Annotated in this window: 52 protein-coding genes and 2 pseudogenes (2 of these 54 cut by a window edge); 26 read left to right on the top strand and 28 right to left on the bottom strand. The window is 70.1% G+C overall.

The features are described 5' to 3' along the window. Positions 1-23, bottom strand: partial view of a rhodanese-like domain-containing protein gene (locus ACWDUM_RS10565; protein ID WP_450112520.1) — the beginning only. Its footprint begins 319 nt before the window's first position; 23 of the gene's 342 nt are visible here — the first part of the coding sequence; the start codon lies at positions 21-23; its stop codon lies beyond the left edge, outside the window. Positions 24-366: 343 nt separating this feature from the next. Here ACWDUM_RS10565 and ACWDUM_RS10560 point away from each other — a divergent pair, with 343 nt between their 5' ends. Beyond that, positions 367-1296, top strand: a complete 930-nt coding sequence (locus ACWDUM_RS10560) for an LLM class F420-dependent oxidoreductase (RefSeq protein WP_450112519.1) — start codon at positions 367-369, stop codon at positions 1294-1296. 86 nt (positions 1297-1382) lie between these two features. Here the strand turns inward: ACWDUM_RS10560 and ACWDUM_RS10555 are convergent, their stop codons facing one another. The 3 genes from ACWDUM_RS10555 to ACWDUM_RS10545 all read right to left on the bottom strand — a co-directional run bounded on the left by ACWDUM_RS10555 (position 1383) and on the right by ACWDUM_RS10545 (position 3929). Beyond that, entirely contained in the window at positions 1383-1979 is a 597-nt protein-coding gene (locus ACWDUM_RS10555) for an Rv1733c family protein (protein ID WP_450133920.1), read from the bottom strand. Positions 1980-2102: 123 nt separating this feature from the next. Then, a complete protein-coding gene (gene msrA / locus ACWDUM_RS10550; RefSeq protein ID WP_450133919.1) occupies positions 2103-2771 on the bottom strand; it encodes a peptide-methionine (S)-S-oxide reductase MsrA in 669 nt (222 codons plus the stop codon). A 9-nt stretch (positions 2772-2780) separates the two neighbouring features. Next, the gene (locus ACWDUM_RS10545; RefSeq protein ID WP_450112650.1) at positions 2781-3929 is read right to left on the bottom strand and encodes an acyltransferase family protein; all 1149 of its coding nucleotides are present in this window, start codon (positions 3927-3929) and stop codon (positions 2781-2783) included. A 215-nt stretch (positions 3930-4144) separates the two neighbouring features. Between ACWDUM_RS10545 and ACWDUM_RS10540 the strand changes: the two genes are divergently transcribed. The 4 genes from ACWDUM_RS10540 to ACWDUM_RS10525 all read left to right on the top strand — a co-directional run bounded on the left by ACWDUM_RS10540 (position 4145) and on the right by ACWDUM_RS10525 (position 7356). After that, positions 4145-4768 carry a superoxide dismutase gene (locus ACWDUM_RS10540; RefSeq protein WP_450112516.1) on the top strand — a complete coding sequence of 208 codons (624 nt, stop codon included), beginning with the start codon at positions 4145-4147 and terminating at the stop codon, positions 4766-4768. Between the two features lie 122 nt (positions 4769-4890). Then, positions 4891-5736 carry an SMP-30/gluconolactonase/LRE family protein gene (locus ACWDUM_RS10535; RefSeq protein ID WP_450133918.1) on the top strand — a complete coding sequence of 282 codons (846 nt, stop codon included), beginning with the start codon at positions 4891-4893 and terminating at the stop codon, positions 5734-5736. 109 nt (positions 5737-5845) lie between these two features. Further along, positions 5846-6373: a peptidase gene (locus ACWDUM_RS10530; protein ID WP_450112514.1), complete on the top strand. Its 528-nt coding sequence runs from the start codon at positions 5846-5848 to the stop codon at positions 6371-6373. 278 nt (positions 6374-6651) lie between these two features. After that, on the top strand, positions 6652-7356 hold the full coding sequence (locus ACWDUM_RS10525; protein ID WP_450133917.1) for a TMEM165/GDT1 family protein: 705 nt from the start codon (positions 6652-6654) through the stop codon (positions 7354-7356). Between the two features lie 4 nt (positions 7357-7360). Here ACWDUM_RS10525 and ACWDUM_RS10520 read toward each other — a convergent pair whose 3' ends face one another. The 6 genes from ACWDUM_RS10520 to ACWDUM_RS10495 all read right to left on the bottom strand — a co-directional run bounded on the left by ACWDUM_RS10520 (position 7361) and on the right by ACWDUM_RS10495 (position 14696). Continuing rightward, positions 7361-8080 carry a hypothetical protein gene (locus tag ACWDUM_RS10520; protein ID WP_450133916.1) on the bottom strand — a complete coding sequence of 240 codons (720 nt, stop codon included), beginning with the start codon at positions 8078-8080 and terminating at the stop codon, positions 7361-7363. 751 nt (positions 8081-8831) lie between these two features. After that, entirely contained in the window at positions 8832-9500 is a 669-nt protein-coding gene (locus ACWDUM_RS10515; RefSeq protein WP_450133915.1) for a hypothetical protein, read from the bottom strand. A gap of 335 nt (positions 9501-9835) precedes the next feature. Next, positions 9836-10828, bottom strand: a complete 993-nt coding sequence (locus ACWDUM_RS10510) for a hypothetical protein (RefSeq protein ID WP_450133914.1) — start codon at positions 10826-10828, stop codon at positions 9836-9838. Between the two features lie 510 nt (positions 10829-11338). Then, positions 11339-12001, bottom strand: coding sequence for a hypothetical protein (locus tag ACWDUM_RS10505; RefSeq protein ID WP_450133913.1), 663 nt, complete (start codon positions 11999-12001; stop codon positions 11339-11341). A gap of 1337 nt (positions 12002-13338) precedes the next feature. Next, positions 13339-14112, bottom strand: coding sequence for an ankyrin repeat domain-containing protein (locus tag ACWDUM_RS10500; RefSeq protein ID WP_450133912.1), 774 nt, complete (start codon positions 14110-14112; stop codon positions 13339-13341). Then, entirely contained in the window at positions 14109-14696 is a 588-nt protein-coding gene (locus ACWDUM_RS10495) for a GlcG/HbpS family heme-binding protein (RefSeq protein WP_450133911.1), read from the bottom strand. Before ACWDUM_RS10495 ends, ACWDUM_RS10500 begins: the two co-directional genes overlap by 4 nt. Positions 14697-14851: 155 nt before the next feature. On the opposite strand from ACWDUM_RS10495, the gene ACWDUM_RS10490 reads away from it, so the two are divergent. Continuing rightward, positions 14852-15991 carry a sensor histidine kinase gene (locus tag ACWDUM_RS10490; RefSeq protein WP_450134196.1) on the top strand — a complete coding sequence of 380 codons (1140 nt, stop codon included), beginning with the start codon at positions 14852-14854 and terminating at the stop codon, positions 15989-15991. Beyond that, positions 15988-16608 carry a response regulator gene (locus ACWDUM_RS10485; RefSeq protein ID WP_450133910.1) on the top strand — a complete coding sequence of 207 codons (621 nt, stop codon included), beginning with the start codon at positions 15988-15990 and terminating at the stop codon, positions 16606-16608. The genes ACWDUM_RS10490 and ACWDUM_RS10485 overlap by 4 nt, the downstream gene beginning before the upstream one ends. Positions 16609-16619: 11 nt before the next feature. On the opposite strand, the gene ACWDUM_RS10480 is transcribed toward ACWDUM_RS10485, so the two are convergent. After that, positions 16620-17162: a YaeQ family protein gene (locus ACWDUM_RS10480; RefSeq protein WP_450133909.1), complete on the bottom strand. Its 543-nt coding sequence runs from the start codon at positions 17160-17162 to the stop codon at positions 16620-16622. A 249-nt stretch (positions 17163-17411) separates the two neighbouring features. Here ACWDUM_RS10480 and ACWDUM_RS10475 point away from each other — a divergent pair, with 249 nt between their 5' ends. Both ACWDUM_RS10475 and ACWDUM_RS10470 read left to right on the top strand, forming a co-directional pair. After that, a complete protein-coding gene (locus ACWDUM_RS10475; protein WP_450133908.1) occupies positions 17412-17810 on the top strand; it encodes a PPOX class F420-dependent oxidoreductase in 399 nt (132 codons plus the stop codon). A gap of 44 nt (positions 17811-17854) precedes the next feature. Then, positions 17855-18208: a TraR/DksA family transcriptional regulator gene (locus tag ACWDUM_RS10470; RefSeq protein WP_450133907.1), complete on the top strand. Its 354-nt coding sequence runs from the start codon at positions 17855-17857 to the stop codon at positions 18206-18208. A 394-nt stretch (positions 18209-18602) separates the two neighbouring features. Here the strand turns inward: ACWDUM_RS10470 and ACWDUM_RS10465 are convergent, their stop codons facing one another. Continuing rightward, positions 18603-19262 carry a hypothetical protein gene (locus ACWDUM_RS10465; RefSeq protein WP_450133906.1) on the bottom strand — a complete coding sequence of 220 codons (660 nt, stop codon included), beginning with the start codon at positions 19260-19262 and terminating at the stop codon, positions 18603-18605. Between the two features lie 418 nt (positions 19263-19680). On the opposite strand from ACWDUM_RS10465, the gene ACWDUM_RS10460 reads away from it, so the two are divergent. Further along, a complete protein-coding gene (locus ACWDUM_RS10460) occupies positions 19681-20448 on the top strand; it encodes an SDR family NAD(P)-dependent oxidoreductase (protein ID WP_450133905.1) in 768 nt (255 codons plus the stop codon). A 91-nt stretch (positions 20449-20539) separates the two neighbouring features. Here ACWDUM_RS10460 and ACWDUM_RS10455 read toward each other — a convergent pair. From ACWDUM_RS10455 to ACWDUM_RS10445, 3 genes and pseudogenes are all read right to left on the bottom strand, one after another. Next, a pseudogene (locus ACWDUM_RS10455) lies at positions 20540-20755 on the bottom strand (TM0106 family RecB-like putative nuclease); the annotation flags it as partial. Beyond that, the gene (locus ACWDUM_RS10450) at positions 20736-20990 is read right to left on the bottom strand and encodes a hypothetical protein (protein ID WP_450133904.1); all 255 of its coding nucleotides are present in this window, start codon (positions 20988-20990) and stop codon (positions 20736-20738) included. The pseudogene ACWDUM_RS10455 and the gene ACWDUM_RS10450, both read right to left, overlap by 20 nt. Before the next feature lie 247 nt (positions 20991-21237). Beyond that, positions 21238-22803: a TM0106 family RecB-like putative nuclease gene (locus tag ACWDUM_RS10445; RefSeq protein ID WP_450134195.1), complete on the bottom strand. Its 1566-nt coding sequence runs from the start codon at positions 22801-22803 to the stop codon at positions 21238-21240. Positions 22804-23015: 212 nt separating this feature from the next. Here ACWDUM_RS10445 and ACWDUM_RS10440 point away from each other — a divergent pair, with 212 nt between their 5' ends. From ACWDUM_RS10440 to ACWDUM_RS10420, 5 genes are all read left to right on the top strand, one after another. Continuing rightward, positions 23016-23633 (top strand): DUF6474 family protein, encoded by a 618-nt coding sequence (locus ACWDUM_RS10440; RefSeq protein ID WP_450133903.1) that lies wholly within the window; start codon positions 23016-23018, stop codon positions 23631-23633. A gap of 16 nt (positions 23634-23649) precedes the next feature. Further along, positions 23650-24180, top strand: a complete 531-nt coding sequence (locus tag ACWDUM_RS10435; protein WP_450133902.1) for a hypothetical protein — start codon at positions 23650-23652, stop codon at positions 24178-24180. A 40-nt stretch (positions 24181-24220) separates the two neighbouring features. Beyond that, entirely contained in the window at positions 24221-24877 is a 657-nt protein-coding gene (locus ACWDUM_RS10430; protein ID WP_450133901.1) for a YcnI family copper-binding membrane protein, read from the top strand. Beyond that, entirely contained in the window at positions 24874-25392 is a 519-nt protein-coding gene (locus ACWDUM_RS10425; RefSeq protein WP_450133900.1) for a copper resistance CopC family protein, read from the top strand. Before ACWDUM_RS10430 ends, ACWDUM_RS10425 begins: the two co-directional genes overlap by 4 nt. 71 nt (positions 25393-25463) lie before the next feature. Next, positions 25464-26378 carry a copper resistance D family protein gene (locus ACWDUM_RS10420; RefSeq protein WP_450134194.1) on the top strand — a complete coding sequence of 305 codons (915 nt, stop codon included), beginning with the start codon at positions 25464-25466 and terminating at the stop codon, positions 26376-26378. A 6-nt stretch (positions 26379-26384) separates the two neighbouring features. On the opposite strand, the gene ACWDUM_RS10415 is transcribed toward ACWDUM_RS10420, so the two are convergent. Next, positions 26385-27095, bottom strand: a complete 711-nt coding sequence (locus ACWDUM_RS10415) for a dienelactone hydrolase family protein (RefSeq protein ID WP_450133899.1) — start codon at positions 27093-27095, stop codon at positions 26385-26387. Between the two features lie 81 nt (positions 27096-27176). Here ACWDUM_RS10415 and ACWDUM_RS10410 point away from each other — a divergent pair, with 81 nt between their 5' ends. Next, positions 27177-27527 (top strand): MmcQ/YjbR family DNA-binding protein, encoded by a 351-nt coding sequence (locus tag ACWDUM_RS10410; RefSeq protein WP_450133898.1) that lies wholly within the window; start codon positions 27177-27179, stop codon positions 27525-27527. On the opposite strand, the gene ACWDUM_RS10405 is transcribed toward ACWDUM_RS10410, so the two are convergent. From ACWDUM_RS10405 to ACWDUM_RS10375, 7 genes are all read right to left on the bottom strand, one after another. Next, entirely contained in the window at positions 27528-29177 is a 1650-nt protein-coding gene (locus ACWDUM_RS10405) for an MFS transporter (protein ID WP_450133897.1), read from the bottom strand. A gap of 166 nt (positions 29178-29343) precedes the next feature. Next, entirely contained in the window at positions 29344-30009 is a 666-nt protein-coding gene (locus tag ACWDUM_RS10400) for a DUF5602 domain-containing protein (RefSeq protein WP_450133896.1), read from the bottom strand. 235 nt (positions 30010-30244) lie between these two features. Beyond that, positions 30245-31630: an FAD-binding oxidoreductase gene (locus ACWDUM_RS10395; RefSeq protein ID WP_450133895.1), complete on the bottom strand. Its 1386-nt coding sequence runs from the start codon at positions 31628-31630 to the stop codon at positions 30245-30247. A 146-nt stretch (positions 31631-31776) separates the two neighbouring features. Then, a complete protein-coding gene (locus ACWDUM_RS10390) occupies positions 31777-35196 on the bottom strand; it encodes a BTAD domain-containing putative transcriptional regulator (RefSeq protein WP_450133894.1) in 3420 nt (1139 codons plus the stop codon). Positions 35197-35273: 77 nt separating this feature from the next. Continuing rightward, positions 35274-36719, bottom strand: coding sequence for an MFS transporter (locus tag ACWDUM_RS10385; protein ID WP_450133893.1), 1446 nt, complete (start codon positions 36717-36719; stop codon positions 35274-35276). 107 nt (positions 36720-36826) lie between these two features. Further along, on the bottom strand, positions 36827-37270 hold the full coding sequence (locus tag ACWDUM_RS10380; protein ID WP_450133892.1) for an SRPBCC family protein: 444 nt from the start codon (positions 37268-37270) through the stop codon (positions 36827-36829). A 2-nt stretch (positions 37271-37272) separates the two neighbouring features. Continuing rightward, positions 37273-38826 (bottom strand): succinic semialdehyde dehydrogenase, encoded by a 1554-nt coding sequence (locus ACWDUM_RS10375; protein ID WP_450133891.1) that lies wholly within the window; start codon positions 38824-38826, stop codon positions 37273-37275. A gap of 290 nt (positions 38827-39116) precedes the next feature. Here ACWDUM_RS10375 and ahpC point away from each other — a divergent pair, with 290 nt between their 5' ends. From ahpC to ACWDUM_RS10355, 4 genes are all read left to right on the top strand, one after another. Further along, a complete protein-coding gene (ahpC, locus tag ACWDUM_RS10370) occupies positions 39117-39680 on the top strand; it encodes an alkyl hydroperoxide reductase subunit C (protein ID WP_450112486.1) in 564 nt (187 codons plus the stop codon). Positions 39681-39837: 157 nt separating this feature from the next. Further along, a complete protein-coding gene (gene ahpF, locus ACWDUM_RS10365) occupies positions 39838-41436 on the top strand; it encodes an alkyl hydroperoxide reductase subunit F (protein ID WP_450133890.1) in 1599 nt (532 codons plus the stop codon). A 130-nt stretch (positions 41437-41566) separates the two neighbouring features. Beyond that, positions 41567-43039 (top strand): adenylate/guanylate cyclase domain-containing protein, encoded by a 1473-nt coding sequence (locus ACWDUM_RS10360; RefSeq protein ID WP_450133889.1) that lies wholly within the window; start codon positions 41567-41569, stop codon positions 43037-43039. A 4-nt stretch (positions 43040-43043) separates the two neighbouring features. Next, complete coding sequence (locus ACWDUM_RS10355; RefSeq protein ID WP_450133888.1) at positions 43044-44534, top strand: adenylate/guanylate cyclase domain-containing protein; 1491 nt, start codon at positions 43044-43046, stop codon at positions 44532-44534. Between the two features lie 67 nt (positions 44535-44601). On the opposite strand, the gene ACWDUM_RS10350 is transcribed toward ACWDUM_RS10355, so the two are convergent. Beyond that, a complete protein-coding gene (locus ACWDUM_RS10350; protein ID WP_450133887.1) occupies positions 44602-45270 on the bottom strand; it encodes a hypothetical protein in 669 nt (222 codons plus the stop codon). Positions 45271-45368: 98 nt separating this feature from the next. Further along, on the bottom strand, positions 45369-46550 hold the full coding sequence (locus ACWDUM_RS10345) for an insoluble domain protein (RefSeq protein ID WP_450133886.1): 1182 nt from the start codon (positions 46548-46550) through the stop codon (positions 45369-45371). Between the two features lie 312 nt (positions 46551-46862). Here ACWDUM_RS10345 and ACWDUM_RS10340 point away from each other — a divergent pair, with 312 nt between their 5' ends. The 3 genes from ACWDUM_RS10340 to rraA are packed head-to-tail and all read left to right on the top strand — an operon-like array spanning position 46863 to position 49320. After that, positions 46863-48350, top strand: coding sequence for an adenylate/guanylate cyclase domain-containing protein (locus tag ACWDUM_RS10340; protein WP_450112480.1), 1488 nt, complete (start codon positions 46863-46865; stop codon positions 48348-48350). A gap of 60 nt (positions 48351-48410) precedes the next feature. After that, positions 48411-48803 (top strand): DUF5313 family protein, encoded by a 393-nt coding sequence (locus ACWDUM_RS10335; RefSeq protein ID WP_450112479.1) that lies wholly within the window; start codon positions 48411-48413, stop codon positions 48801-48803. Positions 48804-48840: 37 nt separating this feature from the next. Further along, a complete protein-coding gene (gene rraA, locus ACWDUM_RS10330; RefSeq protein ID WP_450112478.1) occupies positions 48841-49320 on the top strand; it encodes a ribonuclease E activity regulator RraA in 480 nt (159 codons plus the stop codon). A 77-nt stretch (positions 49321-49397) separates the two neighbouring features. Here the strand turns inward: rraA and ACWDUM_RS10325 are convergent. The 3 genes and pseudogenes from ACWDUM_RS10325 to ACWDUM_RS10315 all read right to left on the bottom strand — a co-directional run. After that, positions 49398-49805 (bottom strand): annotated as a pseudogene (locus tag ACWDUM_RS10325) (L,D-transpeptidase); the annotation flags it as partial. Between the two features lie 267 nt (positions 49806-50072). Next, the gene (locus ACWDUM_RS10320) at positions 50073-51500 is read right to left on the bottom strand and encodes an alkaline phosphatase PhoX (RefSeq protein WP_450133885.1); all 1428 of its coding nucleotides are present in this window, start codon (positions 51498-51500) and stop codon (positions 50073-50075) included. A gap of 254 nt (positions 51501-51754) precedes the next feature. Beyond that, entirely contained in the window at positions 51755-51973 is a 219-nt protein-coding gene (locus ACWDUM_RS10315) for an RNA-binding S4 domain-containing protein (RefSeq protein WP_450112476.1), read from the bottom strand. Positions 51974-52020: 47 nt separating this feature from the next. Here ACWDUM_RS10315 and lysX point away from each other — a divergent pair, with 47 nt between their 5' ends. The 3 genes in view from lysX to ACWDUM_RS10300 are tightly spaced (at most 56 nt apart) and all read left to right on the top strand, a layout consistent with a single transcriptional unit that may run on beyond the window. Then, on the top strand, positions 52021-55401 hold the full coding sequence (gene lysX / locus ACWDUM_RS10310) for a bifunctional lysylphosphatidylglycerol synthetase/lysine--tRNA ligase LysX (protein WP_450133884.1): 3381 nt from the start codon (positions 52021-52023) through the stop codon (positions 55399-55401). 56 nt (positions 55402-55457) lie between these two features. Beyond that, positions 55458-56264: a DUF998 domain-containing protein gene (locus ACWDUM_RS10305; protein WP_450133883.1), complete on the top strand. Its 807-nt coding sequence runs from the start codon at positions 55458-55460 to the stop codon at positions 56262-56264. Between the two features lie 12 nt (positions 56265-56276). Further along, a protein-coding gene (locus tag ACWDUM_RS10300) for a histidine phosphatase family protein (protein WP_450133882.1) crosses the window boundary here: on the top strand, positions 56277-56514 show its start. The gene runs 368 nt beyond the window's last position; 238 of the gene's 606 nt are visible here — the first part of the coding sequence; its start codon is at positions 56277-56279; its stop codon lies off the right edge, out of view.

Below are 56514 nucleotides of genomic sequence, written 5' to 3'. Positions count from 1 at the left end.
GAGGGAACGTCACCGAAGCTCACAACTCGATAGTGTCACGTCCCGCTCGGCGCGGCAGCGGAGCACCTCGCACAGGTGGCGAGGAACCGCCGAAGGCCCCCCAACGGTCGCCGTGACGGCGTGCGGGCGGCGTCCGCGCGATTCCCCAACCGCTCGGTCGCGGGTTGATCCCCAGGGCGAATTCCACAGCCTATGGATGGCCCCGGCCGTGTCTTCCACAGCGAATCCGGCCGAAGAGCGACATTTTGTGACACGCACCACAGGTTATGCACCGGGTTATCCACAGTTTCCACAACCCAGTCCACAGATAGTGCACAACGCTACGAGTGGAGCGGGCCGATCGGTGATGGGGCACAGTTGACAGTCATGGAACTGCGAATCTTCACCGAACCACAGCAGGGCGCGACCTACGAACAGTTGCTCCGCGTCGCGCAGGCCGCCGAACAGGCCGGCTACGGCGCGTTCTTCCGTTCCGACCACTACCTCGCGATGAACACCGAGGGCCTGCCGGGTCCCACGGATGCGTGGATCACGCTCGCCGGCATCGCCCGCGAGACGTCGACCATCCGGCTCGGCACCCTCGTCACCTCCGCGACCTTCCGTCACCCCGGACCGTTGGCGATCTCCGTGGCGCAGGTCGACGCGATGAGCGGCGGCCGCGTCGACCTCGGCATCGGCGCCGGCTGGTACGAGGAGGAGCACCTCGCCTACGGCATCCCGTTCCCCCCGCTCAAGGAGCGTTTCGACCGACTCGAGGACACCCTCGCCGTGATCACCGGCATGTGGAAGACGCCGCTCGGTGAGACCTTCTCCTACGACGGCGCCCACCACCGCGTGCTCGACTCCCCCGCGCTGCCGAAGCCGCACCAGCACCCCGGGCCGCCGATCCTGATCGGTGGCAACGGCCGCAAGCGCACCCCCGCACTGACGGCGCGCTACGCCGACGAGTTCAACCTGCCGTTCGGTTCGCTGGAGGCGACGGCGACCCAGTTCGACCGGGTCCGCGAGGCATGCCGCGCGATCGATCGGGATCCCGCCGACCTGGTGTACTCCAACGCGCTGGTGCTGTGCTGCGGCCGTGACGACGCCGAGATCGCACGGCGCGCCGCCGCGATCGGCCGCGAGGTCGACGAGCTCCGCACGAACGGTCTCGCCGGATCGCCCGCCGAAATCGTCGACAAGATCGGTCGCTACGGCGAACTCGGGACCTCCCGGGTCTACCTGCAGACCCTCGACCTCGACGACCTCGACCACCTGGACCTGGTCGCGTCGGAGGTCATGCCGCAGCTCGGCTGACCCCGGGTTCTCTCGAATGGCCCATTCGTTCACTCAGACCGAACGAATGGGCCATTCGGGAACCGGTGGATGGGGACGCGGGCCGGTCAGTGCGAGGTCGCGGATCCCAGGAAGGCGCTGATCTGCCGGCTCCACTCCCGCTCGCGGTACCGGTTCAGTGCTGCGCGGGCGCCGAGGAAGCCGCAGGCGGCGATCAGCATGGTCGACGTCCAGGTGAACAGGCCGACGATGATGCCGCCGGTGGTCGCCGCGGTCGCGGTGATCGGTGCGCCGGAAAGGTTGCCGTCGCCGTCGACCCAGATGGTCAGCTCGGTGCCGGCGCGGGCCCCCGGGTCGACGGACACCTCCGCGCGGTGCTCCCCGCCGGCCGCCACCCACCGGGCGGGGGCGGAGTCGGCGCTGACCGGCACACCGTCCGTGGGCAACGACCGGGTGGTCGCGTCGGCGACGGTGGTCGCGGTGACCTGGCGGTAGTCCCGCGCCTGCTGCTCGGCGAGGGCGGACTGGCTGTCACCGGCGAGGTTGCCGAGCCACACGGACAGCGGAATCAGGACGACGGCCAGCAGGATCACCCCGACCGCGAGAAGGCCCTCGAGGCGGTCGAAGCGCCGCCGCAACGGATCGTGACCTCGGCGCAGCGACCGCCGCGTCAGTGCGGCATAGCCGAACGCGTCCCGCCACATCGCCCGCCCCCGTCCTGGTCGCCCGTTCAGGTCCCTCGTTCCAGAGTCGACCCGGTCTCGATCAAGATCAAGTCATCGAGGACGCCATCACATGTGAGGTGGGTCACTGTCATGGCGCGCGTGTCAGGCCTCGAGCCCGACCGGGCAGCTCACGCCGGTGGCGTGCACCGGGCAGTAGCCGCCGGGATTCTTCGACAGGTACTGCTGGTGGTAGGCCTCGGCGTAGTAGAAGGTGCCCAGCGGGGCGATCTCGGTGGTGACCTCGCCGTACCCGGCGGCGGCCAGCCGCGCGCCGAACGCCGCGGCCGTGCCGCCCGCCGTCTCGGCCTGCGCGGCATCGACGGTGTAGATCGCCGAGCGGTACTGGGTGCCCCGGTCGTTGCCCTGACGCATCCCCTGCGTCGGATCGTGGTTCTCCCAGAACTGTTGCAGCACTCCGGCGTACGTGATCACCTTCGGATCGAAGACGACGAGGACCACCTCGGTGTGCCCGGTGCGGCCGGAGCACACCTCCTCGTAGGTGGGGTTCGGGGTGAAGCCGCCGGCGTATCCGACGGCGGTGCTGTACACGCCGTCCAGTTGCCAGAACTCCTTCTCCGCACCCCAGAAGCACCCCATCCCCACGACCGCGGTCTGCAGCCCCTCCGGGAACGGTGGGGTCAGGGCGTGCCCGTTCACGTGATGGGCGACCGGCACCCGCATCGGATCGGGCCGGCCGGGCAGCGCCTGATCGGCGGTGATCAGCACGGACTTCGCGGCGGACTGACGGAGAATGTCGTCGAACCAGGACATGCCCCGATGCTACGCGCGGTCCGCACCGTCGGATTCGGCTCGCACGGCCTGTGCCGGGGCGGGTTTCGGTGCGCCGACGCGGGAGGCCACCGATCCGACCCACCGCCCGGCGGGGACCTCCACCGCCCGGTAGAGCAGCTCGGCCGCGGCGGCGGTGACGGCCAGGAACACGAGGACGGCGCCGGTCTTGCCGAACAGTCCCACGGTCCAGTCGTAGGCGCGGTAGAGGATCAGGGTGTGCAGCAGATAGATGGCGTAGCTGCGGGTGCCGGTCCACCGGATCACCGACCAGCGCGCGATCGGGCCGTCGTGGCGGGCCAGCGTCAGCACCGCGACGGCGACGACCGCGATCGTCCACAGGTACCGGTCACCGGCCCAGTAGGCGCGGAGGTCGGTGGCCAGGAGAACCACCTCGACCTGCGCGAGGGCCGCGACGACCAGCCAGCGCCAGCTCGCCATGCCGGTCCACGCCATGTAGATGATCTGGCCGATGAACACGGCGGGCAGGGTCGCGGCCACCTTGGTGAGCATCGGCACCGAATACGGCTGCGGGACGTACTGGTTGTAGAGGAGCACCGCGCAGCACAGCACGGCGCCCAGGACCGGGACGGCGGCCGGCGCGACGCGCAGCAGCGGCCGCGTCGCGACGCTGTACAGGTAGAAGATGATCTGCACGACCAGCGTCCACGTCACCCCGAGCACCGCGACCTCGGGCTTGAGGAAGAAGCCGCCGAGCACGAAGCTGAGCGCGGCCTGCCCGTTCGTCACGCCGTCCTGCCCGCTGAACATGCCGTTGATCCCGAGCTTGACCAGCAGAACCGCCAGCGCGATCGCGATCCACAACGCGGGCAGCAGCCGGCCGATCCGGTTGACCAGGAACATGCCCGGATGGTTGCGGGCGGCGGACGCCGTCAACAGGAGCCCGGTGAGCATCATGAACACCGCGACGCCGAGGAACGACAGGTGCTGGTGCAGTCGCAGCCCCTTGACGAACAGGTCGTAGACGCCGTCGATCAGCCACCAACCGGTGCCGAGATCGTCGATCAGGTAGTACGAGATGTGCGAGTACAGGACCGCCAGCACCGCGAGGGTCCGCAGCAGATCGGCACCGCCGAAGTGCAGTCGCCGGGCCGCGTCGGCGGTGCCGACCCCGCGCATGGCGGGTTCGACGGTCGGCTCGGGCACCACCCGATATTAAGGTTCCGTTCACCCTGGAGACGAATTCCGTGCGGTCCCAGGCTGCGGCGACACGGCCGGGCGCGTGACGGCAAATATTGCGGACGGTGTACCAATGAGCTTGGGTTAGAGCCCGAGCAAGGATCAAAAGAAGGTACACGCCGGGCGTAACCCGCGCCCGTAAGGAAGGGACCGAAGTGTCTGTCTACACGCTGCCTGAACTGCCCTACGACTACGCCGCCCTCGAGCCGCACATCTCCGGCAAGATCATGGAGCTGCACCACGACAAGCACCACGCCGCGTACGTCGCTGGCGCCAACACCGCCCTCGAGAAGCTCGCCGAGCTCCGTGAGGCCGACGCCCTCGCCCCCGTGGTGAACCTGCACGAGAAGAACCTCGCCTTCCACCTCGGTGGCCACACCAACCACACGGTCTTCTGGAACAACCTGTCCCCGAACGGTGGCGACAAGCCGGAGGGCGAGCTGGCCGCCGCGATCGACGACCAGTTCGGCAGCTTCGACGCGTTCCGCAGCCACTTCTCGGCCAACGCCAACGCCATCCAGGGCTCCGGCTGGTCCATCCTGGCCTGGGACTCGATCGGTCAGCGGCTGATCATCGTCCAGCTGTACGACCAGCAGGGCAACATCTCCATCGGCCTGACCCCTCTGCTCATGCTCGACATGTGGGAGCACGCCTTCTACCTCGACTACCAGAACGTCAAGGGCGACTACGTCAAGGCATTCTGGAACATCGTGAACTGGGCGGACGTCGCCGCGCGCTTCGAGAAGGCCCGCACCGCCACCGCCGGTCTGATCGCCTGACCTGCGACTACGCATCGCGCGGCGACGCCGCACCCGTCTCCCGGGTGTGGCGTCGCCGCTTTTCCGGGGAGCGTCCGGGTTCGGGGGGTCGCATTCGCCGCCCACGGTCGTATCGTGAAGTGGTGACCGTGACGGTGGACACACTCGTCGACGGGCTCGCCTTCCCGGTGGGCGCGCAGTGGCACGCAGGTCACCTCTGGTTCTCGGATCACTTCTCGGGCACGGTGCTGGCGTTCGACCCCGTCACCGGCGCCCTGAACACGGTCGCCGAAGTCCCCGGACTGCCCGCCGGGCTGGGATTCCTTCCGGACGGGCGCCTGCTGATCGCCTCCAGCCACGACCAACTGTTGCTGCGCCGCGAGGTCGACGGCGCCGTGATCGTGCACGCCGACCTCGCAGGCGTCACCACCCGCCGCCTCGCCGACATCCAGGTGGGCCCCGACGGTCGCGCGTACGTCGGCAGCCGCGGCGACGACGACGCGCCCGCGTCGACCGCCGACCTGGCGATGGTCGAACCCGACGGCACGGTGCACGACGTCGCGTGCTCGTTGACCTGCACCGGCGGCATGGTGGTCAGCGCGGACGGCGCCACCCTGACCGTCGCGGAGAGTCGCGCGGTCCCGCCGCGGCTCACGGCGTTCACGATTGCGCCGGACGGCAGCCTGGAGCAGCAGCGGGTGTTCGCCGAGTTCGACGAGGCCGCGCAGCCGGAGGGGCTCGCGATCGACGCCGAGGACGGCATCTGGGTGGTCTCCCCGAGCACCGGCGAGGTGGTGCGGTTCGACGCCGACGGATCGGTCACCGAGCGACTGACCGTGCACGGTCCGTACTCCGTCGCATTGGGCGGCGACGACGGCCGCGACCTGTTCGTCTGTGCCGCCCGCACCGCCGTCCCGGAGGACGCGGCCCGGGACCTCGCGGGCGCGGTGCTCCGGCTCCGGGTCGGCGTCCCGGGCCGCGGTTTCTGACCGGCCTCCTGGCACTCGACCCGAGTTGTCTGCCAGCCGTTTTGGGCGCATTCTTGAGGTATCCGCCGGCAGCGTCGCCGGGACGCGCGACCATGGTCAGGAGGCGGGCATGAGCAGAAGCGAATACATCGGGGTCTCCCCGTTCCACGCCGCGGGCGCACTGCGCGGGTTCGTCATCTCCGGCCGCTGGCCGGACACCACCAAGGAGTGGGCGCAGCTGCTGGTCCTCGCCGTCCGGGTCGCATCGCTGCCCGGGTTGCTGTCCACCTCAACGGTTTTCGGCGCCCGCGAGGAACTCCCGGAGGACCCCCAGCCCGGCACCGTCGGCCTGGTGCTCGCCGAGGGGCCCGTCATCGGCGAATCTGCCGTCACGCCAGGCTGTTTCGCGGAGCGTCAGCCGCCCGCGCTGATGATGCTGCACCCGCCGTCCGAGACGGTGCCGTCGCTGCCGGAGTGCGTGGGCGCCGCGTCCGGCTGCGTGCTGCTGCCCGGACTCCCCTATCTCGGCCTCGACCATCGCGCCGCGTGGGTGGAGACCGAGGCCGACGGCACGGTCACCTCGATGGTCAGCCGCGTGAGCCTGGACCCGAACAGCGACCCCGACACCGCGATTTTGGCGATGCTGCTGGCCGCCTGACCGAGCCCGAAAGTTCAAAGTTCGGGTTCCCAAACTTGTTGCCGCGCTTGGCAAATTAGCCATACCTGGGTAGTCTTTCGGTCAGCGAAGGGGAGTAGCCCCCAATCGAGCAGTCGACATACTGGCCAGACCCTCGGCCGTTTTGAACGACACGGGTCCGCCCGGCTGCCCGAACCGGTTTCCGCCGGTGGGCGAGACCTTCGGTCGTCGACGCACCCGCGTCGGGGACCGGAGGAGCGTCCCCAACATCCTCCGAGAAGTCGAACGGAGGAGTTCACGTGCTTGCCGCCCTGCTGCTGAGTTTCGGTGTCATCTTCGTCGCCGAGCTCGGCGACAAGTCCCAGCTGATGGCGATGACCTTCGCGTTGCGCTACCGGTGGTGGGTGGTGATCGGCGGCATCACCGTCGCCACCACGGTCGTGCATCTCGTCTCGGTCGGTGTCGGCCACTACCTCGGCGTCGCGATCCCCACGAACCTGATCAGCATCATCGGCGGCCTGGCGTTCGTGTTCTTCGCGGCGTGGACGTTGCGCGGCGACAGCCTCACCGACGAGGAACAGGGCAAGGCGGGCCGCGTCGGCACCTCCGCGTTCCTGGCGGTCGCGTCGGCGTTCTTCCTCGCCGAACTCGGCGACAAGACGATGCTCGCGACCATCACCCTCGCCGCCGACAACGACTGGGTCGGCGTGTGGATCGGCTCCACGATCGGCATGGTCGCCGCCGACGCCCTCGCCATCGTCGTCGGCGCGGTCCTCGGCAAGCATCTGCCCGAACGCTTCATCCAGCTCGCCGCCGCGACCCTGTTCCTCGTCTTCGGTGTGCTGTTGCTGCTCGACGGCCTGTTCCCCGGCAACCCCGCCGGCCCGATCGCCGCGGCATCCATCCTCCTGGCCGCGGTGGCGGCGGGCATCGTGCACTGGGCGCGCTCGCGGACCGCCCGCCCCGAACCGGTCGAGGAGCCCCGCGAGCCCCTCGACCGGTAACCCGTCAGGAGCCAGTGCTGCCCGTCCCACCGTTGTCGGCGTCGGAGCGGATGTCTTCGCTCATGATCCATCCCTGGACCGCGGGAACTTCGGTGCCCGTGGCGGTCATTCCGGTGGTTCCCTGGAAGTCCTCGTCGGGCGCCCGGTAGGTGAAGGTGACGGACACGCTGCTGCTTTCGAACCTGCCGGCGTCGTATCCCGGAGGGATCGCCCAGCCCCCGGCAGGCGCCATGACCGTGACGTCTCCGGAGACAGGGTCGACCACGGTCGTGAAGTCCTCCAACTTCTCGTGGACAGGGGCGCCGGAGTCGGTTGGCGTCCCCCGGGCCGCAGTGACCCCGATCAACTCGAAGCCCTTCGGTACGTGGTGGGTGAAGCTCGTCACGTCGACATCCGCTGCGGGATCATCGTAGGCGGCTTCCACGCCTCGGACGCCGACGTGGAACTGGACCTCGGCACCCGGAGCAGCAACCTTGTGCCCGCCGTAATAGAAGTTGTGGTCGCCGACAATCTTCGACTTCAGGAACGAATCTTCGTAGCAGTAGGGCCGCGCGTCGCCCAAGCCATCCTGACCGGGGACGCACTGGGGCGCCACGTTCTGCCAGATCTCGTCCATCCACGACGGCAACCCGACCGCGGTGCCCGCACCCATCACCGCACCACCCGCGGCAATCGTCAGCGCTGCAAGCACCGACCCACCCGCTCGCACGAAACTTCCTACCATCGACACGATCTCCCTCCGAAGCAAGAGGCAGACGAGCCCGATACCCGCCCCACCCCCGAAGCGCGCCTGAGACTACCGCCCGATCCCGGCGCACACATCAGGTTTCACGAGCCGGTTTTGCGCAGGTCAGAGCGTTAAACACGGGACGGTCCGGTCGATGGTCGGGGCGGCGAACTGTCCGGAATCGGGGTAGGTCACCGAGCCGCTGTACTCGCCGACAGGTGTCGCAGAATCGGTTGCGTCCGTGTGACCTGAACGCACAGCTGGTCCCACTGGCTACCGTGAGATCAGGGGCGCAACTCCATACTCCGGCCCCTTCCGTCGCTATCATGCTGCGGCAGTACGATATTCCCTGATCAGGTCATGACACAAACCGAGAACGGTTCCTGCCTACGCGAGCCGATGCTCCTCGATCGGCGTGCCGAAACCCGTTCCGTTCAGGCAGCCTCACCGACGAGGAACAGAGCAAGGCGGGCCGCGTCGGCACCTCCGCATTTCTTGCCGTCGCCTCCGCGTTCTTCCTTGCCGACTTGGCGGCAAGACGATCACCCTCGCCGCCGACAACGCACTGGCCATCGTGGTCGGCGGGGTCCTCGGTAGGCGCCTGACCGAACGTCTTCATCCAATGAGGCTCCGCGACACTGTTTCTCGTGTTCGGCGTGACGATGCTCCTCGACGGACTGGCCCCGGAAGCGCCCGGCAGAATCGATCGCCGCCGCCTCGATCCTCGCGGTCGCCTTCACCGCGGGTCCTACGCCCCGTAACCCCCCTGTCCCTCGGCGGCGCTGCCGGAGCTACCGAAAGGGTCTAGATCAGGCGTGACCTGGGTGACCCCCGACGCCACCCAACCCGAATCCGGCACCCCGGTACCGCTGAATCGAAGCGCGGTCTCTCCGTCGGTGACGTACTCGGTTGCCACGTAGGTCAACTCCATGTTGATCTCGTCCGAGCGCCATCCCCAGGCGGTCTGCGAGGCCGGGAGGTCCATCGACCCCGTGGCAGCCGTCACTGTCACATCGGCCGTCTCGGGATCGACGGTGTACGTCAGGTCAAGTGGGGTCGTGGTCCAAACCCCTGAAGCCCCTGAAGCCCCTGAAAGTGAAGCTTTTCCGCCCTTGAACTCGAATCCTCGTGGGGTACGGATGGTGGCGCTTGCAAGCTCCAAGCCTGACTGCGGATCAGCCAGTTCCCCGAGTTTGGTTATCGAGAAGTACGCCCTCACAACGGCTTCTTCGCCGCGGAGCACCTGTTCACGTCCGGTGAGTGCCGCTTGAAAGTTCTCGACAGAAGCCCGATCCTCAAAACGAAGATCGTCGCATGGCATACCCCCAGTCCAGGCCCAGTCCTGGTCGGTGAAGGGTTCACACGCTCCCACCGTCCAAGTCCCACTGCCGAGGCCGGCATCCTCCAGCCCGAACACGAGTGACCCCACAAGTGGGGTCAAGCCCAGATCCAGGGACTGAGCTCCCGCAGTGCCCGCACTCGCCACCCCACTTGCGACAATCGCCAACGCCGCGAGCATCGCCCCGCCCGCACGCACCAAATGTCCTGCCATCGAAACGATCTCCCTCCACAGGGGAGCTGACGGCCTCATGCCCGCCCCCACACCCCCGACCTTGCCGAAGGGTATCGGATGAAACCGAGCAACGCCGTGGAATCGCAATGCTTCTTTGCGCAGGTAAATGCGTTAAACACGCCCGAATCGGAGGGTGCCGGACTGCGGTCGGGGAGCTCCCCGTCGACCGCAGACAGCCGTCATGAGCCGGAGCTGCCGAAGAGCCTGGAGCTACCGACGGTGCTCCCGGAGTTGATGGTGCTGACGAGTTCAGGAACGACCTGAGTCTTTCCTGTCAGAACCCAATCGGACTCAGGGGTCCCCGTGCCGCTGAAGCGCACAGCGGCCTCCCCTTGGCTGACGTACTCGGTTGCTTCGTAGTTCAGCACCACCGTGACCGATCCGGTCCTGAATCGGCCGTCGGAGTTCTGGTAGCTGGGTATCGCCCACCCGCCCGCCGGGGCCGTGGCGGTGACGTCGCCGGTGGCCGGGTCGACGGCGAATGTCGCGTCGAGCATTTGGGCCAAACCGGCTTTCACCTCCCCACCGGTGAACACGAAGCCGCGTGGGGTTCGGACCGTCGTGCTCGCGATCTGCAGATTCGGCTGCTGATCGAAGATCGGGGGCTCGACCCAGAAGGTCGTCTCCATCTGGGCGGTGTCACCACGATCCAGTTCCCTGGTTCCCTTGAACCCCACGCCGATGTCCCCGACGACCGCTCGGCTGCTGAACCGCCCATCGTCACACGGCATGTTGTCCTGCGAGATCGGTGGGCAGGGAGGAAATCCGATGACGGTGAAGTCAAAAAGAAGATCCCCGACCGACCCTTGGAACCCTTCTTCCGACGACTGCGCACCCGCGGAACCCACCCCGGCCAACGCACCACCCGCGACAATCGCCAACGCCGCCAGCACCGCCCCGCCCGCCCGCACAATCCGACCCACCATCGACACGATCTCCCTCCGCGCCGGGAAGCCGACGAGCCCGATACCCGCGCGCACACCCCCCGACAGCGCCCAAGAGTATGGGCTGAAGCGCGACGCCAACGCAGAATCGAGTTGCGACTTTACACAGGTCAAAGCGTTAAACGCCGCATCGGTGGATCGCCATTCACCAGGCGCGTGCCGCGACGCCGCCGCCCTTTCGGTTTCAGAATGACCGCAGTGCTGGCCCTCGCGGTCGGTGTCATGCACTGGGCGCGTCGCACACCGCCGCCCGACCGGTCGAGGCACCCGAGAGCCCTCGACCGGTCGGCAGCCGTCAGGAACCGGAGCTACCTGAGCCGCCGGGCTCAGGGGCACCCTGGGTTGCGCCCGTAACCACCCACTCCGACTCCGGAATACCGGTACCGCTGAAGCGAAGCGCGGACTCCCCGTTGGTCACCGGCTCCTTCACCTTGTAGGTCAGCTCCACTTTGACCGAGCCGGACTCATCGGTGGTCGGTGACCGAGATCCGATCTGGTATCCCGCGCAAGGGACGCACGGGGTTCTGCCAGATCTCGTCGGCCGAGCACCGGTGGCCTCGACAACTCGAGGCCGGCGGTGGCGTTCAGGAGCCGGAACTGCCGGACGATCCGCAGCCGGACACGGCGGTACCGGTCGTCGCCGATGGGCCGGTGATCGGCGAATCAGACCTCACCCCTTGGTTCTTCGGACACGGGTGCGGTCTCACCGGACCGCACCCGGCCCGGACACCCGCAGCTCTACGCGGGTTCACCTTCGGCCTGCTGACTGCTGCCAGACCAGTCCATAACGTCAAACCAGCTGGGCACAAGCAGCGTGTTGGTGGCCCCCTTGAGCACCCACCCCGAATCAGGCACCCCGCTGCCACTGAACCGCAACGCGGTCTCCGCAGCGGTCAGTGAGAGCCCGCCCGCCCGATAGGTCAACTCCATGTTGACGTTGCCTGTCCAACCACCACCGGGGGCCGCGACCGTGACATCCCCGGTCGCGGGATCGACCGTGAAGGTCGCCTCGACCTCCGTGCCGTTCAGCTTGACCGTCCCGCCCTTGAACTCGAAGCCGTGCGGGGTACGGACGGTCGCACTCGAGAGCTCGACACCGGCCTTGCGAGCCCTGAAACCTGCTCGCACCGCATGGTTCTCACCAGCGTACACACGCTCACGCCCCGAGAGCCACACATCGAAGTCCCCCACCGGCGCGTACGCCTCGAATCGGAGATCGTCACAGAGGGCCTGAGGAAGCTCGTCCTCGTCGGTGAACGGCTTACACACCGGCGCTCCGGCGGTTGAACCCGGATCCACGGAGAACGCCCCCGCGCCACCCCCACCGGCGACCACACCACCCGCGGCCATCGCCAACACCGCAAGCGCCGCACCACCCGCACGCGCCACACGACCCACCATCACGATCTCCCTCTGCGCCGGAAGCCGGTCGGCCCATTGCCCCCCCGCGCCCCGATCGCCCGCACACCGTAGAGGATGGTACGGACGGACCGGACGAAATCGATCAGATTCACACCCACCGGCCGAAGCGCTAAACGCTTACACCGCAACGATCAGCGACCAGCCGCTGCACGCACCTCACAGCCAACGATCGCACTTGTTGGGCTACTTGGGTTTTACAGGACGATCGCAGATACCGTCGAATCGGTCTCATCCGCGTTCCTCCTCGCGAGTTCGGCGACAAGACCGCACTGCCGGTCGAGGAGACTCACGAAACCTCGACCGGTAGGCGGCTGGCGCGTGCTCCTACGCCCCGTAGCCGCCGTCACCGCGATCGAGACTGCCGGAGAACCCTCCGAGATCAGGCAGCCCCCCGGGTGGGACCTATTGCCACCCAACCCGAGTCCGGCACCCCGGTACCGCTGAATCGAAGCGAGGTTTCCCCGTCACCGACGAACTCGGTTGCCACGTAGGTCAGCTCCATGCGGACGGCACCTGAGAAGAATTCCGAGGCACTCTGCCCGGTGGGGATGCGCATGGACCCCGAGGAAGCCGTGACCGTCACATCACCGCTCCACTTTGACCGAGCCGGATTCAGCAGTTGACCACCCGACGGGATAGGCACTCACCGTGACATCGCCGGTGTCGCGATCGGACTTGTAGATTGCACCGAGGGCTGCACTTGGTGACGTGAGAGTTGGCCTTCCACTGGCGAACTCGAATCCGGGCGGAGTACGGAATGTGACGCTTGTGACCTCCAACCCTGCCGAGTCCCGAGACTCGGCGTGCGTGAAGATTGCCCTCATGACGACGGTGTCGCCAGGGCTCACCTGGTCCGGGCCTGTGAGTCTCACTCCGAAGCCCCCGACCGTCACTTGGTTCTGATAACGGCAGTCGTCACAGGGCATTCCGCCCGGGCCGACGTCGGTATCGTTGGTCGGGTAGCAGTCCGGCACCCCGTCGACCACGAAGACACTGTCTATCACCCCCCTACGAAGTCTCCGAATGCCTCCTCGAGATCTGAACTGGAGGACTCTGCTCCTGCAGCATCCGCTCCAGCCAGCGCACCGCTCCCGACGATCGTCAACGCCGCGAGCACCGACCCACCCGCACGCACTGCACGCCCTGCCGTTGACACGCTCTCCCTCCGCGGCGGGAAGCCGACGAGCCCGATGCCCTCCCCCCTCCCGACGGCCCGCAGGACAGGCGATCGCACCGGCGCGTCACCGCGAAATCGCACCGACGACTTTGCGCAGGTCACAGCGTTAGGCACCAAATCTCGACCAACGCTGCGTTCCTCACCTGTCGCCGCGGGCGCGGAGCAACGCCGCCACTTCGTGCTGGCCCCGCTGCAGCGCGTTCTGGATAGCGGTGCGGTCCTGCGCGTCGCGGATGGACGGTTCCGCGCCTGCGTCGAGCAGCTGCCCGACGACATCGACATACCGCGCCGACCCGTCGCCGTAGACGATCGCCTCGTGCAGCGCCGTCCAACCCGGGTCGTTGACGTGGTTCACCGGCACACCCGCCCGGATGAGCGTCCGCACGGTTTCGACATGCCCGTGCTCGGCTGCCGGGATCAGCGCTGTTCCGCCGAAACGGTTGAGGCTCCACACATCCGCGCCGTGGGCGAGGGTGAGGGCGAGGATCTCGTTCAGGCCCTCGGCGCCGGCGTAGAGGAACGCCGAATCCTGCATGCTGTCCTTGGCGTTCACGTCGGCACCCGCCTCGATCAACGCAGTGGCCGCGGCGACCGCGTTCCCCTTCGTCGCCGCGACCAGCGGAGTCCGGTCGCCCTCTCCCCGGGCCTCGAGGTCGGCGCCGCGAATCAACGCCTCGCGCACCGCATCCGCATCGTTCGTCCGGGCGGCAGCGAACAACGCGTCCTCGAGCTCGCGCGTCGACGCCGGTGGGGCTCCGCCCGTCGCGGCGGGCGGGGCCGGGGTCTCGGGCGGTGCGGTCTCGACATTCGAAACAGCTGCGGGAGAGTCACCCTCGATGGGAATCCCGCTTCCGCACGCACTCACGGTCAGGGCCGCGGCCGTCAGGACCGCGGCCGCGACCCCGGACCTCACTTCAGACTTCCCGCGATCGCGGCGAGACCCGCTGCGGCACAGGCCTGGTCGGCGTTGCCGTCGGGTGCACCGCCGACCCCGATGCCGGCGATCGAGGCGTTGCCCACCTTCACCGTGACCCCGCCGGGCAGGAACAGAGTGCCCGGCAGGTCGGCGACGGTCGGGCCGTCGCCCTTCGCGCGGCCGGCGAGGTCGCTGGTGTTCGCGCCGAACGCTACGGCGGTGTAGCCCTTGGCCCGCGACGCCTCGACAGTGTGCTGGGCGGCGTTGTCGCCGCGGAGCATGGCCTGCACGTTGCCGGCACGGTCGACCACGGACACGGTGACGAAGCCGAGTCCGTCGGCCTGGCACTTGGCCAGCGCGGCCTGCGCGGCGCGACCGGCCGTGGCCACCGACAGCCGGTTCGCACTCACCGTGCCCGCGTCACCGTCGGCCTGCTGCTGCGACACCACCGCGGCGGGGGTCATCTCGGTGGTCGGCGCCGCGGCGGCGTCCTCGGGCGCACCGCAGGCCGTCGCGGCGAGCAGGGCCACCGCGGGCACGGTGATGGCAAGGGCACGGGGCAGGCGGCGGGAGACGGTCATCGTCGAACCTTTCGTCGGGTGGTTAATCGATCGATTCGAGCCTCGCCCCGGAACCCCCGGTTCGGCATCGCCCGCCCGTCTGCCCCGGTGTCGGCCGTTCGGGTGGCACCGGATCATCCGAATGGCCGATCCGCGGCCACTCCGTCGTCCGTAGGATCGGCGCGGTGCAGGACAAGGCCCTCCGCGGCCCGCTGGGCGTCGCGATCCACCTCTCCTTCTACGTGCTGCTGGCGGCGTCCACGGCGCGGTACCTGACGTACCACGGGATCAGCGGGCGATGGGTGGTCGTCGCCGGTCTGATCGTCGTGCTGGCTGCGCTGTACGCCGTGATCGTGGTGCTGTCCCGCCGCGGCGGGGTGTGGCAGCCGTGGGTGTGGCCGGTGCTGACGACGTGGGTGGCGCTGGTGTGGCTGGCGCCGAGCTTCGCGTGGACCGCGTTCCCGATCTTCTTCCTGTGCACCCGGGCCTTTCCCCGGTGGACTGCGTACCTGATCGTCGCCGCCCTCGCGGTTTTCGCGGGTGTGGAGTTCGCGTCGTTCAGCGGCCGCACCGAGTGGGCTGTCCTGTTGGCCCCGTTGTGCACGGGGGCGCTGGTCGTCCTGGCGTACGGGCAGGTCGAACGGGACAGCGCCGAGCGCGAACGGTTGCTCGGCGAACTCGTCGAGGCCAAGTCGAAGCTCGCCGAGACCGAGCGCGAGGCCGGGGTGCTGTCGGAGCGGGAGCGGCTCGCGCGCGAGATCCACGACACCGTCACCCAGGGGCTGACGAGCGCGCTGCTTCACCTCGAGGCCGCCGAGGAGATGGAACCCGGGCAGCGGTCCCGGGGCGAGGTCCGCACCGCGACGACGCTGCTGCGGGAGAATCTCGCCGCGACGCGCGACCTCGTGCACCACCTCAGCTCGCCGGACCTGGCCACCCAGTCCCTCGACGCCGCGCTCCTGGCGGCCGTCCGCGGCTACGTGCCCTCCGCGCAGCTGCGCGTGGTCGGCGAGGCGGTGCCGCTGCCGTCCGACGTCGAGCACGCGCTGCTGCGGATCACGCAGAGCGCGGCGTCGAACATCCGCAGGCACGCGCACGCGCAGACTGTCGGAGTGACCCTCACGTACCTGCCGGGCGCCGTTGCCCTCGACATCTACGACGACGGCGTCGGCTTCGTCGTCGGCGACGCCGGCGGCTTCGGGCTGCTCGCGATGCGTCAGCGGGTCGAGTCACTCGGCGGCACGTTCGCGGTCGAGAGCTCCCCCGGCGAGGGCACCGTCGTCGCGGCGCAGATCCCGGTCGGGGACGCGTCATGATCTCCGTACTGCTGGTCGACGACCATCTGGTGGTGCGGGCCGGGCTGCGCGCCCTGCTGGACTCTCAGACGGACATCGAGGTGGTCGGCGAAGCGGACAGCGGCGAGGACGCCGTTTCACTGTGCTCCGACCGCTCCCCCGACCTGGTGATGATGGACCTCGCGCTTGGCGCCGGGATCGACGGTGTGGAGGCCATCCGCCGGATCCGTGCCGACCGGCCCGAGCAGCCGGTGCTGGTGTTCACCACCTACGACACCGACGCCGACGTGGTCCGCGCGCTCGACGTGGGCGCGATCGGCTACCTGCTCAAGGACTCCGCGCCCCGGGACATCTTCGCCGCGATCCGCGGGGCCGTCACCGGCCAGAGCGTGCTGTCGCCGCCTGTCGCGGCGCGGGTGCTGGACCGGATGCGCCGCCCGGACCAGGCCCTGACCGCCCGCGAGGCGGAACTGCTGGCGCTGCTGGCGGAGGGGCTGACGAACAAGGAACTCGGCCGGCGGCTGTTCATCAGCGAGGCCACGGTGAAGACCCACCTCGCGCACATCTACGCGAAGCTCGGCGTCGACTCGCGGGCCGCCGCCGTCTCGATCGCCTTGCGGCGGGACGGGATTCGCTGAGCCGGGGCCGACTACGCGAGGCGATGCTCCTCGATCGGCGTGCTGAAACCCGTTCCGTTCAGTTCGAGGAACAGCGACCGCTCGGTGACGGAGATGGCGGCGGTGTTGCGGCGTTCGACGGCTGCGGCAGCCGCATCGACGAAGGAGCGGTCGAAGCTGTAGAGAGGAATGGATTCGGCCCGGTGGATTCGCTTGCCGGTGAGCGGCGCCAGGACCTTCGCCGGGTCGCGGTGGGTGTAGATGGCGACGCGGTCGGCGAGTTTGGCGGCGCGGTGGATGCGGTCGGCGTCGGGTGCGCCGATGTCGATCCAGGCGGTGAGGCGGCCGGTGAGGTCGCGGACGAGGACGGCGGGCTCGTCGGCGGTGGACACCCCACCGACGCTGAAGGCGATGCCGTCCTCGTACTCGAGGCAGTAGGCCAACAGTCGCGTCAGCATGAACTCGGCGGTTTCGGACGGATGCCGCGCGACCCGCAGTTCCAGGTCCTGGTAGACACCGCGATCGACGTCGGCCAACTGGAGGGTGAAGGTGTACAGGGTCGCGCTGAGTGCCATGAGTGCAGGAGCTTAACCGGGCCGCACGAGGGTGAGCCGCCGGGCAGGCGCGACACATGTTCCGCGGCCGACGCCGGGTGGTCGTCGATCGCCCTGCGAGCCTTCCATGCGTTCCCGAGGCATCGACCAGGTGAAGCCACAGGACTGATCGGTCGGATTGCCGCTGGAAGATCGTCGATAGACCGCCGTCGCGGCGGTGTCGGGAGGACACTGGAGGTGTCACGTCGTCACCCACGGGAGGGGTTGGACATGACCGAACAGGTACCCCCGAAATCCGTCGCCGCCGCCAAGGTGGTGCTGCTGCAGACCCGCAAGCGGGACGGGACCTGGGTGGACACACCGGTGAACATCGCCGTCGACGGCACCCACACCTATTTCCGCACCCCCGGCCGGGCGTCGAAGAACAAGCGCCTGCGCAACTTCCCCGAGGTGCGGTTGAGCCCCTGCAGTTGGTCAGGCAAGCCGACCGGACCGGAGCCCGTCGCGGCAACCGCCCGGCTGCTGTCGGGACCAGAGAACGAGGCCGCCTCGCACGCAATCGACCACCGCTTCCCCGTCCTGCAAGGGGTGCTGGTGCGGGCGACGCACAAGGTGATGCGCACGCCGACGCTCCATTACGAGCTGACGAACTTCCACACCCCGGACTGACCACCATGGGTATCGGATCCGAGCGGTTTCACGTTGAACCGGGTATGACGCTTCCGGAATCAGGCGTCGTCACGTCGCGTCAGCGCATCGCCGCCGAACGCGCCGACGCCGCGCACCGCATCGACTTCCTCAACGCCCGGCTCGCCGAGATCATCGAGGGGTCGCACCTGACCACCGATGACGACGAGCACGACCCCGAGGGCGCGACCGTGGCGTTCGAGCGCGCCCAGACGGCGTCGCTGCTCGCCGAGGCCCGGCGAGACCTCGACGAACTCGACGCCGCCGAGCGCCGCCTCGACACCGGCACCTACGGGACCTGTGAGAAGTGCGGAGGTCCGATCAGCCCGGAACGCCTGGACGCCCTGCCCGCCGCCCGGCGGTGCATCGACTGCGCCTGACCGTCCGGGGCGCCCGACGGTCACCAGCCCCTACGCCCCCCAACCGCCCGAATCGACGCGGCCGAAGCCGTCGGCACTGCCGGAGCTGCCGAGACTGTTGTCACTCCATTTTCGATGTGCAAATGACGGGCGACACAGCCATCGCCTGACGGCGACAGACCAGAACCCGCCATCCACCCCGCACGCCGCTTTCGAGAATCCACATCACCGCAGGTCAAGCGTTGTACGCAACGACTCCATACTTACGGATCGGACACCGCGACCACCCGGGGCAACGAACCAGAATCACGGTCCCCGACCATCGCGCCCGCGACACCCACACGGTCTGCGAGACGCGTCGAGACCCTCCGGTCGAGGTGGTGGTCGCGCCACCCGGAGGTGACTGGAAGGTGGATCAGTTCGAACCCGTCTCGGAGCCGGTCGCGAGGCTGCCGAAGTCCACGTCGGAGCTGTTGAAGTCGTACCCGCCGAGCGACGAAAACGGGTCGATGGTCCCAGTCGCCACCTCCGCCGTCTCGGGCAGATCGGTCGCTGCGACCGTGACGCCAGTCGTACCCGGCGAAAGCCGCAGCACGTCGTACGACAGGTACAGACTGATGACCCCGCTGTACGTGTCATTCCTCTGGAGTAGCCATCCCTCCGGTGGCGCCGTGACGGTGACGACACCGGTTAGCGGGTTGGCTTCGTAGGTGAAGTCCAATCCCGTCTTCTTCGGCCAGGTCCGCGGTCCCGTGGCCAGTCCGGCGCTCCTCAGCACGAATCCCGCGGGTGGGCGATGGGTGATCTTCGTGATAGCTCGCTCGGCGTTTTCATTGAGGCTCAGCTGAATTCTGAACTCAGTGGTGCTACCGGGCGTCATGCTCTTTGCCCAGTTCTGCCCGACATCGATGTTCTCCACCGACCCGGACGCCCCCGTCCGCTCGTTGATGCAGAGATAGTCGGGGTCATTGCCCTGGCAGTCCGCGCTTGCGATTCCACTGCCGACCGTCAACCCACCGCCCACGACCGTCGCCGCCACGAGCAGCAGCGCGCCCACCCGAGCCCGAAATGCCATCCCCGATCTCCTCCCGACATGGACGCGGGTGCGACGATGTCCGCCGCCCAGCATGATCGGCGCCAGGATAGACGCGAAACCGACTTTGCAGTACGGAATTCGAATGACAACTTTTCACAGGTCACAGCATTGAACACCATCCCGTACCACGCACTTCCCGGCGCGGTACGGGACCTTCAACGCAACTCCATCCAAGGCGCAGCAGCGGCCCGGGACACGGCAGGAACGGTCGGTTGAGTGGTCCTGCACGTACGCGAGCAGGATCTGCGTTCCGCTCGGGACGGTACGGGGCAGGTCCTCCGGTGCACATGTCGATGGATCCGGTCTGCGCACCCGCAAAGATCTCACGCGTCCTGCGTTATCGTTTCAGCAAGTACTAGGACGCCCAAGTAATGGCCGTCACGAAAGGGGATCGACAGTGGAAATCCAGGGAACCGCGGCACTGGTCACCGGGGCGGCCTCCGGGCTCGGCGCCGCCACGGCAAAGCGCTTCGCGGAGGCCGGTGCGACCGTCTTCGGGCTCGACCTCGCGCAGTCCATCGAGCGCGCGGGCGACAGCGTCCCCGCCGGCGTCACCCTCATCCCCACCGACGTCACCAGCGCCGAGGAGGTGCAGGCCGCGGTCGACCAGATCGTCGCCTCGGGTGTGCCGCTGCGCACCGTCGTCAACTGCGCGGGCGTCGGCTGGGCGGGCCGCATCCTGTCCAAGAACGGCCCGCACGACCTCGAACTGTTCCGCACGGTCATCACCGTCAACCTGCTCGGCACGTTCAACGTGATGCGCCTGGCGGCGGACGCGATCGCCAAGACCGACGCAGTCGACGAATCCGGCCAGCGCGGCGTCGTCATCAACACCGCCTCGGTCGCCGCGTTCGAGGGCCAGATCGGCCAGATCGCCTACTCGGCGTCGAAGGGCGGCGTGCACGGCATGACCGTCCCCGCGGCGCGCGACCTCGCCCAGTACGGCATCCGTGTCAACACCATCGCCCCCGGCATCATCGACACCCCGATGCTCGCCGGCGTCACCGACGAGTACCGCAAGGGCCTCGAGGCCGGTGTGCCGTTCCCGTCCCGCCTCGGCCAGCCGGCGGAGTACGCGCAGCTCGCGCAGATGATCGTCGAGCACGACTACCTCAACGGCGAGACCATCCGCATGGACGGTGCACTGCGCATGACCCCGCGGTAGCCCTTCTCACACACTGGTTTTCGACGAGGACTCCGGGGGTCAGCCCCCGGAGTCCTCGTTCGCCTGTGCGGCGAGCGGAACCTCGACCGAGGTCGGTCATCCACTCCCGCCGCATCTTCGGCGCACGCGCGTCGTCCCTGTCGCAGCGAACAACCGCCCCCGCTGGGTGAGAACCGGCTCGCCGTCGTACCCGACCGCCTCCCGGTGCCAGCCCGTCGACGCCTCGCCGCCCGCCAGTGGAATCGACGACCGGTGCGGTCTTCTCGAGACCCGTGCCGTTCCGCTGATCAGGAGAAGGACACCAGAACGGGGCCAACAGTCAACAAGGCGTCAATGACGGCGAGATGGGCGTCCGCGAGGAACTCGCCGGCAGACCCCGGGAAGAGCGGCTGTTGGTTCAAATAGCACCCACCATGGCCATCCTCGATGCAAACCGCATTCGCGGTTCCCGCGCCGACCACCCCACTCACGACAACCCCGCCGGCGACGACCGCGACGGCACCAATGATCGACGCACCCCGCCGCATGATCTTCTTGCCCACGATGGCACTCCCCTTTCGACGAGCAAAGACGGGCACCCGACCGATCGGACACCCCCGACGGCGGCACACTAGCTCACGCGGACTCACCGACACGGGCAATTGCGAATCGACGTTTTCGCAGCTCAAGCGTCATACACAAACCGCCGATCCGGATGCGCCCTCATCGACCGACGACGAAGACGACACTCGTGCATCGGGAAGATCTGTTGTCCGCGGCGCGCGGTGTTACGGGCCGCCCGGGCCCCGTCTACAGGTCCGCGGCGAGCGGCACCTCGACCTCGGCGCGGTCAGTCATCCACTCCCGCAACACCTTCGTCGCGCGCACATCGTCCTCGTTGTAGACGAACAACCGCTCGCGCTGGGTGAGATCCGACTCTCCGTCGTACCCGACGGCCTCTCGGTACCAGCTCATCGACGCCTCGCCACTCGCCTCGGCGTCCCGCCAGTGGAACCCGGCGACCGGCGCGATCTTCTTGAGTCCCTTGCCGTTCGGGCAGATGAACTGGTCACTCACCGCCTGGTAGATGTCCACCCAGTGCGGTCCGTCGATGAACGCGCGAACCTGCGCCTTCGTCGGGATCCCGGGCAGTCCCGCGAACCGGGTGGCGGAGTCCAGCAGCCACTTGTCCTCTGCGGACCGCGAATAGCAGTAGGCGGCAAAGGTTTTCCCTTGCGCCAGGGTTCGCTCGAGGGTCTCCGTCAGCCAGGTCCAGAACTCGGCGAACGAGCGCGCCTCGTCGACGGTCGGCAGCGGATCCCAGGTGACGAACGGCCGGTACGGCTGCGTCACCCCGCCCTCGGTGAGCAGGGTGCCCCACAGGTAGGCGCCGTGTTCCTGGTAGCTCTCCATGTCGACGTCCACCTCGACGTCGGCACGGGTCACCGTCACCTCCGCGTACCGGCGCACCAGCGGCACTCCCGACAGCCACGCCTTCGCGAGTACCACCGCGTCCTCGAAACCGTTGCCCTGCCAGTCCTCCGGCGGCGGACCGTCCCACGCCGCGAGCGCGTCGATGGTGTTCGCGCCCGCCCCACGCAGCACGTCCGCCCGCGACCCCGTCGCGACCAGGCTCACGTCCCTGGCCTCGGTCAGCGACGCCTTGCAGTCCGGCCACCACGGGCAGGACCGGCACTCCCCCAGCTGCGACGGCGCGGTGGGCACTTCTCCCCGCGCGACGGCGATCCGGTCGGCGAACCGCTCGTCGTACTGGTCCAGCACCTCGGCCAGGTCGTGCACGAGGATGCACTCGCCGCCGTAGCCGATGGCGCCGCCGAGCACGCCGGGGCTGGCGTGCCCGTGCCGCTCGAGCATCCGGTGGATCTGCGCGAGACGGAACTGGTCACGCAGCTGGGCCCGCACCTTCCTGGTCTCGTCGACCGCCGGTGCCCAGTCGTCGAGGCCGGAGGTCACCGCACCACTGCCCGGATCGGTGACCTTGTGGTTGACGACGATCACCGGGATGTAGCCACCCCGCTCCCGGTCCCGGATCAGCAGCTCGGCCCGCCCGCGCCGACCGGTGTCGAACTCCAGCGGCAGCACCGCGCCCCAGATCCGGTCGACGCCGTCGGCGCACGCCTGCAGGGTGGCCGCGGCCCGCTCGCCCGCGGGGGTGGTCGGGTCGATGATGAGCCAACTGTGCCCGGCGGGCACCGTCATCAATCGGTCCCGCATCGCCTCCCGGAACGCCCGTGCCGCCTCCCGCCGCTGCTGCACCCCGATGTCCTCCGGAACGTCGGCGACGACCTGGGGATACGCCGTGTCGAGGTGGACGCGATGCCGGCACCCGGTCAACGCTCTCGGGTCGATGAGCACCGGCCGCCGCCCCGTCGGGGCGGCTGCGGTGTCGACCGGCCGGGTCGGCTGCCGGGGGCCTTGCGAAGAATTCACGATAAAAGAGATTATGGTCCGCCGGTCCGACAGCCCGCGCACCCGCCCGACTCCGGAGGCGGGCCGACGCGGTCTCACCGATACCCTGTAGTCGGCAGTGTTTCGGCGCTCGAGCACCAGATGGAGGGGCCACCCGGATGGGTCTGTTCAAGAAACGCAAGTCCCGCGCAACCCGGCGTGCCGAGGCGAAGGCGCTCAAACACAAGGCGAAGCTCGAGGCCAAGCACGGCGCCCGCAACGAACGCAAGAAGATGCGGGCCGAGGCGAAGTCGGCGAAGAAGGTCGAAAAAGCGCAGGTAGCGACCCTGAAAGCGCAGGAGAAGGCCGCCAACCGGTCCGGCATCAGCGTGGGCCAGGTGCGCCGGTACCTCGGCATCGCCCGGCTGCTCACCCCGGTCCTGGCGCCGCTCGCCTACCGGGGCGCGATGGCAGTGCGCGGCCAGCTCGACCAGCAGAAGGCCGGCCGGATGGGCATCGCCGCCGAGGACCTCGGCAACTACACCGGACACGGCGCGCGCCTGAGCGCCCGGATCGCCGGTGCCGAACGGACCACGGACGAGATCGCGACCCGATTCCCCGACGCCGAGACCGCCTCGTTCCTCGCCGCTGTCCGCGGTCGGCTCGGCGAACTCGAGACCGCCGTGCGCGCATCCGAGCAGATGCCCGCGCAGCGCCGCAGGGCCGCACATCAGGCCATCGCGGCGGAACTCGACGGCGTCGAAGCCGACCTGCTCGCCCGGCTCGGCGTGCGCTGACCTCCCGAACGCACCCGTGCCGTCGCCCCGCGCCACCGACGCCGCCACCCTGCGTGGCGGTGCGGTCGGCGCGCTGACGGCGGCGCTCTCGGTCGCCGGGCACGGCCTCGGCGGGGGCGGCTACCCGACGTCCGCGGCACTGACCCTGCTGGTGCTGTGCTGCGCCGGGGCCGGTGCGGTGGCCGCCGGCCTGGCGACAACGACGCGCGGCAACCGCGCCACCCTGGTCGCCACCCTGATCGGTGGGCAACTCGTCGGGCACCTGACCCTGTCGACCACGCTGACCCACCAGCATTCGGATGTCGGCGCGCGGGGGATGTCGATGCTCGCCGCGCACGCGACCGCGACCGCGGTGTGCACGGCGCTGATCCTGGCCGCCGAGCGGCTGTACGGGCCGATCACCCGGGCGCTGCGCGTCGTCCTGCGCGGACCCGCGGGAGGCCCGCGGACGCATCCGCGACGCGCCGTCCCGACGACCCCCGAAACCCTCCCGCACCGATTCCTCGATCATGTCGTCTCGAGACGGGGACCCCCGTCGGTGGCCTGACAGCCCACCGACGAACCCTTACTCGAACGAGAGACGACAAATGAACATCCGTTCCTCCCGCGCCGCGCTCGTCGCCGGCGCGACCGCCGGGCTGCTCCTGTGCGGTTCCGGCATCGCGACCGCCCACGTCGGCGTCGTCGCCCCCGACGCCGCCCAGGGCGGCTACACGGTGCTGACCTTCAAGGTGCCCACCGAGTCCGAGACCGCGGGCACCACCAAGCTCGAGGTCACCCTCCCCAACCTGAAGTCCGCACGCACCGAACCGATCCCGGGCTGGACCTCGCAGGTGACCAAGGACCCGTCGACCGGGGAGGCCACCGCGGTGACCTGGACCGCGGACCCCGGCGTGGCCGTCGGCCCGGGCCAGTTCCAGCAGTTCGCGCTGTCCGCCGGACCGCTGCCGGAGCAGGAGTCCGTGTCCTTCCCCGCGGTGCAGACCTACAGCGACGGTCAGGTCGTCGCCTGGAATCAGCAGCCCGGCCCGGACGGCGCCGAACCCGACAAGCCGACCCCGAGCCTGACGCTGGCCGAGGCATCGGAGTCCGGGGACGCCCACGGCGCCCACGCCTCCACCACCGCCGAGGACGTCGACGCCACCGACAGCACCGCCCGCTGGCTCGGCGGCATCGGTCTGGTCCTCGGTGCGCTCGGCGCCGCGCTCGGCCTCGGTGCCCTGGTCCGGAGCCGGCGCTCATGAGCGCCCGCCTGCGCGTCCTCGTGGTCGGGGTGCTGACCGCACTCGCCGCGCTGACCGGGGTCGGGGTGGCGGGTGCGCACTCCGCGGCCATCGCGACCAGCCCCGAGTCGGGCGCGTCCGTCGCGTCGGGACCGGAGCAGGTCACCGTCACGTTCAACGAGCCGCTGCAGTCCAGCTTCGCGTCGCTGACGGTGGTCGGTCCGGACGGGAACCTGTGGTCGAAGGGTGACCCGACGGTGTCCGGCCCGTCGATCAGCGTCCCTGTCGGCGAACTCGGACCGGTCGGCGAGTACACGATCGCGTACCGCGTGACCTCCGCGGACGGGCATCCGGTGAGCGGCACCAGCACGTTCACGCTGACCACCGAGGGCACCGGCACCCCCGGAGCCCCGGCCGGCGGCGGCTCCAGCTCCGACGACGACGGCTCTGGTGTGCCGCTGTGGCCGTTCATCGTCGCCGCGGTCGTGGTGTTCGGCGGCGGGCTGGCGTTCGCCCTGCGCAAGCCGAAGCAGTGACCGGCGGCTCCGCCGCGCGTGCGCCTTTCTGGCAGCTCTGGCTACCGGAAAGGCGCACGGGTGCGGAGCGCCTGTTGCTCGCGGTGCCTGCGGCGCTGGCCGGGGTCGGGTTGGCGTGGGTGCTCGCCGCACCGGCCGGGCCCGATGCGGCGGCGACGATCCGGGTGCTGGCGGACCTGCTCGGGTCGACGGTGCTCGGTCTGTGCGTCCTCGACCTGCTGCAGCGCGGCGACCGTCGACCGGCCGTGCCACGTCCCCTGCTGTGGCGTCCCCTGGCCGTCACGGCGGGCGCGTGGGCGGTGACGGAGGCGGCGCTGCTCGTCGCAGAGGCCGCCCAGACCAGTGAGGTCGCGGCCGGGGCCCTGAGCCCCGCCGCGTTCGGCCGGTTCGTCGCGCAGATCAGCGTCGGCCAGCTCGGTGCCGCGGCGGTGGCGTGCACCGTCGCCGTGGCCGTCGTCGCCGCCGTCGGGTACCGGCGCGGGGCGCAGTGGCCGCTGACTCCGATCGCGGCGGTCGCCGCCGTCGCGTTGCTCGCCCGCCCGGTGACCGGGCACATGTCCGCGCAGACGCTCGGTTCGGTGCTCGTCGCCGTGCACGTCCTGGCGGCGGCCCTGTGGTTGGGCCCGCTGCTCGCGATGGCGTTGCTGCTCCGCGGCCGCGGGGCGTGGGCGACGCTGCTTCCCCGCTACTCCGACCTGGCGCGGAAGTGCGTCGCCGCCCTCGCGGTGACCGGCGTGGTCGACGCCGCCGTCGCGCTCGGCGGGGTCGGTGCGCTCGTGGACACCGGCTACGGACGGATCCTGCTCGCCAAGGCCGTCGGCCTGGCCGGGCTGACCGCGCTCGGCTGGTGGTGGCGTCGCACCTGGGTCCCGGCGGCCGCGGGCCACCGCACCCCCGAACGGGATTCGCTGCGACGCGCAACCGTCGAGGTCGCCGCGCTCGCTGTCGTGTTCGGCCTCGCCGCCGCGCTGGCGACGACGGGCTGAACCGGCTCAGGACACCGTCGCCGACGCGAACGCGAGGGCCTGCGGCCACGACACCGCGTAGGCCGCCGCGTTCACCGGACCGTCTTGCCGGGCACGGGAGCTGAACCCGTGCTCGGCGCCCGGGTAGGTGTGCACGACGGTCGCGCCGCTCGGACGCGACTCCAGGGCGGAGCGTAGCCGTCCCAGCGTGCCCGCCGTCATCACGACGTCCGCGCCGGCGTGCAGGATCATCACCGGGGCCGCGATGTCCGACGCGGCCGCGACGGTGTCGAGGGTGTGGTTCGGGGCCGGCGGGTCGTAGATCGACGGGTGGTAGGCGATCACGTTCGCCAGGCGCGGGTCCCGGGCAGCGAGGAGCAGCGCGAGCCGCCCGCCGAGACACCAGCCGATCACCCCGACCCGCTCGAACCCGAGGTCCGAGCGCAGGTGGTCGAGGAGGGTCCGCATCTCGGCGAGGCACCGCTCGTCGTCGAGTTGCCCCATCAACTCGACCAGCCGCTCCCGGGGCGTGTCGTCGGCGCTCGGTCCGTGCCACGGATCCCACACCAGCGCCGTCATCCCCGCGGCGGCGATGTCGGCGGCGTACTCGCGGACCTGGGCGTCGATGCCGGTGATCATCGGCAACAGCAGCATCGCGCCTCCGGTGTCCGGGTCGGTTCCCGACGGCCGGGACAGGTGCGCGGTCAGGTCCCCGACGGTGACGGTGGCGGTGTGCACGGGCGGTCCTCCTCGAGTGTCGTGGGGCGGCGATCCCACCGTCTCACAGCCCGTGCCGCGCGTCTGCGCTAGAAAGGAACCATGGCCTCCAGACGGGAAGTGCGCGCGATGCTGCTGGCCCTGCCCGAGGCCGAGGAGGTGGTGGTCCCGAGCTGGGGTGACCAGCCCACGTACCGGGTTCGGAACAAGATCTTCGCCCTGCTCGGCTCGGACGCCCCGACGGTGTGCCTCAAGGCGACCCGCGACGACCAGGCGGCGCTGGTCGACGAGAACCCGGACGTGTTCCGCGTCCCGCCCTATTTCGGCCGGTGGGGCTGGGTCGACGTGGTGATCGGCCGCGTCGACCCCGACGAGCTCGCCGAGCTGGTCGAGGAGGCGTGGCGGCTGACCGCGCCGAAGCGTGTGGTCGCGGCGTTCGACCGGGACCGGTGATCACGCGAGATCGGCTCCATCCCTTCGGGTTCGGAGGTGCAGCGCCGTCGCACTCACCAGACCGAGCGCGAGGAACCCGGCCGCGGCGAACAGCGAGACGCGGGTGGCGTCACCGAATCCCTCGGCCAGCGCGGTCGTGACCTCCGGTCCCGCGGGCCCGAGCCGGCCGCTCTCGCCCTGCTCCCGCAACCCGGAAATGGTGCCGCCCGCCGAGTCCCGCGTCGCGGTCACCAACTGCTCCTGCACCGGTTCCGGCACCCCGGGCACCGGCTCGAGCCGGTCGGTGAGCGTGTGCGCCAACGACACCGACAGCACCGCACCCAGGATCGCCGATCCCAGCGCCGCACCCAGCTGCCGGACGGTGCTCTGTGTGGCCGATCCCTGACCCGACTTCTCCGCCGGGATGTCCGCCAGCACCGTGCCGGTCAACTGCGCGGACGCCAGCCCCAGCCCCGCCCCGTACACGGCGAGCAGCACCGCCAGCAGCCACGGGGAGACGGTCGCCGAGACGAACGAGGCGACCACCGCCACGCCCACCGCTTCCAGCGCCAACCCGAGGATCACGACCCGGGTCGCGCCGAGCGCCGCGGCCAGGTGCCGGGCCGCCGCTCCGGATGCGAACGCCCCCAACGCCATCGCCGCCAGCACCAGCCCGGCACCCATCGTCGACAGGCCCAGCGCGTTGACCAGGAACAGCGGCAGGACCAGCAGCAGACCGAACTCGCCGATCGCGACGGCCAGCGCCGTCAGGTTCCCCCAGCTGAACGTCGGCACCGCGAACAGGGTCAGGTCGAGGATCGCCGACCGGTGGCTGCCGACCGCGCGGTGCCGCTCCCACAGCACGAACAGCACCAGCGCGAGGACCCCGATCGCCCCGACGACCGGGACCACCGACACCGGCGCGTCCGCAGGCCAGGTGAACCCGAAGACGCTGAACTCGGCGATCGGGGTCCACCAGCCGAGGCTCTGCCCCTCGATGAGCGCGAAGATCACCCCGCCGAACCCGATCGCGCTGAGCAGCAGGCCGTCCACATCGAGGCCCGGCACCGTGATCGTCGCGCGGGTCTCGCGGACCGTCAGCAGCGCCCCGATGATGACCGCCGCCCCGATCGGAAGGTTGACGACGAAGATCCACGGCCAGGTGAAGTACGTGGTCAGCCAGCCCCCCAGCAGCGGGCCGACCGCCGCCATGCCGGAGATCACCGCGCCCCACACCGCGAACGCGATCACCCGGTCCCGTCCGCGGAACGTGGCATTCACGCTGGACAGTGTGGTCGGCAGCACGAACGCGCCGCCGACTCCCTGCACCACCCGGGCGGCGATCAGCGCGGAGGCACTCCCGGCGAGCGCGGCCAGCACGCTGCCGAGCATGAACACCAGCACCCCGGCGATGAACATCGACCGTCGGCCGAGCCGGTCCCCGAGGCGGCCCGCCGTGAGCAGCAGCGCCGCGAACACCACCGAGTAGACGCTGTTCACCCACTGGGCGTCCGTCAGGTCCATGTCGAGGTCGTCGATGATCACGGGCAACGCGACCCCGACGATGGTGCCGTCGACGACGATCATCGACAGGCCGGCCGCGAGCACCCCCAAACCGATCCACGTTCGCCGGTCGGCCGGCGGTGCGATCTCGACTTCGTCCGCGGTCATCGCTGCCCTCCTGAGTCGGTGCCGAGGCCGGTCGACGGCCCACTACCCGATCCCATCAGGGTTGTGACGCACCGGCATCCCGAACCGCCGCCCGCGAGGCGAAATCAACCGTTCGATGGAAGCGGCACCGCCGCCCGCACCGCAGCGGGCGGCGCGGCCGGGCAGGTCACGATGCCTGTCGCATCGTCATGCCACCGAGCGCGATGACGTACTCCTGCGCGCTCTCGTCGAATCGGACCGAGTAGGTGGTCGGGTAGTACCCGGTCTCCTGGTAGGACGACGGCTGTTTGACCTGCTCCTGCAGGGAGGGGCGGGTCTTCAGCCATTCCAGGGTCATCATCGGCTCGATGAAGGTGAACCTGCCGTCCCACGACCCGTTGAGAAGCACCTCGGTGAAGTCGAAAACGCCGGGAATCGGGTTGTCCGCGCTGTCGGTCCAGTGCAGGCCCATGAACGGTACCGCGTTCGCCTCGGCCGGACCGGGCGGCGGCACGTAGCCCTCCGGAATGTATTTCGCATCCGGGAGGTGCGCGGCCTTCTGCGCGAAATCCGGGGAGGCAGGGTCGATCTCGTGCTGCACGTCATCGGTGTAGAAGTGCATGTCGAAGTGCGGATCACCGAACAGCACCTCCGGCTCGTGCCCGTGCGGGTTCCAGTCGAGCATGACGTTGTCGAATCCGGTGTCCTCCGCGCCGGCGGGCAGCTCGAGCATGACCATCTGCGTCTGCGCATCGGGTCCGTCCGGCAGCCCGTCGAGCGCGGACGCGGTGATCCGGATGCCGACCTCGGCGGGCTGCCCGGCCTCGTCGCGCACGACGTAGGTTCGGGACATCCCGTTACCGAGCGGGTGTTGTTCACCCAACTGGGTTCCCGGGCCGTCGCTCGATCCGCTCGATCCGCTCGATCCGCTGAACCCGCCATGGCCGCTGTGTCCGACCGAGTGCGCCGGCGAACTGCAGGCGGCCAGGGTGAGCGTCGCGCACGCCGCGACCACGCAGGCGGAGGTCCGAATTATCTTCACTGTGAAGCCTTTCGATTGGTTCGTTGTTCATCCCGGCGAACACCGGTCACACCGTGAGGCGCGCGACCTGACCCACGCGCAGGACGCCGTTCGGGTCGTGCTCGTTCGCGAGCGCGCTGAGCCAGTGCCGGGTGTCCTCGTCGTAGCACCGGGCGATCCGCTCCGGGTCGGCACTGGCCGCGAAATTGGGCAGGGTCCCCCCTGTGGACCAGGGCGCCACGGCCTGTTCGACGACCCGGGCGTGTTCGACGACCGCCTCGGCGACGGGCGGAGCCAGCACGCCCACGACCATCAGCGCGAATGAGGCGTCCCGGTGGCAGAAGGCGCTGCGGTGCCGGGGCTCGCGGCCCAGCGCCCCGCCGAGCAGCCGGAGCTCGATCACCGTCTGCGGCGACCCGGAACCGGGTCCGGCCACCGCCAGCAGCGCGTCGACGGCCTCGTGCGGCAGCGCATGGGTGAGGGCGCTGAACTCGTGGGTCGGCATCGGGTCCACCGGGTCGGCGTGGATCGCGGACAGCGCCGCGTACGGCATCGGGCCGACCGCGTCGATCAGTGGCGTCGCCACCGCGCGCAGTCGCGCGAGTTCGGCCGCGGCGTCATTCTCCGCTGCGACACTGGCGAATCGGACGGCGAGCGTCAGCCGCCCGGCGAGCGGCGGCGGGATCTGCGGCAACGGCGGCAACTGGAGGAAGGCGATGGAGGTGGAGCTGTGCTCGGGCAGGTCGCGGCACCAGTCGAGCCAGGCATGTGCAACCGCCGTGGCGTCGTCACCGTCGAAATAGAGTGCACCACCGTAGATCTGGCTGATCGGCAGCAGATCGATCTCGACCGCCGTGACGATCCCCAGGGTCGCCTTGCCACCGCGAAGGCCCCAGAACAGTTCGGCGTGATCGTCCGGGGTGACGCGCAGCTGCGCTCCGTCGCCGGTGACGAGGTCGAACGCCCGCACGTGGTCGGAGGACAGTCCATAGGTGCGCACCAGCGGGCCGATCCCCGCGCCGGTGAGGAAGCCGGCGACGCCGACGGTGGCGGAGGAGCCGGTCAGCGGCGCCAGGCCGTGCGGCGCCGCCGCGTCGAGCACGTCCTGCCAGATCGCCCCGGCACCGACGCGCGCGGTACGGGTGCCGGGATCGACGACGCACTCGTTCAGTTGCCCGGTGTGCACCAACAGAACGTCACCGCTCACCGCGACCGCACCGTGGCCGGTGCGCTGCACCGCGACCCGGAGACCGTGCTCCGCCGCGAAGCGGACAGTCGCCGCGACATCGCCGGTGTCCGCGGCCACGACGACCGCACGCGGGGTCACCGGCACGGCCAGGTTCCACGGTGTCGCCAACTCGTACAGGGGTTCACCGGGAAGGGCGACAGAGCCGGTCAGAGACGCACGGAGCGACGCGATCGTCTCGTCGCTCACCGGGGTCTGGAGGTCCATGGAAACTTCCTTTCGTCGTCCGCCTTCGGGGCGTGACGAAAGGATGTCCGGGTCCGCTTGGTTGGTTCTTGCGTACCGCGAGGGTGCGGATCCAAGTTTCAGCCAAGTGGCGTCGGCGACCGGGGCCGCGGGCCGAGATCCCTGCCTCAGGCCATCAGCGACCGTGCCTGCGCCGCCAGGCCGAGCATCCCGCGGCGCTGCGATTCCTCGACGACCGCGGACAGCTCGCCGACGCGTGCGGGCGAGTCCGCTGCGAGCTGCGCGCGAAGCAGTCTGCATCGCAGCAACGTCGGCGCGCCCGACGTGCGGTGCGCGATCTGCTCGGCCCGCTCCAGCAGAGCCGACGCCTGATCGGTCCGCCCGAGCAGCGCATGCAGGCGTGCGGACGCCTCGGCCACCGCACCGACGACCCCCACCTGCCCCACGGTCGCGATCCGGTCCGGGAAGGGCTCGAGTTGTCCGATGAACAGGTCGGCGTACTCGGACAGGGACAGATCGGCGACGACATGCGCGAGCAGTGTCTGGTGGCCGAGCGTGGTCCACACGTCCGGCCCTGGTTCCTCCACCCAGCGCGCGAGCCCGTCGATCGCGGTCTCCCGGTCCCCCCGTGCCGCCGCGATCGCGATACTCCACGCCCGCGGCTCGACGAACCCGGGCGTCGTGTCGGCCACCTGGCCCAACTCCCATGTCAGGGTGTTCTGGGCGAGATCGGCGCTGCCCGCGGTGTACAGCTCGGTCTGCAGGTGGATCTGCCGGGCCGTGTCGTATTGTCGCGCGGCCTCTTCGAGGTCGCCGCGCCACTCCGCGAGTGTGCCTTCCATCCATCGGAGTTGGACTCGGACCACGGGTAGGCGCAACAGGTCGCAGCCGATGATGCCCTGGCGTACGTGAGCGGCGGCGGCCTCGACGTTCGCGAGATTCATCTGCGTCATGCTGGCGACCGTGTGCACGATGACGTCGTCGACGCGTGACTGCTGGTGCGGCAGTTCGAGAAGCTCGGTCAGCAGGTCGACCGATTCCAGGCCGTGCCGCGCCACCCCCGAGAAGAGCAGGATCCGGCCCAGCAGCGCGTCGGCGATCACATCCGGATCCCCCTGGGCGCGGGCCAGTTCGAGCGCGCGGCGGCTCATGCCGTCGGGCACCGTCGAATCCGGGTGGTAGCAGCTGCCGACCGCAAGCGCGGACAGAACCCGGGCGTGCGCGACGGGATCGGACACGACGAACGGTTCGAGGGCGGCGAGCCGTTCGAGCAGCGGCCCGGGATCCCGGCCGTACGACACCCAGGGCCACGCCCCGGCCGCGCGCAGGAGTGCGGCCGCCAGCCGCCCCGCGCCCGAGGTACGCCCCTCGCGCACCGCGTCGAGCAGACCGGCGCCAACGACGTCGAGAACGGTCTGGCCGCGGCCGGCGCGGGCCAGTGCCTCCACCCGGGCCACCAGCAGGTCGTCACGATCGTCCGGCGACCGCTCCGGCGCGGGCAGCTGATCGAAGATCTGCACGGCGATCTCCCACCACTGCGCGGCGGTCTCCGAACTCCATCGCTCGGTCGCCTCCCGGGCCGCGACGGTGCACGCGTCGAGCACCTCGTGCGGATCAACCAGAGGCATTGCGGCGCAGAGATGCTGGGCGCGACGGCTGGAACGGTCCGCGTCGGAGGAATTCGCCAGGATCTCGGCGACCCGCGCGTGAACACGCTGACGCCGCAATGCCGGCATGCCTTCGAGCACCTCGTGCCGCAGCAGTCCGTGCGCGAAGACGTACCCCCGGGCCCCGGGCGCGGTCACGATGATCCGTTCGTCCGCAGCCTCGTCGAGATAGTCGGCCAGGGTGTCCAGGTCGAGGCGGGACGCCGCGGCCAGGAGGTCGATCTCGATGGCGTCGCCGAGCACGGCCGCAACTCGGAGAACCTGCAGCACAGCAGGTTCCACGGCCGCGAGCCGTCGGCCGAGCACCGACCTGACGGCGACCGGGATCCCGTCGCCGAGACGCTCGTCGCGCGGCAGCCGCGCGTACTCCGAGACGAACAGCGGATTGCCCCCGGTCCGGTCCGTCAGGATCCGCACCTCGTCCGGACCGATCCGCTCACCGGCGACATGGCAGGCCAGCTCCTCGACCTCACTCGGTTCCAATGGTGGCACCGCGACCTGCCGATTGCCTTCCCCGCGCAAGACCGCGTCGACGACCGTGCCGACGCCCGTGCCGATGCCGGTGTCGCGCAGCGTCAGCACGAACCACACCGGGCGGTGGCGGATCGCCCCCACCAGATACGCCAGGCACCGCAGCGACGTCGGGTCGGCCCACTGGATGTCGTCGACGACGACGGTCAGCACGGGTTGGCCTGCGACCGCGGCCTCGATCACCTCCAGCACCCGCTCGTACACGGCGAATCGCGCCTCGTCGGGATCGACGCCGGTCGGCGGAACCAGCACCGCGTCCGCGTCGCCGCCGAGTTCCCGGACCAGTCGGCGGATCGGCCACCAGGCCGGCGCGCCGTCGTCCTCCGGGCACCGCGCCCATACGGCGGTCCCGCCCGCCGCGACCGTCCGCGCGGCACACTCCTCGGCCACCCGCGTCTTCCCGATCCCGGCCGGACCGGTGAGCGCCAGCCACCGCGTCTCTCCGCCGAGGACGTCGTCGAGCATCCGCTCGATCACGAGGGTTTCGCTTCCCCGCCCGACGAACACGCGGCCCGTCTCCCCCTCGGCGGCAACGTCTTTCGGCCCGGGTTCGTCGGGGTTCGAGGACGGGGACACGGGAAGCGGAACCTGCTCCGCCCCGGTCCATCCCGGTGTCCGCGGCCATGCCGCGAGACCCGGGTCGTGGCGCAGAATCGCGCCCTGGAGCGCACGCAGTTCGGTCCCGGGCTCGAGCCCCAACTCGGTGTCGAGCCGCTCGACGTGCGACCTGAACCACTCCAACGCCTCCGACGACCTGCCTGCCCGGTGCAGGGCGAGCATCCGGAGCCAGCAGGTGCGATCCCGGTACGGGAATTCGCTGCACAGCTGGGCGGCCTCGACGAGGGCGGGTGGGATCCGTCCCAGCGCAAGCAGGGCGGTGATCCTGGTTTCCCGGCACTCGGTGCGAACCTCGTCGAATCCGGCGGCCTCCACCTGAACCCATGGTTCGTCGGCCAGGTCCTCGAGCAACGGTCCCCGGACCACCGCGAGCGCGCGGTCGGCCGTCTTCAGCGCCGGTTCCCACTCCCCGTCCGCCGCGAGCCGCCGCGCCTCCTCGGCGTCGTCGAGAAAGGTCACCAGATCGACCTCGTCGGCCGAGACGTCGAGGACGTAACCCGGTGGCTGCCGCACGATCGGCGAGGTGGCCCCGGTCTCGGCGCGGAGCACCCGGCGCAGATTCGAGATGTATGCCTGGATGCTCGCCATGGCGCTGGCGGGCGCGTCGTCGCCCCAGAGCGCGTCGACGAGGCGGGCGGTGGACACCACCCGCCCCCGGCCGAGCAACAGGACCGCCAGGACCGCGCGCTGTTTGCGCGGCCCCAGATCGAGGGTCCGGTCGTCGGAGTCGGATCGGGCCGCCTCCAGCGGCCCGAGCAGCCGGTAGATCATGCGTGGGCTCCTCGCACCTGTCGACTCCGGACTGCTCGAGTGTAGGGACCGAGGGGCGTCGATGTGCGGCAGAACGGTCATCGAAGTGCCGGAACGACCTCACCGGCATCGTCGACCTCCGGGCGCCCGGAACGGCGCGCGGACAGCGTGACCGCACAGACCAGCGCGCCCAGCGCCGCGATGACGGCGGCGACCATCAGCGCGTCGTGCAGGCCGGAGACGAACTCGTCCGGCGATCCGCCCGGCAGCATCGACTGGGCGGGCAGGAGAACGCCGAGACCGGCGACGCCCACCGCGATGCCGGTCTGGCGGAACGCGTCGTTGATGCCCGCGGCCAATCCGACGTGGTCGGCGCTGCTCTCGCCGAGCACCAGTCCACTCATGACCGGATTGAACACTCCGGCGCCGACCAGGGCGACGACGAACCCGGGCAGGATCGCCCACTTCGAGCCGGCCACGTCCACGACGGTCATCATCACCAGACCGGCGGACACCAGGGCGAGAGAGCCGGTCAGCGTGACCGACACCGGGATTCGGCCGTCGAGTTTCGCGGTGGCGCCCGCGACGACGAACATGACTGCGGTCCCGGGCAGGTACACCAGCCCTGCCTCGACAGGCGACAGGTGCAGGATGTTCTGCAGGTAGATCGTGGTGTAGACGAACACCGCGAACAGCGACGCCGAGATCGCGAACGCCGCGACCTGTGCCCCCGCGAACGCTCGATTCCGCATCAGCTGCGGCGGCAACATCGGTTCACGCGCCCGCAGTTCGTATGCGACGAAACCGATGAGGGCAACGACACCGACGGCGAGGGCGACGACCGTCGCCGTCGAGGTCCACCCGACCTCGTTGCCGCGCAACAATCCGAACACCAGTGCACCCAGCCCGACGCAGACGAGGATCTGTCCGATCACGTCGGCACCACGCGGGTTCGGATCCCGCGATTCCGGTACCCACCGGACGGTGACGGCGAGGGTGAGCAGTCCGATCGGGACGTTGATCAGGAAGATGGCCCGCCAGTGCACCAGTTCGGTCAGCAACCCGCCCACCAGCGGACCGATCGCGAAGGCCCCGCCGATCGTGGCACCGTACGCGGCCAGCGCCGTCGCGCGTGCGGGTCCCTTCTCGAACACGTCCGCGAGGAGGGCGAGCGAGCAGGCGAACAGGATGGCGCCGCCGACGCCCTGTGCGGTGCGGGCGAGGTCGAGCACCCAGATGTTCGGCGCCAGCGTGCAGAGCAGCGAGGCGACGGTGAACGCCGCGATACCGATTTCGAACACGTGGCGACGCCCACGCCGGTCGGCCCACGATCCGGCGCTGAGGACCACGGTGGCCAACGCGAGGGTGTAGGCGTCGACGACCCATTGCAGCCCGCTCACCCCGGTGTCGAGGTCGACCGCGATGGACGGCAGGGCGGTGTTGACCACAGCGATGTCGAGCATCAGCATCGCCGTGGTCACACAGACCACGATCAGGGTTGCGCGTCGCGTCGCGGCGCTCTTCGGAACTGTCAGGGCCGGCATCGGCTGTCCTCGGGTGTCGTCGGGACGACGCGAGGGCTCTCGCGCCGTCCCCACCGTGCGCCGGCACACTTGGCTCACACCGGGCGAAATTCTTGGAGACGGCCCGACTAACGCTCGAGGTGCGCCTTCATCGCGGCAAGGGTGTCGCGCATCCCGGCCTGCATCAGCGTGTCCCGGTCGCGGCCGATCAGCGTGGAGCGCTGCACGAGCCGCACGTACCAGACGGGGGTGCCGTAGATCTCCCGGGTCTCGGTGATCCGGCTGCCCGCATCGGCCGGCTCGACGAGATAGCTCCAGCGCGCCTTCGGTTCGTCGGACTGGAAGGAGAACCGCTGTCCGGGAATCACTTCCACCACCGTGCAGTGCGTCTTCCAGCGCATCAGCCCGTGCCGGTTGGTACCGGTGAATGTCGCACCGACGGTCACCGGCGCGCCGCCGGTCCAGCGCCCGCCGGTGTTCTCGGGGCTGAAGCGGTTGTAGCCGGCGATGTCGGTGACCACGTCCCACACCCGGTCCGGCGCGGCAGCGACCTCGATGCTCGCGACGTCCATCTCTACCTCCCGGGCAGGTACTTCATCACGGCGATGAACGGGGCCAGCACCTTCGACCACACCTTCGGCGGAAGTCCCCGCGGCCCACCGAGATTGAGCACCCGGGTGGTGGCGACCGTCTGCGACTCGGTGTACTTGAGCAGGCCGTCGACACCGTGCCTGCGGCCGACACCCGAGACGCCCATGCCGCCCATCGGGGCGGCGGTGCTGCCCCACGCCGGCGCGTAGCCCTCGTCGACGTTGACGGTGCCGGCCCGGACCCGGGCGGCGATGGCCTCACCCTCGGCCTTGCTGCCCGCCCACACGCTGGCATTGAGGCCGTATTCGGTGTCGTTGGCCTTCGCGACGGCCTCTTCCACGTCGGCGACCGGGTAGATCGACACCAGCGGACCGAACGTCTCGTTGCGGGCGCATTCCATCTCGTCGGTGACCCCGGTGAGCACCGTCGGCTCGAAGAACAGCGGGCCGAGGTCGGGGCGGGCCCGGCCGCCCGCGACCACCGTCGCACCCTTGGCGACGGCGTCGTCGACGTGCCCGGACACGGTCTTGACCTGCGCCTCGGAGACCAGCGAGCCCATCTCGATCCCGAACTCGTAGCCGGGGCCGAGGGTCATCTTCTTGACCCGGTCGCCGAACATGCGGGTGAACTCGGCGGCCACCGGCTGCTCGACGTAGATCCGCTCGATGGAGATGCACAGCTGCCCGGAATTCGAGAAGCAGGCACGCACGGCGGCGTCGGTGACCTCGCGCAGGTTGGCGCCCTTGGTGACGATCATCGGGTTCTTGCCGCCGAGCTCGGCGGAGAAGCCGATCAGCCGGCGTCCGGCCTGCTCGGCGAGCAGCTGCCCGGTGGCGGTGGAACCGGTGAACATCAGGTAGTCGGAGTTCTCCACGATCGCGGTGCCGACCACCGAGCCCGGCCCGGGGACGACCGCGAACAGGTCCTTCGGCAGCCCGGCCCGGTACAGCAGGTCGACGCAGGCCAGCGCGCAGTACGGGGTCTGACTGTCCGGCTTGATGACGACTGCGTTGCCTGCGAGCAGTGCCGCGATGGCGTCGGAGACGGCGAGGGTCATCGGGTAGTTCCACGGCGAGATGACGCCGACGACGCCCTTCGCGTGGTGGTTGACGACGGTCTTGGTCAGGCCGGGGAGCATGCCCTGCACGCGCTTCGGCTTCAGCGCCTTGGGGGCGAGCTTGGCGTAGAAGCGGGAGGTCATCGCGATGTCGAGGACCTCCTCGAGCGCGGACGCTCGGGCCTTCCCGGTCTCGGCCTGCGCCATGTCCAGCAGGGCCTCACGATTCGAGAGCACCAGGTCGCGGTAGCGGTGGAAGATCTCCGCCCGCTCGGCCGGGGTGCGCCGCGCCCACTCCCGCTGGGCGACGCGCGCCCGCTCGATCGCGTCGATCGCGTCCTGCGCGGTGCCGACCGGGATGGTCGCCAGCTCCCGGCCGGTGAACGCCTCTACGACCGGGCGGGTGGGCCGGTTCGCGGCGTCGGGGATGGCGACGAGCTTTCCGAGCCTTTCGAACGTCGCGGCGGACGGAGCAGGCATTTCGTACCCCTACTGGTTAGTAGTTTCAGCGGTTACAGACAACCTACCGCGTTCGTGGTCGCCGTCACAGGCATGTTCGGCACTGCGCCCGTGACTGGTGCCACGACCCGGATCCACCCGACTATGGCGTCCATCACACTTGCGCCTTTTTTGGCACGATTCCAGAACAGGATCCAGCGCTTATAGCCCTCGACTATCAACACGCAAAGAACAATCGATTGGTGCAATCAATAAACCCTCGTTAGGGTCGAAACGGACACACCAACATCCCGAAATGAATGAGGCCATACATGTCGCTGATCAACAAGAAGATCAAGCCCTTCTCCGCGGAGGCGTTCAAAGACGGTGCCTTCGTTACCGTTTCCGACGAGGACATCAAGGGCAAGTGGGCGGTCTTCTACTTCTACCCGGCCGACTTCACGTTCGTCTGCCCGACCGAGCTCGGCGACCTCGCCGACCACTACGACGAACTGCAGGGCCTGGGCGTCGAGGTCTTCTCCGTCTCCACTGACACCCACTTCACGCACAAGGCGTGGCACGGCTCGTCCGACACCATCGCGAAGATCAAGTACGCGATGATCGGTGACCCGACCCTGCAGATCAGCACCGACTTCGAGGTCCTCCGCGAGAACCAGGGCCTGGCCGACCGCGGCACCTTCCTGGTCGACCCGGACGGCGTCATCCAGTTCACCGAGGTCACCGCCGAGGGCATCGGCCGCAACGCCGCCGAGCTCGTCCGCAAGGTCAAGGCCGCGCAGTACGTCCGCTCGCACCCGGGCGAGGTCTGCCCGGCGAAGTGGGAAGAGGGCGAAGAGACCCTCGCTCCGTCGCTGGAGCTCGTCGGCAAGATCTGATTCGCCGACGGTGCTCGTCCGGTGGCACGGGATCACCCCGTGCCACCGGCGCCAGCGCGTCGCGCGCAGATCACCACGCCTCGGCTCGAGCTGAGAAGTTCGCCGACTCCCGTTCCATCAAGTCACTGTTCTTCTTCCAACACATGGAGTAGTTCTCATGCTCGAAGCCTCCCTCGCCAACCAACTGAAGTCGCTCCTCGAGAAGGTGACCCAGCCGATCGAGCTGGTGTCCTCCCTCGACGAGGGCGCGAAGTCCACCGAGCTCGCCGAACTCCTGGACCAGATCGCCGGCCTGTCCGATCAGGTCACCCACACCCGCACCGGCGACGACCCGCGTCGCCCCTCGTTCGCGATCCGCCGCGTCGGCACCGACGTCGAGGTGCAGTTCGCCGGCATCCCCCTCGGCCACGAGTTCACGTCCCTCGTCCTCGCCCTGCTGCAGGTCGGCGGGCACCCGTCCAAGGAGGACGCGGACCTGCTCGCACAGGTGCGGGACCTCGAAGGCGACTTCTACTTCGAGACCTACTTCTCGCTGTCCTGCCAGAACTGCCCCGACGTCGTGCAGGCGCTGAACGTGATGGCCGTGCTCAACCCGCGCGTCAAGCACATCGCGATCGAGGGCTCCCTCTTCCAGGACGAGGTCGACAGCCGCCAGGTGATGGCGGTGCCGACGGTGTTCCTCAACGGCGAGCCGTTCGGCTCCGGCCGGATGAGCCTGGAACAGATCGTCGGCAAGCTCGACACGGGCGCCGCGGAACGCACCGCCACCGCGATCTCCGAGAAGGACCCCTTCGACGTGCTCGTCGTCGGCGGCGGCCCGGCCGGCGCCACCGCGGCGATCTACGCGGCCCGCAAGGGAATCCGCACCGGTGTGGTGGCCGAGCGGTTCGGCGGCCAGGTGCTCGACACCATGGGCATCGAGAACTTCGCGTCGGTCCCCTACACCGAGGGCCCGAAGTTCGCCGCCGAGCTCGAGAACCACGTTCGCCAGTACGACGTCGACATCATGAACGTCCAGAACGCCGCGAAGCTGACGCCGGCCGAGACCGAGCAGGGCCTGGTCGAGGTCGAGCTCGCCTCCGGCGCACGGCTGCTGTCGAAGACGGTGATCCTCTCCACCGGCGCGCGCTGGCGGTCGATGAACGTTCCCGGCGAGAACGAGTACCGGAACAAGGGCGTCACGTACTGCCCGCACTGCGACGGCCCCCTCTTCAAGGGCAAGCGGGTCGCGGTGATCGGCGGCGGCAACTCCGGCGTCGAGGCGGCCATCGATCTCGCCGGCATCGTCGCGCACGTCACCCTCGTGGAGTTCGACTCGCAGCTGCGCGCCGACGATGTCCTGCAGCGCAAGCTCCGCAGCCTGCCCAACGTCGACATCCTGCTCAGCACCCTGTCGACCGAGGTCCTCGGCGACGGCGACAAGGTGACCGGCCTGGCCTACACGGACCGCACCACCGACGAGTCGCACACCGTCGACCTGGACGGCGTCTTCGTGCAGATCGGCCTGCTGCCGAACACCGAATGGCTTTCCGGCACAGTCGAACTCAGCCCGCGCGGCGAGATCGTCGTCGACGACCACGGCCGCACGTCGGTCCCCGGCGTGTTCGCGGCCGGCGACTGCACCACGGCCCCGTACAAGCAAATCATCGTCGCCGCCGGATCCGGCGCGACGGCGGCGCTCGGTGCCTTCGACCACCTCATCCGCACCAGCACCCCGGCGGAGGCCGAGGCCCCGGTCGAGGTCGCAGCCGGATAACGCGACGGCCGAGAAGGCGTGTCGAACCCGCGAATGCGGCCCCGGTTGGCTTTTCAACCGGGGCCGCATTCGTCGTCGGGAGAATCGTGGTCCGCCGGTCGTCCGGTGTCAGGGCGACTAACCTGACGACATGGACCCGCCCGTGACGCGGTACGTCCAGCGCGACGGCAACGCGCTGGCCTACCAGGTGGTTGGCGATGGACCGCGCACCGTGGCCTGGTTCTTCGAGGTCATGATGCACCCGGATCTCATGTGGACCGACCCGCACCTGCACTACAACTTCGAACGCTGCTCCACCTACGCGCGGTCACTGTTCTTCCAGCGTCGCGGTCTCGGGCTCTCGGATCCCATCGATCACGTCCCGACGCTCGAGGAGCAGGCCGACGACGTCCTCGCGGTCCTCGACGACGCCGGTATCGCCCGGGCCACCCTGGTCGGGGCGTGCAGCACCTGCGGCCCGCTGGCCCTGCTGGCCGCCCGCTGCCCCGACCGCGTCACCGGACTGGTCCTCGCCGAACCCTGGTCCGAGGCGTTGCTGCGGGACGACGAGGGCGTCACCGACGGGTGGACCGCTGCGCAGCGGGACCGCTTCGTGGGCTCCTACCGCGGGGCCTACGCGCACTGGGGCCAGGGGGAACTCAGCGCCCTCACCCATCCCACCCTCGACATGCCGCACAACCGCCGCATCATGGCGCTTCTCGAACGTTGTTCGGCCACACCGGGAACCGCACAGGCGCACCTCGAGTGGGCCCTGCGCGCCGACTACGCGCGAGTGCTGCCGTCCATCCAGTGCCGGACGGAGATCCTGCACCAGCCGGACAGTCTGTTCGCCCGGGACGCCGTGCGACGGGTCGCGGACCTCACCCCCGAGTCCCGTTTCCTCGACCTCCCACCGATTCTCGCGGGAGCAACCCTGGGCGAGGCCCTGATTCCCGTTCTCGACCGCGTCGAGGAACTGGTCACCGGAGCGGTGCGGCCGGTGGACGCGGACCGGTTCCTCGCCACGGTCCTGTTCACCGACGTCGTGCGGTCCACGGACGTGCTCGCCGAGATCGGCGACACCCGATTCGCGGCCCTGCTGACCGCACACGACCGACTCGTACGTGGCGAGGTCGAGTCCGGGGGCGGCCGCCTGATCGGCATCGCCGGGGACGGCACCCTGAGCGTGTTCGACGGCCCGGTGGCCGCACTCCGATGCGCCCACCGAATCGACTCCGCTGCAGCAGATCTCGGCCTGCAGGTGCGATCGGGGATCAACGTGGGCGCGGTCACCCGCGCCGGCCCCGAACTGACCGGGATGGCGGTGCACGTCGGGGCCCGAATCGCGGCCTCCGCGCACCCCGGAGAGGTGCGCTGCTCGCGCCTGGCCCGCGACCTCGCACGCGGTTCCGACATCGAGTTCACCGACCTCGGACAGCACCGCCTCAAAGGCGTCCCCGAGCAGGTCCACGTGTACTCCGCGACGAGCCGGGACCGGCTACCGCAGCCACCGCTCCCACCGCGCCCGACACCGGCCGACCGAGCGGTGCTGACCATGGCCCGCCGGGTTCCCGGGGTGCTGCGCGGACTCGCGCGCCTCGCCACCCACCGGCGCCTACGCTGAGGACATGGATCCGCCGGAAACGCGGTACGTCCAGCGCGACGGGCACGCGCTGGCCTATCAGGTGGTGGGAGCGGGCGGCTCGAACGTGGTGTGGCTCTTCGAGATCAACATGCACCTCGATCTGATGTGGACCGATCCGCAGATCCACTACCTGATGGAACGCGGCGGCGGCTTCGCGCGGACCGTGTTCTTCCAGCGTCGCGGCGTCGGCCTGTCCGATCCCGTCGACCACCTGCCCACCCTCGACGAACAGGCCGACGACGTGCTCGCGGTCATGGACGCCGCCGGGATGCCTCGCGCCACGATGGTCGGCGTGGCGAGCGGGGGCGGGCCGGTCGCGCTGGTTGCCGCACGGGCCCCGGAGCGGGTCGCCGGGCTGGTGCTGATCCAGCCGTTCGCGGAACATCTGTTCACCGCAGACGGCCAGGCCGTCGTTCCGACCGGCTGGGACCGCGACCACCTCGAATGGTTCGTGTCCGGTTGGCGGAACGCCTACCGGCACTGGGGTGCCGGGGAGAGTGTCCCGATGTGGGATCCCGCCGTCGATTCACCCTTCAACCGGCGGGTGATGGCGATGCTCGAACGCTGCTCCGCCACCCCCGCCACCGCGCAGGAGCTCCTCGAGAGCATGATGCGGGCCGACTACGCGGACGCGCTGCCCGCGATCCAGTGCCCGGCCCGGGTACTGCTCGTGCCGCGCAGCCCGGTGTCCCGCGGAGCCGCGCGGCACGTCGCCGACCTGATCCCGCACGGCAGCTTCCATCTGCTGCCGCCGGCGCCGCCCGGCGCCGCCCTCGGGGAGGCGTGGGTGCCGATCCTCGAGCACGTCGAAGAGGTGGTCACCGGCGCCCACCACCCGGCGGCCGCCGACCGGTTCCTGGCGACCGTCCTGTTCACCGACCTGGTCGGCTCGACGGAGACCCTGGCCCGATTGGGGGATCTGGCGTATCGGGAGGTGCGTGCCACTCACGAACGGCAGGTCCGTTCCGGCGTCGAGGACGCGGGTGGTCGCGTGCTGACGGTCGCCGGGGACGGCACCTTCAGCGTGTTCGACGGCGCCGCGGCGGCGGTGCGCTGCGCCCACGAGATCTGCGAACAGGCACACGCACTCGGCCTCGAGGTCCGGGCCGGCGTGCACACCGGAGAGGTTCAGCGCAGTGGACCTGACCTGACCGGGATGACGGTGCACGTCGGCGCCCGTATCGGTGCCGCCGCCGGCGCGGGCGAGGTCCTGGTCTCGCGGGCCGTCCGCGACCTCACCGCCGGATCCGGGCTCGCCTTCGCCGACCGCGGCACCCACACGCTGAGGGGCGTGCCCGGACGCTGGCAGCTGTTCGCGCTGACCCCCGGCGCCCGGCGCGACCCGCTGCCCCGACTGCGCCCGAACCTGTCCGCCTTCGACCGCGCCGTCCTCACCGTTGCCCGCCGCACCCCGCGGGTCCTGCGGGGTGCGGTCCGGATGGCCAACGCCAGGCAGCGACGACTGTCCCGCTGACCCCCGCTGCGGCCGGCCCGGTGTCATGGAACGGCGGTGACGCGCTGCGGCACAACTGAACTCGGACTCACCCCTCGCGCGGGGTGATGGCCGTGATCCGGGTGCCCTCCGGTGTGGTCACGGTCAGCACCGTCTGCGGGTAGTGCGTGGTGCTGCCGTCCGGGCGGCGTTCGAACACGTCGACCGCGTAGGCGCCGTCGGTCGCCTTGCGCACCAGCACGCAGTGCGTGGTGCCGACGGGAATCTGCGCGATTCCCTTGCCGATCTGCTCGGCGGAGCCGACTCGGGCATCGGGTGCGACGTGTTCACGGGCACGGGCACCGTCCCGCAGCACGTAGTAGGCGCGTTCGAAACCGGCTATCGCGGCCTCGCCGGGGTCGGCGGCGTCGACCGAGGCGGGGGTGCCCGCCCCGAGCCCCGCGCACCACGCCGTGTCGGCCGGTTCGGGTTCGGCCCGACCGGTCGTGGTGCCGGTCGTCGACCGGTCCGACATGTTCAGCACCAATCCCACGGTGGTGACGACCGCCGCGACCAGCACGGCCGCGGCCGCGACGAGCAGGACACCACGACGCGGCCGTAGCCGGCGATGGGGTCGCGGCGGCTCCGGGCGGCCATCGGACGCGTCGGCCGGGCCGCCGGGCGCCGGGGGCGCGGGGTCCGACAGCCACGCCGGCTCGGCGACCGCCGGACCGGTCTGGCCGGCGGCGGCCGCGGTGCCGTCCTCGTGCGGGCTCATCTCCGACGGATCCATCGGCCTGCTCGCCCCCTTCCTGCCGCCTCACACGGGTGCGCGGGCGGAGTTCCGGCCCATCTTCCGGTACCCGCCCTGCGGGCCTAGACCAACCCGGCCACGACGGCGCCGGCCACCTCGCCCGCCGGGCCGGTGATCGGCGCGAACGCGTCCGCCGTTGCCGTCGCGGTGGCCTCGACGCGGTGGACCAGCTCCGCCCCGCCGGGCCGTCCCAGCGTGGCCGTGCGGATCTGCTCGGTCGTCGCGGCGACCTGCGGCGGCACCCATTCGACGGCGTCGCGGACCGCGTCGACCGCCTGGGGTCCTCCGGGCAGCGTCTCGACCTGCGCGACCGTCGCCCGAGTTCCCTCGGTGATCGCCCCCGGATCCGCGGTCGGGGCGTCCGGGATCTGCATCTCGACCGGCTCGGCGAGGGTGTCGCCGGCGCCGAACGCCATGCCCTGCGCCGCACCGACAACGGCGCCCGCCGTGCCGGCCACGACCGCGACCGGGATTCCCGCCGCCGCCGCGCCGATGCCTGCGCCCGCGGCAATGGTCAGCACCGGCGCGGTGATCGTGCCGACGCCGGGGAGGACGGCGGTTCCGATGCCCACCGATTCCGGCAGGACCGTCGTCCCGATCGCGCCACCGACCAACCCGCCCGCGACGGCCGCGGGGAGGCCGAGGGCTGCGGCGGCTCCGAGCCCGCCGGCAGCGGCTCCGGCGACGGTCGCGGCACCGATCCGGTCTGCGCGGGAGGCCTCGACACCGACCGACCGCCACGCGGTGTTGACCTGCGCCTCGTAGGCGGCGGCGGTGTTGTTGGTCTTGTCGAGATCCTCCTCGGACAGCCAATTCGGCTTGTCCGCAACGTAATCGCCGAGCCGGAGGCGCTGAGCCGGGGCCTCGATCGGGGCGACCGGCTCGACCGGGACCGGCAGGTGCAACTGTTGCACGCTGGCCGGGGCGATCGGGGCCTCCTCGTAGTAGTACGTCGGGGCGGGGCGGGTGGGGACGTTGTCGTATTCCACGGGCGGCGCGACCCAGTACGCCTTCGGCTCGTCGGGGACGACGTCGGCGGTCGGCGGCGACACCTCCGCGGCGGGTGAGGGGACCTCGGCGTCCACACCCGGTTGGGCCTCGGGCGCGTCGCTCACGCCCGGCTGCACGGGGACCGCGGCCGCGACCCCGGAGTAGGCGATGGCGATGGCGACGGGTAGCGCACCGGCCACCGTGACCCGCTCGGCGCGGCGGCGGTGCCTGCCCTTCGAAACGGCACTGCTCATGTGAAGTTCCCTCCGGTCGTGAATCGAACACCGCACCGTGCGATGCATGAGGGAGGGAAGCGACGCGTGCGCGCGCCGAATACGGTCGAGCTCAAGCCAATTCCCCCTGAGACGGTGGAAGGCCCGCCGAAGCAACGTGCCCCCACACGGTGTACTGAAAATCTGCCCGCGGACCACTCCCCAACGGTGCGACGCGAGCGCAGAGATCATAGAGTTGACCACCAGCCCAGGACAAGCCCTAACAGACCGACCGGTCTGACCAGCGGAAAGCCGCCGGTCCCGCCGACCGGGCGCCGCGGCTACCCTGGATGCATGGACCCGCCGGGGACCAGGTATGTCGAGCGTGACGGGCACGCGCTGGCCTACCAGGTCGTGGGCGAGGGCGGCGCCGACGTCGTCCTGTTCCTCGAGATCGGTCTGCACCCGGATCTGATGTGGACCGATCCGCACATCCACTACGTGTTCGAGCGCGCCGCGGCCTTCGGCCGGATGGTGTATTTCCAGCGCCGCGGCTTCGGCCTGTCCGACCCCGTCGACCACGTCCCCACCCTCGACGAACAGGCCGACGACGTCCTGGCGGTGATGGACGCCGTCGGAGTTCCTCGCGCCACCCTGGTCGGCATCGCCAGCACCTGCGGTGCCCTCGCCCTCGTCGCCGCCCGCGCCCCCGATCGCGTGTCCGGCATGGTGCTGCAGCAACCGTTCGTGGAGGGGGCGCTCCGCGACGGCGTCGGCCCGCCGCGGGGGTGGACCGAGGAGGAGCGGGACCGGTTCGTCGACGGATGGCGCGCCGCGTACGACAACTGGGGGTCGGGCCAGTTGCTCGCGGCATGGGATACCGCACTGGACTCGCCGTTCAATCGGCGTCTGATGGCGCTGCTCGAGCGTTGCTCGGCGACTCCCGCCACTGCCCGCGCACATCTCGAATGGTGGCTCCGGATCGACTATTTCGACGCACTCGCCTCCATCCAGTGCCCGACGCGGGTGCTGCATTCCGCCGGGAGCCCGATCCCGCTGGAGGGGTCCCGCCGGATCGCCGAGGCGATTCCGCACGGCACACTGCACGTGCTGCCCCGACAGCCGCCGGGCACCTCGCTCGGGGAGGGCTGGATACCGGTGCTCGACCACATCGAGCGGGTCGCGACCGGCGTCAGCCGACCCGTCCACGCCGAGCGCTACCTCGCGACGGTGCTGTTCACCGACGTCGCCGGGTCCACCGAGACCCTCGCCCGGATCGGCGACGGGCGGTACCGCGAACTTCGTGCGTCGTACGAACGGCAGGTGCGCAACGAGGTCGATGCGGCGGGCGGCCGCCTGGTGAACGTCGCCGGCGACGGCACGCTGAGCGTGTTCGACGGTCCGGTCGCCGCGGTCCGGTGCGCGCGCACCGTCTGCCGGCAGGCCGCGGACCTGGGTCTCGGCGTGCGAGCGGGGGTGCACACCGGCGAGATCGAGGGCATCGGGACCGAACTGACCGGGATGACCGTGCACGTCGGCTCGCGGGTCGGTGCGGCGGCCGGGCCCGGGGAGGTGCTCGTGTCCCGCACGGTGCGCGACCTCGTCGTCGGATCCGAACTCGTCTTCACCGACCGCGGTGAGCACGACCTCAAGGGCGTTCCCGGGCACTGGCGCCTGTACGAACTCGCCGAGGGCGAGGACGGTTTCGGTGTGGTGGCACGAAAGCCGCTGAACCTCAACATGATCGATCGAACCGTGCTGCGGGTGGCTCGCCGCGCGCCGCAGGTGCTGCGGGCCACCGGCCGGCTGGCCACCGCCAGACGCAACCGCCGCACCCGATAGCGCCGACGGAACATCCGGGCCGACCGGTGCGCGGCCACTCCGGAGTCTTACCCTGGACTGATGCCCGACCAGCGCAAACCCAGCGTCACCCAGTACCTCGGCTACCTGTTCGGCCGCACGCTGCCGGACTCGATGCAGGACTGGGTTCGGAACGATCTGGTCGGGCCGGGCTCCTCGGTGCGGTACGTCATCCGGTTCACGGTCCCGCTGATCCCGCTGTTCGTCGCCTTCTACCTGCTCATCCCGGGCGAACGGTGGATTCCGCTGGCGATGATGGCGCTGCTCCTGCTGCCGGTGCTGTACTTCGCGATCGCGCTGATGAACATCTACCGCAGGCACCGGCTGCTCGCCCACGGCCTGGACCCCCAGCTGCTCAACGCACGTGCGCAGCGGCGCGCGGACGCCACCCGCGAGGACTACGAGTCCCGGCACGGCCGCGGTACCGACCGGTAACTAGGCTGTGGATGTTCGTCGACGAAGGGACACCCACATGACGGAGCAGGTAGCCACCGCAGATCTGGCCGACGAGATCGGCCCCGACATCCGCAGCTGCGACACCCAGTTCATCCAGTTCGGCGGGCATGCAGTGTTCTCCGGGCGGATCACCACCATCAAGTGCTTCCAGGACAACCTGCTCGTCAAGCAGACCCTCGGCGAGCCCGGCAACGGCGGCGTCCTCGTCGTCGACGGCGACGCGAGCGTGCACACCGCGCTGGTCGGCGACATCATCGGCGGCAAGGGCGTCGCCAACGGATGGGCCGGCGTGATCGTCAACGGTGCCGTCCGTGACTCGGCGATCCTGCGCACCCTCGAGATCGGCATCAAGGCGCTCGGCACCAACCCGCGCAAGAGCACCCAGACCGGATCGGGCGAGAAGAACGTGCCCGTCACCTTCGGCGGCGTCACCTTCAACCCCGGCGAGATGGTCTACAGCGACCACGACGGCGTCGTCGTCCGCGCGGAGGACTGACCACGGTCGTCGAGCGTGCGGTTGTCGCCGCAACGCCCGAGAGGGGCGCCGACAACCGCACGCTCGGCGTCGACCGGTCAGTCGACGATCACGACCCTGTCCCCGACCTGCACGTTCTCGTAGAACCACCGGGCGTTCTCGGGGCTCAGGTTGATGCAGCCGTGGCTGACGTTCTCGTGGCCCTGGGAGTCGACCGACCAGGGTGCGGAGTGCACGAAGATTCCGCTCCAGGTGAGCCGGACCGCGTACTCGGTGTCGATCCGGTACCCCTCCGGCGAGTCGATCGGCACCCCGTACGTGGACGAGTCCATCACCAGGTTCCGGTACTTCTCGAGCACCTCGAAGGTGCCCAGCGGGGTCTCGTGGCCCGGCTTGCCCATCGACGCCGGCATCGTCCGCACGACCTGATCCCCGATGCTGACCGTGAACTGGTGCGTGGTGACGTTCGCGACCGCGGACACCGCGCCACCCTGTGTTCGCACCCCCGGCGGCGCAGCGACCGCACCACCACCGAAAACCAAGTGCAGCAGCAGGATCACCGCCACCACGCCCAGCATCCGCAGTGCGTTCCGATGTGCCCGCATCATGGCCGTACCGCCTTTCGAGAAGACGCGACCGGTCCATCCAGTGTGGCACCGTGAGACGGCGTACGACAGTGCCCACCCCGATCGCCGACGGGTGTGCACCTGCCGCCGCACGGCCCGGAAAGGCACGGTCGGCAGGTGCACACTCGCGACCAGGCGAGCGGCCGGCTACGAGCCGAAGGACAGGCCCGTCGGGCGCCGCCACGGGCCGCGGATCGCGACCGTGATGCCGGGTGTCTGGATGTTCGCGTACAGCGTCTTCCCGTCGGCGCTGAACGCCGGGCCGCAGAACTCGCTGTCGTTCAGTTCGTTTCGCGCGATCGGGAACGGATCGCCCTCCTGCGCCACCCCGATGAGGTGACTGATGCCCTCGCCGTCCTCCGCGAGGATCACGCCGCCGTACGGCGACACCGTGATGTTGTCCGGACCGTCGTAGTTGCCGGTGTCGACGGACGGGTCCGGGTTCACCCCGAACAGGGTCTTCAGCTCGATCGTCTGAGCGGCCGGGTCATGGAACCACACCTGGCCGTCGTGCTCGGCGACGCTGCCGTCGCTGGTGCGGGCGTAGCTGGCGACGAAGTAGACGCCGCCGTCGCCCCACCACTGCCCCTCGAGCTTGCGGCTGCGGGTGACCTGATCGTTCGTGAACTGCTTGCGCACCGACTTGGACTTCGCGTCCCGGTCGGGAACGTCGACCCACTCCACGGTGTAGCGGACGCCGGGTTCGGTGGCCTGCGACAGGTCCGGCACGTGGACTCCGCCGGCGAAGCACTTCATCGCCTGCAGCGCACCGGCGGTGTCCCCGCCCTGTGACTGGGCGAGCGCGTGCAGCGCACCGGGGCCGCCGACGAAGCCCTGCGGCGGCGTCCACCGGTAGTACAGGCCGTTCGGGTCGGACGCGTCCTCGGTGAGGTAGATGGCGCTCGTCGCCGGGTCGACGGCGACCGCCTCGTGCGCGTACCGGCCGAGGAACTTCAGCGGAATCGGGCTCTTGCCGACGTTCGCCGCCTGCGCTGCCGGGTCGACCTCGAAAACGTAGCCGTGGTCGAGGGTGAAACCGCCGGACCCGGCCTTCGCCTCGGTTTCCTCACAGGTGAGCCAGGTCCCCCACGGAGTGATGCCGCCTGCGCAGTTGTTGACCGTGCCTGCGACGCTGACGTACTGGGCCTGACGTGCGCCGTCGCGGCCGAGGACGGTTGTGGTGGTGCCGCCGCGCGCACCCGGGTCGTAGGTGAGGCCGTCCACGGCCGGTACGCCGTAGGGCTCGTCCTTGCCGATCTCGTGGTTGGTGACGATCGCGGTGCCGTTTCCGCTTGCGAACACCCCGTTCGCGTCGGGGTCGCTCGGGAACGCGGCGCCGCCGTCGAGGAAGGTCTCACCCGACCGGGACACGACGGTGTACGAGAACCCCACGGGCAGCGCGAGGATTCGGTTGGGGTCGGGGACGAGCGGACCGTAGCCGATCGCCCTGCCCGGGGCCGCGGCCGCGAGTGCCGGGCGGAACAGGGTGTCGACGCTGCCCGCGAGCGCGACCCCGAGGCCGGCGAGGGCGGTGCGTTCGAGGAACGCGCGGCGGTTCAGTGGTGAAAGGGTCACTTCCGGGTACCTCCATCGATGAACAACGGACGACCGGACGGTAGGCAGGCAAACCCGGTGTCACGTGGACGCCGGATGACCGGCCGATGAACCGCGAGACAATTCCCTCGACAGCTGTTGCACCGAAAACCATTGACCACCAGCCAATTACGAAACCCCGAAGGTGACCGGACGATAGCGGGCCATCCCCGGCTCACGCGCACCGGCGTTCCACCCACCCGCGCGAGGGTGCCCCTCGGCCGGACGAGCTGCGGTCAGTGCGAGACGCGGGCGCGCATGCCACCGATCTCGACGACGTCGCCGGCTCGTAGCTGCCGACCGCGCCGCACCTCGACCTCCCCGTTGACCGTGACCAGGCCGTCGGCGATGACCTCCTTGGCCTCCGCGCCGGAGTCGATCAGGTTGGCGAGCTTGAGGAACTGACCGAGGCGGATGACCTCGTCGCGGATGGGGACGTCTTCGGGAGCGGACATGACCTCATCATCCCGCACCCGGCCGCGGGACCGTTCACACTGGGTTCATGCCGCCGATCACCACGAGTGAACCGTCAGCTCAGCCGAAGCCGAAGCCGAAGCCGGTGCCGTCGCGGGCGCTGCCGCGCCCGGCCGACGGCCGCCTGGCGCAGGTTCCCCACATCGCCGGCCTGGTCCTCGGCGTCTACGCCGTCCTCGTGTTCCTGTGGAGCCTGTCGCCGGTGCTCCGGTACTTCATCCATCCGGTGCGGGCGTACATCGACGACTACTACTTCGACGCCCCCGACACGAGCTTCGCCTGGGCGCTGGTGCTCGGCCTGCTCGCAGCGGCCCTGGCAAGCCGTAAACGGATCGCGTGGTGGCTGCTCACGATCTACCTGGTGCTGCTCGCGGTCGCGAACATCGTCGAGTTCGCGGTCGACCGCAACGTGAACAACCTTGTCGCACTGGTGGTGCACCTGGCGGTGATCGGCATCCTGGTCGCGGCGCGGCCGCAGTTCTACACGCGGGTGCGGCGCGGCGCGGGGTGGAAGGCGCTCGGGGTCCTGGTCGCCGGGCTCGTGATCGGCACCCTGCTCGGGTGGGGCCTGGTGGAACTGTTCCCCGGCACCCTCCCGCAGGGCCAGCGCCTGCTGTGGGCGTTCAACCGGGTGACCGCCCTCGCGGCCATCGACAACGAGCAGTTCGACGGGCGCCCACACGGTTTCGTGAACACCCTGCTCGGCCTGTTCGGCGCCCTCGCCCTGCTCGCCGCGGTGGTCGTCCTGTTCCGATCGCAGCGTTCGAGCAACGCCCTCACCGGCCACGACGAGTCCGCGCTGCGCGGCCTGCTCGCCCGTGGCGGCGGGGACGACTCGCTCGGCTACTTCGCCACCCGCCGTGACAAGGCGGTGGTGTTCGCGCCCTCGGGCAAGGCCGCCGTCACCTACCGCGTCGAGGTCGGGGTCTGCCTGGCCAGCGGTGACCCGATCGGCGACGAGGAGGCGTGGCCGCACGCCATCGACGCGTGGCTCGACCTCGCCTCGACCTACGGCTGGACTCCGGCCGTGATGGGCGCGAGCGAGGCCGGCGCCACCGCGTACGACCGGGCCGGGTTGACGGTGCTTCAGCTCGGCGACGAGGCGATCGTGCACACCCGAGACTTCGACCTCGCGGGCCGCGAGATGCGGCAGGTGCGCCAGGCCGTGAACCGGGTCCGCAAACAGGGTGTGACGGTGCGGATCCGCCGGCACCGCGACATCCCGGCCGAGGACATGAGGCGGGTGACAGCCCTCGCGGACGCGTGGCGTGACACCGAGACCGAACGCGGATTCTCGATGGCGCTCGGCCGCCTCGGGGACCCGGCGGACGGCGACTGCCTGCTCGTCGAGGCGGTCGGGCCCGCGACCGAGACGGACCCGGACGGCGAGGTGCTCGGCATCCTGTCGCTGGTGCCGTGGGGCGCGAGCGGGGTGTCACTGGACCTGATGCGGCGGAACCCCAAGGCTCCCAACGGTGTCGTCGAGCTGATGGTCACGGAGCTGGCCACCGGCGGCGACCGGTTCGGGATCAACCGGATCTCGCTGAACTTCGCCGTCTTCCGGTCGGTGTTCGAGGAGGGCGCCCGGATCGGTGCCGGACCGGTCCTGCGGATGTGGCGGTCGCTGCTGGTGTTCGCGTCCAAGTGGTGGCAGCTCGAGGCGTTGTACCGCTCGAATGTGAAGTACCAGCCCGACTGGGCGCCGCGGTACCTGTGCTTCGCGGACCGTCGCGTGCTGCCCAAGGTGGGTGTCGCCTCGGCGATCGCCGAGGGCTTCCTGACCCTGCCGAGCCTGCGCCGACGGGACGCGAGCAAGCACACGGGGGTGCACGAGGCGGTGCCTGCCGCGATGACCGGCACCGGGACGCTGCACGCGGACGGCAGCGCACCCGACGGCGTCGCCGCGATCGCCGCGCTTGTCCCCGCGGCCGCCGCACCCGAGTCGGGCCCGCGCCGGCCCGAGCAGGTGCGGGTGCGGATGGACAAGCTGGACCGGCTGACCGCTGAAGGTGTCGACGCATACCCCGTCGCCTACCCGCCGACGCACACGGTCGCGGCCGCGGCGGCGTCCCCGGAGGGCACCCGGGTGCGGATCGCCGGCCGGCTGCTGCGGATCCGCGCCTACGGCGGCGTCGCGTTCGCGGTGGTCCGGGACTGGTCCGGGGACCTGCAGGTGCTGTTCGACCGGAACACGGTCGGCGATCGCCTCGACGAGTTCACCGCCGACTTCGACCTCGGCGACCTGATCGAGGTGAGCGGCACGATCGGGCGCAGCCGCAAGGGCGAGCTGTCGCTGCTGGCCGCGGACTGGCGGATGAACGGCAAGTGCCTGCACCCGCTGCCCGACAAGTGGAAGGGCCTGTCCGACCCGGAGACCCGGGTGCGACAGCGGTACGTGGACCTGGCGATCAACCCCGACGCCCGGGACCTGCTGGTGGCGCGCAGCGCGGTGGTCAAGTCGCTGCGGGACACGCTCACCGCGCGGCAGTACCTGGAGGTGGAGACGCCGATCCTGCAGCAGGTGCACGGCGGCGCCAACGCGGCCCCGTTCCTGACCCACATCAACGCCTACCACCTGGACCTGTACCTGCGGATCGCGCCGGAGCTGTACCTCAAACGGCTCTGCGTGGCCGGGATGGAGCGGGTGTTCGAGATCGGGCGGGTGTTCCGAAACGAGGGCGTCGACTTCAAGCACAACCCGGAGTTCACGATCCTCGAGGCATACGAGGCGCACAGCGACTACGAGCAGATGATGGTGCTGTGCCGCGAGCTGATCCAGGCTGCGGCGGTCGCCGCGCACGGCCGCGAGATCATCCTGCGGCCCGGCCCGGACGGCGAGCCGGTCGAGGTCGACATCTCCGGCGAGTGGCCGGTCAAGACCATGCACGGCGCGGTCGCCGAGAAGCTGGGCGTCCCCGTCACCCCGGAGACGCCGCTCGCCGAGTTGCAGCGGCTGTGCGACGAGCACGAGATCCCGTACCAGCCGGGCTGGGACGCCGGTGCGGTGGCGCAGGAGATGTACGAGCACCTCGTCGAGGACCACACCGAGTTCCCCACCTTCTACACGAACTTCCCGACGTCGATGTCGCCGCTGACCCGGCCGCACCCCACGATCCCCGGGGTCGCGGCGAAGTGGGACCTGGTCGCATGGGGCATCGAACTGGGCACCGCGTACAGCGAACTGACCGACCCGGTCGACCAGCGGGCCCGGCTCACCGAGCAGTCACTGCTCGCTGCGGGCGGTGACGAGGAGGCGATGGAACTCGACGAGGACTTCCTGCAGGCGCTCGAGCACGCCATGCCGCCGACGGGCGGCCTCGGCATGGGCGTGGACCGGGTGGTCATGCTCATCACCGGCGGCAGCATCCGCGAGACCCTCGCGTTCCCCCTGGCGAAGCCGCGGCAGTGACCGGTGAGTGGCGCGGCCACAGCGGTGACCGGAGCGGTGTCGGGGAGGATGGACCCATGCCAGGACGGGACACGACCACACCGGTGAGCGACGACCGAGACGCCGTCGCCGGCGGCGAGAGCGACCGCCAGCACCGGACCCGCATCGTGGTGATCGTGGCGATCCTGCTCGGCGCGGTGCTGTACTCGTCCTGGCTGCTCGAGCTGGTGCTGCCGACGGGCCTGGACCCGTCCCGCGCGTACGTCAGCGAACTGGCCGCGCTGGACCAGCCGTACGGGCTGATCTTCCGCACCGGCGACCTGCTCACCGGCATCCTGCTCACGGTCACCGCGGCGGTCGCGCTGACGCTGCGTCCCCGCCGGATCCTGACGACGATCGGCTGGGTGGGGCTGGCGGTGTTCGCGATCTCGACGGCCCTGGACTCCCGGATGCCGCTCGAGTGCTCGGCCCACGCCAGCGCCGCCTGCGCGGCACGCGAGCAGGCGGGACTGCTCGACGAGGCCAGGCTCGCGCACGCCCTGACCAGCGTCGGCGCCGCGACCGCCGCCGGCGTGTCGGTGTTCGCGTTCATCATCGCCGCGTACCGGTACGGCTGGCCGCACTGGCTGCGGTGGGTGGGCATCGCGATCGTGATCACCTACGTGGTCGGCAACGTGTGGACCGTGTTCGCGATCGACATGGACGGCCGCGGGGACGAGGTGTGGCTGCTCGGCTACGCGCAGCGGCTGCAACTGGTCGCGGTGACGAGCTGGATCGTCTACCTCGCACTGTGTACGGCATTCGGGCACAGCAGGGTTCCCGGGCACGACCGGGTTCCACGTGAAACCGCACCACCGCCCGCGACGACGGAATCGGGCTCGTGAGACCGTGACGGGGTGCAACTGCTCCTGATCCGCCACGCACTGCCCGAACGCGTCTTCACCGACGACGCCCCCGCCGATCCGGCGCTGACCCCGGAGGGGCAGGCGCAGGCCGCGCGACTGCCCGGGGCACTCGCGCCGTACCCGGTGGCCCGGATCGTCAGCAGCCCGCAGCTGCGAGCGCGGCAGACCGCGGCGCCGCTCGCCGAGGTGCGGGGCCTGACGATCGACGTCGACGAGGATCTCGCCGAGT

The sequence above is a fragment of the Rhodococcus sp. NPDC003322 genome, from assembly GCF_053589555.1.
This window is presented reverse-complemented; position numbering and strand designations above follow the sequence as displayed.

Bases quoted from the DNA above. Each gene is read 5' to 3' on its own strand.
- ACWDUM_RS10560 (WP_450112519.1), top strand. From the start codon at position 367: ATGGAACTGCGAATCTTCACCGAACCACAGCAGGGCGCGACCTACGAA.
- ACWDUM_RS10555 (WP_450133920.1), bottom strand. From the start codon at position 1,979: ATGTGGCGGGACGCGTTCGGCTATGCCGCACTGACGCGGCGGTCGCTG.
- msrA (WP_450133919.1), bottom strand. From the start codon at position 2,771: ATGTCCTGGTTCGACGACATTCTCCGTCAGTCCGCCGCGAAGTCCGTG.
- ACWDUM_RS10545 (WP_450112650.1), bottom strand. From the start codon at position 3,929: ATGCGCGGGGTCGGCACCGCCGACGCGGCCCGGCGACTGCACTTCGGC.
- ACWDUM_RS10530 (WP_450112514.1), top strand. From the start codon at position 5,846: ATGAGCAGAAGCGAATACATCGGGGTCTCCCCGTTCCACGCCGCGGGC.
- ACWDUM_RS10520 (WP_450133916.1), bottom strand. From the start codon at position 8,080: ATGGTAGGAAGTTTCGTGCGAGCGGGTGGGTCGGTGCTTGCAGCGCTG.
- ACWDUM_RS10505 (WP_450133913.1), bottom strand. From the start codon at position 12,001: ATGGTGGGTCGTGTGGCGCGTGCGGGTGGTGCGGCGCTTGCGGTGTTG.
- ACWDUM_RS10495 (WP_450133911.1), bottom strand. From the start codon at position 14,696: ATGACCGTCTCCCGCCGCCTGCCCCGTGCCCTTGCCATCACCGTGCCC.
- ACWDUM_RS10485 (WP_450133910.1), top strand. From the start codon at position 15,988: ATGATCTCCGTACTGCTGGTCGACGACCATCTGGTGGTGCGGGCCGGG.
- ACWDUM_RS10480 (WP_450133909.1), bottom strand. From the start codon at position 17,162: ATGGCACTCAGCGCGACCCTGTACACCTTCACCCTCCAGTTGGCCGAC.
- ACWDUM_RS10475 (WP_450133908.1), top strand. From the start codon at position 17,412: ATGACCGAACAGGTACCCCCGAAATCCGTCGCCGCCGCCAAGGTGGTG.
- ACWDUM_RS10470 (WP_450133907.1), top strand. From the start codon at position 17,855: ATGACGCTTCCGGAATCAGGCGTCGTCACGTCGCGTCAGCGCATCGCC.
- ACWDUM_RS10465 (WP_450133906.1), bottom strand. From the start codon at position 19,262: ATGGCATTTCGGGCTCGGGTGGGCGCGCTGCTGCTCGTGGCGGCGACG.
- ACWDUM_RS10440 (WP_450133903.1), top strand. From the start codon at position 23,016: ATGGGTCTGTTCAAGAAACGCAAGTCCCGCGCAACCCGGCGTGCCGAG.
- ACWDUM_RS10430 (WP_450133901.1), top strand. From the start codon at position 24,221: ATGAACATCCGTTCCTCCCGCGCCGCGCTCGTCGCCGGCGCGACCGCC.
- ACWDUM_RS10425 (WP_450133900.1), top strand. From the start codon at position 24,874: ATGAGCGCCCGCCTGCGCGTCCTCGTGGTCGGGGTGCTGACCGCACTC.
- ACWDUM_RS10410 (WP_450133898.1), top strand. From the start codon at position 27,177: ATGGCCTCCAGACGGGAAGTGCGCGCGATGCTGCTGGCCCTGCCCGAG.
- ACWDUM_RS10405 (WP_450133897.1), bottom strand. From the start codon at position 29,177: ATGACCGCGGACGAAGTCGAGATCGCACCGCCGGCCGACCGGCGAACG.
- ACWDUM_RS10400 (WP_450133896.1), bottom strand. From the start codon at position 30,009: ATGTCCCGAACCTACGTCGTGCGCGACGAGGCCGGGCAGCCCGCCGAG.
- ACWDUM_RS10395 (WP_450133895.1), bottom strand. From the start codon at position 31,630: ATGGACCTCCAGACCCCGGTGAGCGACGAGACGATCGCGTCGCTCCGT.
- ACWDUM_RS10390 (WP_450133894.1), bottom strand. From the start codon at position 35,196: ATGATCTACCGGCTGCTCGGGCCGCTGGAGGCGGCCCGATCCGACTCC.
- ACWDUM_RS10385 (WP_450133893.1), bottom strand. From the start codon at position 36,719: ATGCCGGCCCTGACAGTTCCGAAGAGCGCCGCGACGCGACGCGCAACC.
- ACWDUM_RS10380 (WP_450133892.1), bottom strand. From the start codon at position 37,270: ATGGACGTCGCGAGCATCGAGGTCGCTGCCGCGCCGGACCGGGTGTGG.
- ACWDUM_RS10375 (WP_450133891.1), bottom strand. From the start codon at position 38,826: ATGCCTGCTCCGTCCGCCGCGACGTTCGAAAGGCTCGGAAAGCTCGTC.
- ahpC (WP_450112486.1), top strand. From the start codon at position 39,117: ATGTCGCTGATCAACAAGAAGATCAAGCCCTTCTCCGCGGAGGCGTTC.
- ahpF (WP_450133890.1), top strand. From the start codon at position 39,838: ATGCTCGAAGCCTCCCTCGCCAACCAACTGAAGTCGCTCCTCGAGAAG.
- ACWDUM_RS10360 (WP_450133889.1), top strand. From the start codon at position 41,567: ATGGACCCGCCCGTGACGCGGTACGTCCAGCGCGACGGCAACGCGCTG.
- ACWDUM_RS10355 (WP_450133888.1), top strand. From the start codon at position 43,044: ATGGATCCGCCGGAAACGCGGTACGTCCAGCGCGACGGGCACGCGCTG.
- ACWDUM_RS10350 (WP_450133887.1), bottom strand. From the start codon at position 45,270: ATGAGCCCGCACGAGGACGGCACCGCGGCCGCCGCCGGCCAGACCGGT.
- ACWDUM_RS10345 (WP_450133886.1), bottom strand. From the start codon at position 46,550: ATGAGCAGTGCCGTTTCGAAGGGCAGGCACCGCCGCCGCGCCGAGCGG.
- ACWDUM_RS10340 (WP_450112480.1), top strand. From the start codon at position 46,863: ATGGACCCGCCGGGGACCAGGTATGTCGAGCGTGACGGGCACGCGCTG.
- ACWDUM_RS10335 (WP_450112479.1), top strand. From the start codon at position 48,411: ATGCCCGACCAGCGCAAACCCAGCGTCACCCAGTACCTCGGCTACCTG.
- rraA (WP_450112478.1), top strand. From the start codon at position 48,841: ATGACGGAGCAGGTAGCCACCGCAGATCTGGCCGACGAGATCGGCCCC.
- ACWDUM_RS10315 (WP_450112476.1), bottom strand. From the start codon at position 51,973: ATGTCCGCTCCCGAAGACGTCCCCATCCGCGACGAGGTCATCCGCCTC.
- lysX (WP_450133884.1), top strand. From the start codon at position 52,021: ATGCCGCCGATCACCACGAGTGAACCGTCAGCTCAGCCGAAGCCGAAG.
- ACWDUM_RS10305 (WP_450133883.1), top strand. From the start codon at position 55,458: ATGCCAGGACGGGACACGACCACACCGGTGAGCGACGACCGAGACGCC.